52 protein-coding genes (2 of these 52 running past the window's edge) are annotated in these 56,132 nt (G+C 71.3%); 33 read left to right on the forward strand and 19 right to left on the reverse strand.

The window, feature by feature from the left end:
- Positions 1-778, forward strand: partial view of an MFS transporter gene (locus tag OHB04_RS23395; protein WP_326689613.1) — the 3' portion only. Its footprint begins 611 nt before the window's first position; the window shows 778 of its 1,389 coding nt (coding positions 612-1,389); its start codon lies beyond the left edge, outside the window; it ends in the stop codon at positions 776-778.
- Positions 779-838: 60 nt separating this feature from the next.
- Positions 839-1,417: an RNA 2',3'-cyclic phosphodiesterase gene (gene thpR / locus OHB04_RS23400; RefSeq protein WP_326689614.1), complete on the forward strand. Its 579-nt coding sequence runs from the start codon at positions 839-841 to the stop codon at positions 1,415-1,417.
- A gap of 262 nt (positions 1,418-1,679) precedes the next feature.
- On the opposite strand, the gene OHB04_RS23405 is transcribed toward thpR, so the two are convergent.
- Both OHB04_RS23405 and OHB04_RS23410 read right to left on the reverse strand, forming a co-directional pair.
- A complete protein-coding gene (locus OHB04_RS23405; RefSeq protein ID WP_326689615.1) occupies positions 1,680-2,675 on the reverse strand; it encodes an aldo/keto reductase in 996 nt (331 codons plus the stop codon).
- A gap of 54 nt (positions 2,676-2,729) precedes the next feature.
- Complete coding sequence (locus OHB04_RS23410) at positions 2,730-3,467, reverse strand: TetR-like C-terminal domain-containing protein (protein ID WP_326689616.1); 738 nt, start codon at positions 3,465-3,467, stop codon at positions 2,730-2,732.
- 283 nt (positions 3,468-3,750) lie between these two features.
- Between OHB04_RS23410 and OHB04_RS23415 the strand changes: the two genes are divergently transcribed.
- The gene (locus OHB04_RS23415) at positions 3,751-3,975 is read left to right on the forward strand and encodes a hypothetical protein (RefSeq protein WP_326692858.1); all 225 of its coding nucleotides are present in this window, start codon (positions 3,751-3,753) and stop codon (positions 3,973-3,975) included.
- Here the strand turns inward: OHB04_RS23415 and OHB04_RS23420 are convergent.
- A complete protein-coding gene (locus tag OHB04_RS23420) occupies positions 3,954-4,718 on the reverse strand; it encodes a GDSL-type esterase/lipase family protein (protein ID WP_326689617.1) in 765 nt (254 codons plus the stop codon). The two genes, OHB04_RS23415 and OHB04_RS23420, sit on opposite strands and share 22 nt — an antisense overlap.
- Before the next feature lie 58 nt (positions 4,719-4,776).
- Between OHB04_RS23420 and OHB04_RS23425 the strand changes: the two genes are divergently transcribed.
- Complete coding sequence (locus OHB04_RS23425) at positions 4,777-5,892, forward strand: hypothetical protein (protein ID WP_326808224.1); 1,116 nt, start codon at positions 4,777-4,779, stop codon at positions 5,890-5,892.
- Between the two features lie 301 nt (positions 5,893-6,193).
- On the opposite strand, the gene OHB04_RS23430 is transcribed toward OHB04_RS23425, so the two are convergent.
- Positions 6,194-6,961, reverse strand: coding sequence for a TetR/AcrR family transcriptional regulator (locus OHB04_RS23430; protein WP_326808225.1), 768 nt, complete (start codon positions 6,959-6,961; stop codon positions 6,194-6,196).
- A 142-nt stretch (positions 6,962-7,103) separates the two neighbouring features.
- Between OHB04_RS23430 and OHB04_RS23435 the strand changes: the two genes are divergently transcribed.
- Together OHB04_RS23435 and OHB04_RS23440 are read left to right on the forward strand one after the other, a co-directional pair.
- Positions 7,104-8,102: an ATP-binding cassette domain-containing protein gene (locus OHB04_RS23435; RefSeq protein ID WP_326808226.1), complete on the forward strand. Its 999-nt coding sequence runs from the start codon at positions 7,104-7,106 to the stop codon at positions 8,100-8,102.
- Positions 8,099-8,929 carry an ABC transporter permease gene (locus OHB04_RS23440; RefSeq protein WP_326689621.1) on the forward strand — a complete coding sequence of 277 codons (831 nt, stop codon included), beginning with the start codon at positions 8,099-8,101 and terminating at the stop codon, positions 8,927-8,929. Before OHB04_RS23435 ends, OHB04_RS23440 begins: the two co-directional genes overlap by 4 nt.
- A gap of 149 nt (positions 8,930-9,078) precedes the next feature.
- Here OHB04_RS23440 and serC read toward each other — a convergent pair whose 3' ends face one another.
- Positions 9,079-10,197 carry a phosphoserine transaminase gene (gene serC, locus OHB04_RS23445; RefSeq protein ID WP_326689622.1) on the reverse strand — a complete coding sequence of 373 codons (1,119 nt, stop codon included), beginning with the start codon at positions 10,195-10,197 and terminating at the stop codon, positions 9,079-9,081.
- 111 nt (positions 10,198-10,308) lie between these two features.
- On the opposite strand from serC, the gene OHB04_RS23450 reads away from it, so the two are divergent.
- The 9 genes from OHB04_RS23450 (at position 10,309) to OHB04_RS23490 (ending at position 23,562) form a co-directional block, all read left to right on the forward strand.
- Positions 10,309-10,689, forward strand: coding sequence for an MmcQ/YjbR family DNA-binding protein (locus tag OHB04_RS23450; protein ID WP_326689623.1), 381 nt, complete (start codon positions 10,309-10,311; stop codon positions 10,687-10,689).
- Positions 10,690-10,804: 115 nt separating this feature from the next.
- Positions 10,805-13,651 (forward strand): FAD-binding and (Fe-S)-binding domain-containing protein, encoded by a 2,847-nt coding sequence (locus tag OHB04_RS23455; protein WP_326689624.1) that lies wholly within the window; start codon positions 10,805-10,807, stop codon positions 13,649-13,651.
- A 608-nt stretch (positions 13,652-14,259) separates the two neighbouring features.
- Positions 14,260-15,102, forward strand: coding sequence for a TIGR03084 family metal-binding protein (locus OHB04_RS23460; protein WP_326689625.1), 843 nt, complete (start codon positions 14,260-14,262; stop codon positions 15,100-15,102).
- Between the two features lie 119 nt (positions 15,103-15,221).
- Positions 15,222-17,039: an acyclic terpene utilization AtuA family protein gene (locus OHB04_RS23465; RefSeq protein WP_326809503.1), complete on the forward strand. Its 1,818-nt coding sequence runs from the start codon at positions 15,222-15,224 to the stop codon at positions 17,037-17,039.
- Positions 17,040-17,047: 8 nt separating this feature from the next.
- Positions 17,048-18,652, forward strand: coding sequence for an acyl-CoA carboxylase subunit beta (locus OHB04_RS23470; protein WP_326809504.1), 1,605 nt, complete (start codon positions 17,048-17,050; stop codon positions 18,650-18,652).
- Between the two features lie 151 nt (positions 18,653-18,803).
- A complete protein-coding gene (locus OHB04_RS23475) occupies positions 18,804-20,753 on the forward strand; it encodes an ATP-binding protein (RefSeq protein WP_326808227.1) in 1,950 nt (649 codons plus the stop codon).
- A gap of 171 nt (positions 20,754-20,924) precedes the next feature.
- A complete protein-coding gene (locus tag OHB04_RS23480; protein ID WP_326689627.1) occupies positions 20,925-22,097 on the forward strand; it encodes an acyl-CoA dehydrogenase family protein in 1,173 nt (390 codons plus the stop codon).
- 65 nt (positions 22,098-22,162) lie between these two features.
- Positions 22,163-22,978 (forward strand): enoyl-CoA hydratase family protein, encoded by an 816-nt coding sequence (locus tag OHB04_RS23485; protein ID WP_326809505.1) that lies wholly within the window; start codon positions 22,163-22,165, stop codon positions 22,976-22,978.
- Entirely contained in the window at positions 22,948-23,562 is a 615-nt protein-coding gene (locus OHB04_RS23490) for a TetR/AcrR family transcriptional regulator (RefSeq protein ID WP_326689628.1), read from the forward strand. Before OHB04_RS23485 ends, OHB04_RS23490 begins: the two co-directional genes overlap by 31 nt.
- 37 nt (positions 23,563-23,599) lie before the next feature.
- Here the strand turns inward: OHB04_RS23490 and OHB04_RS23495 are convergent, their stop codons facing one another.
- Complete coding sequence (locus OHB04_RS23495) at positions 23,600-24,187, reverse strand: TetR family transcriptional regulator (RefSeq protein ID WP_326689629.1); 588 nt, start codon at positions 24,185-24,187, stop codon at positions 23,600-23,602.
- A gap of 135 nt (positions 24,188-24,322) precedes the next feature.
- On the opposite strand from OHB04_RS23495, the gene OHB04_RS23500 reads away from it, so the two are divergent.
- The gene (locus OHB04_RS23500; RefSeq protein ID WP_326692862.1) at positions 24,323-25,009 is read left to right on the forward strand and encodes an SDR family oxidoreductase; all 687 of its coding nucleotides are present in this window, start codon (positions 24,323-24,325) and stop codon (positions 25,007-25,009) included.
- 369 nt (positions 25,010-25,378) lie between these two features.
- On the forward strand, positions 25,379-26,383 hold the full coding sequence (locus tag OHB04_RS23505) for an NADP-dependent oxidoreductase (RefSeq protein ID WP_326689630.1): 1,005 nt from the start codon (positions 25,379-25,381) through the stop codon (positions 26,381-26,383).
- A 61-nt stretch (positions 26,384-26,444) separates the two neighbouring features.
- On the opposite strand, the gene OHB04_RS23510 is transcribed toward OHB04_RS23505, so the two are convergent.
- Entirely contained in the window at positions 26,445-27,458 is a 1,014-nt protein-coding gene (locus OHB04_RS23510; protein ID WP_326689631.1) for a BtrH N-terminal domain-containing protein, read from the reverse strand.
- 302 nt (positions 27,459-27,760) lie between these two features.
- Between OHB04_RS23510 and OHB04_RS23515 the strand changes: the two genes are divergently transcribed.
- Complete coding sequence (locus OHB04_RS23515; RefSeq protein WP_326689632.1) at positions 27,761-29,296, forward strand: sodium:solute symporter family protein; 1,536 nt, start codon at positions 27,761-27,763, stop codon at positions 29,294-29,296.
- Between the two features lie 262 nt (positions 29,297-29,558).
- Here the strand turns inward: OHB04_RS23515 and OHB04_RS23520 are convergent, their stop codons facing one another.
- The 5 genes from OHB04_RS23520 to OHB04_RS23540 form a co-directional block, all read right to left on the reverse strand.
- The gene (locus tag OHB04_RS23520) at positions 29,559-30,110 is read right to left on the reverse strand and encodes a hypothetical protein (protein WP_326689633.1); all 552 of its coding nucleotides are present in this window, start codon (positions 30,108-30,110) and stop codon (positions 29,559-29,561) included.
- A gap of 41 nt (positions 30,111-30,151) precedes the next feature.
- Positions 30,152-32,542, reverse strand: coding sequence for a DUF6571 family protein (locus OHB04_RS23525; protein WP_326689634.1), 2,391 nt, complete (start codon positions 32,540-32,542; stop codon positions 30,152-30,154).
- Between the two features lie 45 nt (positions 32,543-32,587).
- On the reverse strand, positions 32,588-33,037 hold the full coding sequence (locus OHB04_RS23530; protein ID WP_405804196.1) for a hypothetical protein: 450 nt from the start codon (positions 33,035-33,037) through the stop codon (positions 32,588-32,590).
- Between the two features lie 477 nt (positions 33,038-33,514).
- Positions 33,515-33,766: a hypothetical protein gene (locus OHB04_RS23535; protein ID WP_326689635.1), complete on the reverse strand. Its 252-nt coding sequence runs from the start codon at positions 33,764-33,766 to the stop codon at positions 33,515-33,517.
- Between the two features lie 206 nt (positions 33,767-33,972).
- Positions 33,973-34,380, reverse strand: coding sequence for an ATP-binding protein (locus OHB04_RS23540; RefSeq protein ID WP_326689636.1), 408 nt, complete (start codon positions 34,378-34,380; stop codon positions 33,973-33,975).
- A 261-nt stretch (positions 34,381-34,641) separates the two neighbouring features.
- Between OHB04_RS23540 and OHB04_RS23545 the strand changes: the two genes are divergently transcribed.
- From OHB04_RS23545 to OHB04_RS23560, 4 genes are read left to right on the forward strand one after another with little or no spacing between them, the layout of a single operon-like run.
- On the forward strand, positions 34,642-35,541 hold the full coding sequence (locus OHB04_RS23545; RefSeq protein WP_326808228.1) for a helix-turn-helix domain-containing protein: 900 nt from the start codon (positions 34,642-34,644) through the stop codon (positions 35,539-35,541).
- Entirely contained in the window at positions 35,538-35,741 is a 204-nt protein-coding gene (locus tag OHB04_RS23550) for a DUF397 domain-containing protein (protein ID WP_326808229.1), read from the forward strand. Before OHB04_RS23545 ends, OHB04_RS23550 begins: the two co-directional genes overlap by 4 nt.
- Entirely contained in the window at positions 35,738-35,932 is a 195-nt protein-coding gene (locus tag OHB04_RS23555; RefSeq protein ID WP_326808230.1) for a DUF397 domain-containing protein, read from the forward strand. The genes OHB04_RS23550 and OHB04_RS23555 overlap by 4 nt, the downstream gene beginning before the upstream one ends.
- Entirely contained in the window at positions 35,929-36,132 is a 204-nt protein-coding gene (locus OHB04_RS23560; RefSeq protein WP_326808231.1) for a DUF397 domain-containing protein, read from the forward strand. The genes OHB04_RS23555 and OHB04_RS23560 overlap by 4 nt, the downstream gene beginning before the upstream one ends.
- An 88-nt stretch (positions 36,133-36,220) precedes the next feature.
- Here the strand turns inward: OHB04_RS23560 and OHB04_RS23565 are convergent, their stop codons facing one another.
- Entirely contained in the window at positions 36,221-36,490 is a 270-nt protein-coding gene (locus OHB04_RS23565) for a hypothetical protein (RefSeq protein ID WP_326689641.1), read from the reverse strand.
- A 394-nt stretch (positions 36,491-36,884) separates the two neighbouring features.
- On the opposite strand from OHB04_RS23565, the gene OHB04_RS23570 reads away from it, so the two are divergent.
- On the forward strand, positions 36,885-37,796 hold the full coding sequence (locus tag OHB04_RS23570) for a S1 family peptidase (protein WP_326808232.1): 912 nt from the start codon (positions 36,885-36,887) through the stop codon (positions 37,794-37,796).
- Between the two features lie 189 nt (positions 37,797-37,985).
- Here OHB04_RS23570 and OHB04_RS23575 read toward each other — a convergent pair whose 3' ends face one another.
- Positions 37,986-39,077 carry a citrate synthase 2 gene (locus tag OHB04_RS23575; RefSeq protein WP_326689643.1) on the reverse strand — a complete coding sequence of 364 codons (1,092 nt, stop codon included), beginning with the start codon at positions 39,075-39,077 and terminating at the stop codon, positions 37,986-37,988.
- A 568-nt stretch (positions 39,078-39,645) separates the two neighbouring features.
- Here OHB04_RS23575 and pdxH point away from each other — a divergent pair.
- The gene (gene pdxH / locus OHB04_RS23580; protein ID WP_326692864.1) at positions 39,646-40,272 is read left to right on the forward strand and encodes a pyridoxamine 5'-phosphate oxidase; all 627 of its coding nucleotides are present in this window, start codon (positions 39,646-39,648) and stop codon (positions 40,270-40,272) included.
- Between the two features lie 452 nt (positions 40,273-40,724).
- On the forward strand, positions 40,725-42,236 hold the full coding sequence (locus tag OHB04_RS23585) for a PAS domain-containing protein (protein WP_326689644.1): 1,512 nt from the start codon (positions 40,725-40,727) through the stop codon (positions 42,234-42,236).
- Between the two features lie 73 nt (positions 42,237-42,309).
- Here the strand turns inward: OHB04_RS23585 and OHB04_RS23590 are convergent, their stop codons facing one another.
- Positions 42,310-43,062, reverse strand: a complete 753-nt coding sequence (locus OHB04_RS23590; RefSeq protein WP_326689645.1) for an SIS domain-containing protein — start codon at positions 43,060-43,062, stop codon at positions 42,310-42,312.
- Positions 43,063-43,279: 217 nt separating this feature from the next.
- Between OHB04_RS23590 and OHB04_RS23595 the strand changes: the two genes are divergently transcribed.
- Both OHB04_RS23595 and OHB04_RS23600 read left to right on the forward strand, forming a co-directional pair.
- Positions 43,280-43,975 carry a metal-dependent transcriptional regulator gene (locus OHB04_RS23595; RefSeq protein WP_326689646.1) on the forward strand — a complete coding sequence of 232 codons (696 nt, stop codon included), beginning with the start codon at positions 43,280-43,282 and terminating at the stop codon, positions 43,973-43,975.
- Between the two features lie 517 nt (positions 43,976-44,492).
- A complete protein-coding gene (locus OHB04_RS23600) occupies positions 44,493-45,407 on the forward strand; it encodes an alpha/beta fold hydrolase (RefSeq protein WP_326692865.1) in 915 nt (304 codons plus the stop codon).
- A gap of 71 nt (positions 45,408-45,478) precedes the next feature.
- On the opposite strand, the gene OHB04_RS23605 is transcribed toward OHB04_RS23600, so the two are convergent.
- Positions 45,479-46,168 carry a bifunctional DNA primase/polymerase gene (locus tag OHB04_RS23605; RefSeq protein ID WP_326808233.1) on the reverse strand — a complete coding sequence of 230 codons (690 nt, stop codon included), beginning with the start codon at positions 46,166-46,168 and terminating at the stop codon, positions 45,479-45,481.
- 263 nt (positions 46,169-46,431) lie between these two features.
- Between OHB04_RS23605 and OHB04_RS23610 the strand changes: the two genes are divergently transcribed.
- From OHB04_RS23610 to purU, 4 genes are all read left to right on the forward strand, one after another.
- Entirely contained in the window at positions 46,432-47,823 is a 1,392-nt protein-coding gene (locus OHB04_RS23610; RefSeq protein WP_326689648.1) for a transcriptional regulator, read from the forward strand.
- Positions 47,824-47,982: 159 nt separating this feature from the next.
- The gene (locus OHB04_RS23615) at positions 47,983-50,073 is read left to right on the forward strand and encodes a hypothetical protein (RefSeq protein ID WP_326808234.1); all 2,091 of its coding nucleotides are present in this window, start codon (positions 47,983-47,985) and stop codon (positions 50,071-50,073) included.
- Between the two features lie 70 nt (positions 50,074-50,143).
- Positions 50,144-50,641, forward strand: a complete 498-nt coding sequence (locus OHB04_RS23620; RefSeq protein WP_405804180.1) for an SCO4402 family protein — start codon at positions 50,144-50,146, stop codon at positions 50,639-50,641.
- A 58-nt stretch (positions 50,642-50,699) separates the two neighbouring features.
- A complete protein-coding gene (gene purU / locus OHB04_RS23625) occupies positions 50,700-51,596 on the forward strand; it encodes a formyltetrahydrofolate deformylase (RefSeq protein WP_326689651.1) in 897 nt (298 codons plus the stop codon).
- A 109-nt stretch (positions 51,597-51,705) separates the two neighbouring features.
- Here purU and OHB04_RS23630 read toward each other — a convergent pair whose 3' ends face one another.
- Both OHB04_RS23630 and OHB04_RS23635 read right to left on the reverse strand, forming a co-directional pair.
- Positions 51,706-52,986 carry a zf-HC2 domain-containing protein gene (locus OHB04_RS23630; RefSeq protein ID WP_326808235.1) on the reverse strand — a complete coding sequence of 427 codons (1,281 nt, stop codon included), beginning with the start codon at positions 52,984-52,986 and terminating at the stop codon, positions 51,706-51,708.
- A complete protein-coding gene (locus OHB04_RS23635) occupies positions 52,983-53,555 on the reverse strand; it encodes a sigma-70 family RNA polymerase sigma factor (RefSeq protein WP_326689653.1) in 573 nt (190 codons plus the stop codon). The genes OHB04_RS23630 and OHB04_RS23635 overlap by 4 nt, the downstream gene beginning before the upstream one ends.
- 378 nt (positions 53,556-53,933) lie before the next feature.
- On the opposite strand from OHB04_RS23635, the gene OHB04_RS23640 reads away from it, so the two are divergent.
- Positions 53,934-54,314: an STAS domain-containing protein gene (locus OHB04_RS23640; RefSeq protein WP_326689654.1), complete on the forward strand. Its 381-nt coding sequence runs from the start codon at positions 53,934-53,936 to the stop codon at positions 54,312-54,314.
- Positions 54,315-54,422: 108 nt separating this feature from the next.
- Here OHB04_RS23640 and OHB04_RS23645 read toward each other — a convergent pair whose 3' ends face one another.
- Positions 54,423-55,991: a class I adenylate-forming enzyme family protein gene (locus OHB04_RS23645; RefSeq protein WP_326808236.1), complete on the reverse strand. Its 1,569-nt coding sequence runs from the start codon at positions 55,989-55,991 to the stop codon at positions 54,423-54,425.
- 129 nt (positions 55,992-56,120) lie between these two features.
- Here OHB04_RS23645 and OHB04_RS23650 point away from each other — a divergent pair, with 129 nt between their 5' ends.
- On the forward strand, positions 56,121-56,132 hold the start of the coding sequence (locus OHB04_RS23650) for an amidohydrolase family protein (protein WP_326692866.1). It continues 1,179 nt past the right edge of the window; the window shows 12 of its 1,191 coding nt (coding positions 1-12); its start codon is at positions 56,121-56,123; its stop codon lies beyond the right edge, outside the window.

The following is a 56,132-nucleotide window of genomic DNA, read 5'->3' on the forward strand; positions in this document are numbered from 1 at the left end:
CTGGGCGTTCCTCCTCAACGGCCTCTCCTTCGCCGCGCCGCTCATCGGTCTGCTGATGATGCGCACCTCGGAGCTGTACCCCAGCGAGCGCGTCGAGCGCGGCAAGGGGCAGCTGCGCGAGGGTCTGGGCTATGTGCGCGGGCACCCCGAGCTGGTGTGGCCGATCGTGCTCGTCGGCTTCATCGGGACCTTCGGCTTCAACTTCCCCATCTGGCTGACCGCCTTCACCAGCGACGTCTTCGACGCGGGGCCCGGCACCTACGCCCTGCTCAACTTCCTGATGGCCGTCGGCTCCGTCGTCGGCGCGCTGCTGGCCGCCCGGCGCGGCCACTCGCGGCTGCGGCTGATGACGGGTGCCGCCGCGCTCTTCGGCGTCCTGGAGATGGTGGCGGCGCTCTCGCCGTCCTTCTGGCTGTTCGCCGCGCTGATGGCGCCGATCGGGCTGATGGGCCTGACGCTCAACGTCACGGCCAACTCCAGCCTCCAGCTCGCCTCCGACCCCGTGATGCGGGGGCGCGTGATGAGCCTGTTCATGATGGTCTTCGTGGGCGGGACGCCCATCGGCGGCCCGATCATGGGCTGGATCACCGACGCCTGGGGCGCGCGCGCCGGCTTCCTGGCCGGTGGCGTCATCTCGGCGGTGGCGGCCCTGGCCGTGGGCCTGGTGCTGGCCCACCTGGCGGGGCTGCGTCCCGCCTTCGGCCTGCGCAAGGGCCGGCCGCTGGTCCGCTTCGTCGCCCGGACCGGCGCCGAGGAGAGAGTGCCGGAGGCGGCGTAGGGCCCCGGCGGGGGCAGCCGCTGCGGACGGCCGCGCGAGGCTCTGGCAGTCTGCGCGGTCATGAGACTCTTCGCAGCGCTCTTGCCCCCTGCCGAGGCCGTCGGCGAACTGGCCCACGCCGTGGGTCCCCTCAGACGTCTGCCGGGCGCGGACGAGCTGAGGTGGTCCAAGACGGAGAACTGGCACCTCACACTGGCCTTCTACGGCGAGACGGACGACCACGAGGCCGCCGACCTGCGGACGAGGCTCGCCCGCGCCGCGCACCGCGCCCAGGAGTTCCCCCTGCGCCTCGGCGGCGGTGGCCGCTTCGGCGACCGCGCGCTGTGGGCGGCCCTGACGCCGGACAGCGCGCGCACCGCACTGACCGGGCTGGCCGGGGCGGCCTCCGCCGCCGGCCGCCGCGCCGGGCTGATCGCGCCCGGCGAGGAGCGCGGCTACCGCCCCCATCTGACCCTGGCCCGCGCCCGGGGAACCGTGGTGGACCTGCGCCCGTACGTCACCGAGCTGGACCGCTTCCAGGGCTCGTCCTGGACCGCGCGGGAGCTGGTGCTGGTGCGCAGTGTGCTGCCCGACAGCGGCGTCGAGGGGGAGCAGCCGCGCTACCTGCCGGTGGAGCGCTGGCCCCTGGGGCAGGCCTAGCCGGGCCCGGGGCTCGGGGGCCGGAGCCGGGCGCGAACCGGGGCCGGGGGCGGGTTCGCCTCCGGCCCCGGTTACCGTGGGCGGCGTGAATGCCAAGACCAGAATGCGGATCGTGACCGGAACGCTCGTGGTGCTCTTCGTCGTGGTCGTCCTGGCCTCGGCCCTGGGCGGCCACTGAGCCCTCACCGGTCCCGGATCCGACCTCGATTCCGATTCCGATTCCGATCCTGATTCCGGCCTCGATACCGGTCCCGGTCCCGCGTCACCAGGCGAAGGCCTCCGGGGTGGGGCCCGGGCCCGGGAAGATCTCGTCCAGTGAGGCCAGCAGCTCGTCCCCGAGCTTCAGCTCGACGGCGCGCAGGGCCGAGGCGAGCTGGTCGGCCGTGCGCGGCCCGACGATGGGGCCCGTCACCCCCGGACGTGTCAGCAGCCAGGCGAGGGCGACCTCGCCTGGCTCCAGGCCGTGCTTGGCGACCAGCGTCTCGTACGCCTCGATCTGGTCGCGCACCGCGGACTTCTTCAGCGCGTCGGCCGAACGGCCCGAGACGCTGCGCCCCTGACCGCCCTCGCGGGACTTGCGCACCGCGCCGCCCAGCAGCCCGCCGTGCAGCGGCGACCAGGGAATGATGCCGAGACCGTAGCTCTGTGCCGCCGGGATGACCTCCATCTCGGCGCGGCGCTCGGCGAGGTTGTAGAGGCACTGCTCGCTGATGAGTCCGAGGGAGGAGCGGCGCGCCGCGGCCTCGTTGGCCTGGGCGATGTCCCAGCCGGCGTGGTTGCTGGACCCCACGTAGAGGATCTTGCCCTGCTGGACCAGCACGTCGATGGCCTGCCAGATCTCGTCCCAGGGCGTGTCGCGGTCGACGTGGTGGAACTGGTACAGGTCGATGTGATCGGTGCGCAGCCTGCGGAGGCTGGCGTCGACGGCACGGCGGATGTTGAGCGCCGAGAGCTTGTCGTGGCTGGGCCAGGGCGTCTCACCGGCCGCCATGTTGGCGTAGACCTTGGTGGCCAGGACGGTCTTGTCGCGGCGGCCGTTGCCCTGCGCGAACCAGCTCCCGAGGATCTCCTCGGTGCGGCCCTTGTTCTCGCCCCAGCCGTAGACGTTGGCGGTGTCGAAGAAGTTGACGCCCGCACCCTGCGCGGCGTCCATGATCGTGTGGCTGTCGGACTCGTCGGTCAGCGGCCCGAAGTTCATCGTGCCGAGAACGAGCCTGCTGACCTTGAGTCCCGTGCGTCCGACCTGTGTGTACTCCATTCCGTCACGCTAGACGCTTCGAGTGGGCTCCAGGCAAGGCCGCACGCCGCGCGATCAGCCGGCGGCGGTGCCGTCGGCGCCGTCCCCGGCAGGCTCTTCGGCGGTCTTCCGGGTGGTCTCCGGGGTTTCCCCATCGGCCTTCCCGTCCGCTTCCCCGGCGTGCGCCGAGGTACGGAACGTCCCTGCCACGGCGGCCTGGTGGGCCACTTCGGCCGCCTTGCGCGCCAGGTCGGCGTCGATGGGGCGGCGAGTGATCAGCAGCCGGTAGTAGAAGGGCGCGCTGAGCGCGGAGATGATCTCCCCCGTGTCCGTGTCCGGCGGCACCTCGCCCCGCTCGACGGCCCGCTCCACCAGGACCGAGACCACCTGGATCCGGTCCCCGAAGGCATCGCGCAGCATCCGGTCGGCGCGCGGATCGTTGAAGGCGGCGGCGACCATGCACTCGATGAGGCGACGGTTGCGGGGAGTGGAGTGGAAGGCGGCGATGTTTTCGGCCATGGAGTGCAGATCGCCGAACAGGCTGCCGGTGTCGGGGACGGGGATGGTCGTGCTCGTCCTGCTCAGCAGGTCGACGATCACGCCCTCGACGGTGCGCCATCTGCGTCTGATCGTCGCGGCGTGCACCCCCGAGCGGCGGGCGAGGCCCTCGATGGTGAGCGCGGCGAAATCATCGGTGTCGAGCTCGTCCAGGACCGCCGCCAGCACGGCGGCACGCGTACGGGCGGTGCGCCCGCCGGGCCGGGTGGCTCCGTGGGGCTTGGGCGTCGACTCCCGCGTGGGTGGCTCAGTCATGGGCTCCGCGTTGCATAGAAGCGTGCGTTCCGGTTATTCTCTCACCAGTTAGTGCGCGAAAACGTGCATTAGTCGGGGGATGGTGAACGCCCTGTGTGTGGCCGGGAACGGTTGTGCACAGGGCGTTCGCGGTTTTCGTGTACGCCAGTGTGGCTGAATCTCGTGTTCCGCAGGTGGCCCGGGCACCGATCCGGCGCAAATGATGCGGCATGTGACGCGATCCTCCATGCTCGCGGAGGGTACTCCCGGTACCCGGGGCGGCACCCGAGCGCTGGAGGTCCGCATGGAGCACGAGATGCGTGCGGAATATGAAGAGGGCGTCTCTCCCGGCGATCCCGACGCCAGGGTCAAGGTCTGGCACATGGTGCGGAACGCGAGCGCGCAGGCGATGTGCGGGCGCCCGCTGGACCCCGGCGCCGCCACCCAGCCGGCGGAGGCCTGGGGCACCCCGCGCGGTGAGCCGTTCTGCCACAGCTGCGGCGCCCTCTACCTGCGCGAGGGCCCCTGAACGGGCGGCGCGGCGAGCTCCGGTTCGCGGGATCCGTCCCACGGCGTCGCGGCGAGCTCCGGTTCGCGGGGTGCGCCCTGCGGCTCGTACGGGCCGCCCACCGCCCACGCCTGGTGCAGCGCCCCGGCGAAGGCCGCGGCGATGCGGTGCTCGCCGCGGACCGAGGGATGGGTGCCGTCATAGGTGTCCCGCTCCACCGACCAGCCCTCCGGTGCCGAGGCCGGCAGCAGCGGTGACAGGGGCTCCGACAGCTCGGCGACGGCCTTGCCCAGCAGCGTGTTGAAGTGTGCGCACTCGGCCGCGAAGGCCGCGTCGTGCACCGCCCGCACATTGGGGATGACCGGCAGCAGGACGCCGCGCACCCGGGGGTTCGCGGCGCGGGCCGCTGCCCAGAAGCGCTCCACGTTCCGCGCGGTCTGCGCCGCGTCGGTGTAGAAGCCGAGGTCTATCAGGCCGAGCGAGACCAGCAGGGTGTCCGCCTCGCAGGCGGCGACCGCCTCGCCGATGACCGGGGCCATGTGCAGCCATCCCTCGCCCCAGCCCGCCAGATGACCCCGCGCGGAGGCGGGGAAGGCGGGATCGGCGTACGCCTGCGATCCCTCGTGCAGCGCGGTGCGCGGGCCGACGACGCGCGCGGTGCCGGGAGGCAGGGTGCGGCCCAGGTGCTGCCACATCCGGTAGCGCCAGGTGTGGTCGCCGGCGGCACCGATCGTCATCGAGTCGCCGACGAAGAGGATGCGCATCCGCACATCCTGGGGGATCGTGCGCTGAGCTGCACCGTGATGCTGGACACTTGGTGCCATGTCTGTGCGTACGCGTGCTGTGGGGATACGAGTGGGATGCGGTGTGGCGGCGGTGGCGGGGCTGGTGCTGACACCAAGTGCCGCGCCCGGGGCGGTCGCCGCCCCGGCTCCGGCGGCCGTCTCCGCCGCTTCTGCGGCGTCCGCCGTCCCCGCTTCGGACGGGGACGGGCCGCAGGGCTTCACCTTTCGCGACTCCCGGATCACCGAGTCCAGCGGCCTGGCCGCGAGCCGTACGCACAAGGGCGTCTACTGGACGCACAACGACTCCGACGACGGCCCGTACGTCTACGCCGTCGACGGGCGCACGGGCAAGACCGTCGCCACCGTCACCCTGCGCGGCATCAACCCGCGTGATGTGGAGGCGATTTCGGTGGGCCCGGACGGTGACGTGTACGTCGGTGACATCGGGGACAACCTCGGCGGCACCTGGCCCAACGTGTGGATCTACCGCTTCCACGAGCCGAAGCGGCTCGGCGACACCACGGTGACCCCCACCCGCTACACCGTCCGCTACGCGGGCGGGGCGCGCGACGCGGAGTCGCTGATGGTGCACCCGAAGACGGGGCGGGTCTACATCGCCAGCAAGAACGGCGAGGGCAAGGGCGGCCTCTACGCCGGGCCCGAGCGGCTGACGGCGCAGGGCGTCAACACCTTCTCGCGCGTCGCGAAGATCGACCTCCAGGCGACCGACGGGGCCTTCTCGCCGGACGGGAAGCGGCTGGTGCTGCGCGCCTACTTCGGTGCGACGGCCTACCGCTGGGAGGGGAAGGGCGTGAGCGGCGGCGTCTCCCGTATCGGGACCGTGCCCCTGCCGATCCAACGGCAGGGCGAGGCCGTCACCTTCGCCCCCGACGGGCGCACGCTGATGTACGGCTCCGAGGGCGCGCGCAGCGAGGTGGAGCCGGTCCGTCTGTCCGGCGACGCGGTTCCCCCGTCCGCCGAGGACGGCTCTGGCGGGAGCGGCGACGACGGGAAGGGCGGGGGCGCCGGAGACTCGGCGGGCGAGGACGGCCTCTTCGGCGCCGACCGGCCCATGGTGTGGGCCGGGGCCACCTTCGCCGGCGCGCTCGTGCTGTGGCTGGGGCTCAGGCGCGTCTTCCGCCGCCGCGATTGATTGTGCCGTCGCGGTTGGTTCGGTTGCCGGGGCTGGTTCGGCTACCCGGGGCTGATGCCCCGACCGGGGCTGGTTCGGCTGCTTGCGGCTGATGCCGCCGCGGTTGGGTCTGTCCGGCGGTTTCTGTTGTCCTCTTTCCTGGTGCTGCGCAGGGGCTGCCCTGCCGGTGCGTTGCAGAGTGCGGGCGCCTGGTGGCTGGTCGGGCCCGCGCGGCGGAGCCGCATATGACACAGCCCCGCGCCCCTTTGGGGCTCGCCCTGGTGCAGGGCACGCATGATCAGCCGGAGACGGTCCGGGGACTTCAGGCCGCGCGGCGAGCGATGAGCTGTTCGAAGCCGTCCAGGAGCGCCTTGACGCCGAAGCGCATGGAGTCGACCGCTTCGGCGGAGAACGCGTCGTCGTCCAGCGCGGACAGTGCGGGGAAGGCCCCCTCGGTGATCGCCTGGATCATGTACGGCTCCTGGGTGCGCCAGAACTCCTCGTCGCTCACTCCCGACTGCTGCGCGGCGAGCTGGTACAGCACATGGGAGCGGGCCGCTCCCATGACGAGGCTGTCGAGCGCGATGAGCACGCCCATCTTCTCCTGGCCGTTGAGCGGCAGCCCCTCCATGGCCTCCAGGGTGACGTCGAGGCCCGCCATGGTGTGCGGGCCGAGCACGGGGCGGGCCTGGTTGATCTGGAGCAGCCACGTGCTGGTCGTGTAGAGCTTCCAGGAGCCCTCGGCGACCATCTCCAGCGCGGGGCGCCACTCCTTGCCGCGCAGGTCCGCCAGCCCTTCGGAGGGCCCGTTCACGTGGTCCACCATCAAGGCGATCAGCTCGTCCTTGCCGGGCACGTAGCGGTACAGGGACATCGTCCCGACGCCGAGTTCGGCGGCGACGGTGCGCATGGAGAGCGCGGAGAGCCCGTCGCGGTCGGCGAGCCGGACGGCGGTGCGCACGATCTTCTCCAGAGTCAGCGCGGGCTTGGGGCCGCGCGCCGGGCGGCTCTTGCCGGTTCTGCCCCACAGCAGGTCGAGGCTGCGGAGGAGCCGGGGGAGGCCCTCGTCTTCGCTGTGCTCGGTGGTCATGGTGCCCGCCATCCTAAGTAATCCCGGTTGCCGGTTAATCCCTTGCGAGCATCTGCGTAGGCTGTACGCTTTTCTTGTTGGGTACAGCGTACTCAATTCATGGGCGGCGGAAAGACCGCCCGGACACAAGGGGAGGAAACGCGTGGCAGCACGCTCATCGACCTCGTCGGAGCACTCGGTCCTCGCCGAGGAGCTTCGCAAGACCTACGGGGACAAACGGGCCCTGGACGGCTTCGACCTCGCGGTGCCGCGCGGCACCGTCTACGGCCTGCTCGGTCCCAACGGCGCGGGCAAGACCACCGCCGTGCGCATCCTGGCCTCCCTCGTGCGGCTCGACAGCGGCCGGGCGACTGTCGGGGGACACGACGTGACCCGCGAACCCCGCGCGGTGCGCCGCAGGATCGGACTCACCGGACAGCACGTGGCCGTCGACGAGATCATCACAGCGCGGCAGAACCTGGAGATGTTCGGCCGCCTCTTCCACCTCGGTGCGGCGCGCGCCCGGCAGCGGGCGACCGAACTCCTCGACCAGTTCGGGCTGACGGAGGCGGCGGACCTCCAGCCGAAGGGCTTCAGCGGCGGTATGCGCCGGAGGCTCGATCTGGCCTCCAGCATGATCCTCGCCCCCGAGGTGCTGTTCCTGGACGAGCCGACCACCGGCCTGGACCCGCGCGGCAGGAGCGAGGTGTGGGAGGCCGTGCGCGGCCTCACGGCGGAGGGCACGACGGTGGTGCTCACCACCCACTACCTGGACGAGGCCGACAAGCTCTCCGACCGCATAGCCGTGATCGACCAGGGCCGCAACGTCACCGAGGACACCCCGGCCGGGCTCAAGCGGGCGATCGGCGGGGACCGCATCGAGGTGGTCGTCGCCGAGGCGCGAGACATACCCGCCGTCTCAGAAGCCGTCGCGCAGGTCGCCTCCGGCGGCGCGGCACCGGAGACCGACAGCGCGGAACTGCGGGTCCACGCGCCCGTCGCCGAGGGCGTCCCGGCACTGACCCGGGTGGCGCGCGACCTCCAGGACGAGGGCATCGCGGTGGAGGACATCGGATTGCGCCGCCCCACCCTGGACGAGGTCTTCTTGACCCTCACCGGCGGCCGGGCCCACGCGACGGAGAAGGAAGGAACCCTCGTATGAGCGTCATGGACCGTGCGAGCGTCACGCACGCCCCCGAGCGGCGGCTGTACTGGGCGGTGGCCGACTGCTGGACGATCGTCCGCCGCGACCTGACCCACCTGGTCAAACAGCCCTCGCTGATCGCCTGGCAGCTCGGCTTCCCGATCGTGTCCGTGCTGCTGTTCGTCTACGTCTTCGGCAGCGCCATGGACGTCGGAAAGGGCGTGGACTACAAGGACTACGCCATGCCCGGCATGTTCGCGATGACCATGGCCTTCGGCTTCATGAACACCGCGATGGCCGTCGTCGTGGACAAGGAGCGCGGGGTCACCGACCGCTTCCGCTCCATGCCGATGTCGCCCTCGGCGGTGGTCACCGGGCGCGGCGTCTCCGACGTGCTGCACGCCGCGCTCGACCTGGTGGTGCTGGCCGTCATCGCGCTCGTGGTGGGCTGGCGTTCGGACGGCAGCCTGCCGGCCACGCTGTACGCGTTCGCGCTGCTGCTCCTGCTGCGGTTCGCGCTGATATGGATCGGGGTGCTGCTGGGGCTGATGGCGCCGAACCAGGAAGCGGCGGGCAACCTGTTCGCCGTCGCCTTTCCCTTCGGGATGGTCTCCAGCGTCTTCACTCCGCCGTCCGCCATGCCGGACTGGCTCGGGGCCATCGCGATGTGGAACCCCGTCTCCTCGACGGCCAACGCGGTGCGCGACCTGTACGGCAATCCGCTCCCTTCGGGAGGCAGCTGGATCGAGGAGCATGCCGCGTTGATGGCGGTGGTGTGGCCTGTGGTGCTCACGGCTGTGTTCCTGCCGCTCGCGGTCCACCGCTTTCAGCGGCTGAGTCGCTGAGCCTGCGGGGGCTCCGCCCCCGCACCCCCGGTCCTCAATCGCCGGACGGGCTCAATTTGAGCCCGTCCGGCGGTTGAGGACGAGCGCTCCCCCAGCCTCCGGCCGGGAGGTGCCCCCAGCGCGATTCTTTGGCGAGGGCACAAGCGAAGCTAAAGCCGCTCGATCACCCAGTCGACGCAAGTCGTCAGCGCCTCGACGTCCGCCGGCTCGACCGCCGGGAACATCGCGACCCGCAGCTGGTTGCGGCCGAGCTTGCGGTAGGGCTCGGTGTCCACGACACCGTTGGCCCGCAGCACCTTGGCCACCGCAGCCGCGTCCACCTCGTCGGAGAAGTCGATCGTTCCGACGACCTGCGACCGCTGCGCCGGGTCGGAGACGAACGGCGAGGCGTGCCCCGATGCCTCGGCCCACCCGTAGAGCCGGGAGGAGGAGTCCGCCGTCCGCTTGACGGCCCAGTCGAGCCCGCCCCGCCCGTTGAGCCACTCCAGCTGGTCGTTCAGGAGGAAGAGCGTGGCCAGCGCGGGGGTGTTGTACGTCTGGTTCTTGCGGGAGTTGTCGATCGCCGTGTTGAGGTCGAAGAACGCCGGGATGTGGCGGTCGGAGGCGGCGATGCGCTCGGCGCGCTCGATGGCCGCGGGGGAGAAGACCGCGATCCACAGGCCGCCGTCGGCCGCGAAGGACTTCTGCGGCGCGAAGTAGTAGACGTCCGTCTCGGCGATGTCCACCGGCAGACCGCCGGCGCCCGAGGTGGCGTCGACCAGTACGAGTGCGCCGTCGTCCCCGCCGGGCACGCGCCGCAGGGGCATCGCGACACCGGTGGAGGTCTCGTTGTGGGTCAGCGCGTAGACGTCGATGCCCTGCTCGCCGCGCGCCTCGGGGTGGGTGCCCGGGTCGCTCTGGATGACGCTGGGCTCGCCCAGCCAGGGCGCCTGCTTGGCGGCCTTCGCGAACTTCGAGGAGAACTCGCCGAACGACAGGTGCTGGGACCTGTCGCTGATGAGGCCGTGCGTCGCCACGTCCCAGAAGGCGGTGGAGCCGCCGTTTCCGAGCACGACCTCGTAGCCCTCGGGCAGCGAGAAGAGGTCGCGCACCCCTTCGCGCACCTTTCCGACCAGGCCCTTGACGGGTGCCTGGCGGTGGGAGGTGCCCATCAGGGAGGTGCCGGTCGCGGCCAGGGCGCTGAGCGCCTCGGGACGCACCTTGCTGGGGCCCGAGCCGAAGCGACCGTCGGCGGGCTTGATGTCAGCGGGAATCTGGAGATCAGCCACATGCCCACACTAGTGCCCGGGAGCTTGTGCGGTACCGGAGAGTCCAGCGCATGAGATAGGACGACGAAAACGGAGCCGCCCGGACAGGCGGCCCCGGCATAGGCTGAGGCCATGAGCGGCCCGAGACCGGGAGCCAGGCCCGGACCCGACGACGTGCGGCGCATCGCCCTCTCCCTGCCGGAGACCACGGAGGTCGAGGCGTGGGCGATGCCGACGTTCCGCGTCGCGGGAAAGATGTTCATCACGATGCCCGACGACGAGTCCTCCTTCGCCGTGCGCTGCCCCCGTCTGGAGCGGGGCGAGCTGATCGCGGCCGAGCCGGAGAAGTTCTGGGTGCCGCCCCACGAGGCCGGCTCGAACTGGGTACGCGCCCGCCTCGCGGCCCTGGAGGACATGACCGAGCTGCGCGACATCCTCGTCGACTCCTGGCAACAGGCCGCCCCGTCACGGCTGTTGGAGACCTTCACGGCGCCGGGGCCGCACGCGGGCTGAGCGCGCCGCCCGAAGCGTCCCGCTGCGGCGTTGCCGGGGGAGTGACGGGCAACACAGTCACCGAGATCGTTCCAGGGGCAGCGGCGACCGGGCATCAACGGGCACGCTGATGCCCATGGCAGACGCACGGAATCTGGAACGGGCACTGCGAGCGGCGGTGCGTGGCGGCGAGGTGGAGTTCGGAGCCCAGGACAGAGCGCTGATGACGATGGACGCGTCGAATTACCGGCGCGTTCCGCTGGGAGTCGTGGCGCCCAGGGATGACGACGATGTGGCGGCGGCGCTGGCCGTCTGCCGTGAGCAGGGCGTTCCCGTGGTGGCGCGGGGGGCGGGGACGTCCATCGCGGGGCAGGCCACCGGGGTCGGGGTCGTCCTGGATTTCACCCGCCATATGCGCACCATCGAGCAGCTCGATCCGGATGCCCGCACCGCGGTGGTGCGCCCCGGCGTGATCCTGGACGACCTGCGCGGCGCCGCGGGCGCCTTCGGACTCACCTTCGGGCCCGACCCCTCCACCCACAGCAGGTGCACGCTCGGCGGGATGATCGGCAACAACTCCTGCGGCTCGCACTCGGTGGCCTGGGGCACCACCGCGGACAACGTCCACGAGCTGGAGGTCCTCACCTACGCGGGCGAGCGGGCCCGGCTCGGGCGGGGCGGAGAGGGCGTTCCGGAGCGGCTCAGGGCGGGTGTCTCCTCACTCGTTCAGGGCGAACTGGCCCGGCTGCGCACCGGATTCCCCGAGCTGCCGCGCCGTATCTCCGGATACGCGCTCGATGAGCTGCTGCCCGAGAAGGGCGAGGACTGGGCGCGCGCCTTCACCGGCAGCGAGGGCACCCTGGGCGTGCTGACGCGCGCCACGGTCAAGCTGGTCCCGACGCCTGGCGCCCGCGTCCTGGCCGTCCTGGGCTACGCGGACGAGAGCGCGGCGGCCGAGGCTGCCGCCGGGCTGCTCCAGCACCAGCCGCTGACCGTCGAGGGCATGGCGAACGACCTGGTCAGCGACGCGTCGCGGGCCTCACTGCCCAGGGGCGGCGCGTGGCTGTTCGTGGAGGTCGGCGGGGACGACGCGGCCCACGCGAAGGCCAACGCCGAGGCGCTGTGCGCCGCCGCACGCGAGGGCACGACGGCCCACGCGCTGGTCACCGACCCGGCCGGGCAGCGCTCCTTGTGGCGGGTGCGCGAGGACGCCTCGGGCACGGCGACCCGGATGCCGGACGGCAGCGAGGCGTGGCCCGGCTGGGAGGACTGCGCGGTGCCGCCGGCGCGGCTGGGCGCGTATCTGCGTGACTTCCGCAAGCTGCTGGGCGAGTACGGGCTGCGCGGGCTGCCCTACGGGCACTTCGGCGACGGCTGCATCCATGTGCGCATCGACTTCGACCTGCTGGGCCAGGCGGGTATCGCGAAGTTCCGCGACTTCTCCACGGCGCTGGCGGACACCGTCGTCGCGCACGGCGGCTCGCTCTCCGGTGAGCACGGCGACGGCCAGGCCAGGGCCGAGCTGCTGCCCCGGATGTACGGCGAGGAGATGGTCGGGCTCTTCGGCCGGTTCAAGGACCTGTGGGACCCGGCGGGCGGCCTCAACCCGGGCATGCTGGTGCGCCCGGACCCGCTGGACGCCAATCTGCGCTTCGCGCCGCTGCCGCGCAATCCGGTGGACGTGGAGTTCGGATACCCGCACGACGGGGGCGACTTCTCCGCAGCCGTCCGCCGCTGCGTGGGCGTCGCCAAGTGCCGCAACGAGACGGCGTCGGGCGCGAGCGTGATGTGCCCGTCCTTCCGCGCGACGGGCGAGGAGAAGCACTCCACGCGCGGCCGGGCCCGGCTGCTGCACGAGATGCTCGCGGGCGAGGTCGTCACCGACGGCTGGCAGTCCGAGGAGGTGCACGACGCGCTCGACCTGTGCCTGTCGTGCAAGGGGTGCAAGAGCGACTGCCCGGTCGGGGTGGACATGGCCACCTACAAGGCCGAGTTCTTGCACCACTATCACAAGGGCGACGACAAGACGGGCACTCCGGGCAAGCGACGCCCGATGGCGCACTACTCGATGGGGTGGCTCCCGCTGTGGCTGCGGCTGGCCGCGACCTCGCGCACGGTGCCGCTGCTCAACGCCGGAGCGCGCGTCCCGCCCCTCGCCGCGCTCGCCAAGCGCCTGGGCGGCCTCGCCCCCGAGCGGGACATCCCCGCGCTGCCCCGTACGCCCTTCACCCACTGGTGGCGCAAGCAGCCGGGCAGGGCGGAGGCGGGTGGCAAGCCGGTGGTGCTGTGGCCGGACACCTTCACCAACTACCTCTCCCCGGAGGCCGGTTCGGCGGCCGTGCGGGTCTTCCAGGACGCCGGGCTGCGGCCCGTCGTACCGCCGAAGCAGGTGTGCTGCGGGCTGACCTACGTCTCCACCGGCCAGCTGGACAAGGCGCGCGCGGTGATGCGCCGCACCCTCGACCGGATCGAGCCCGCGCTGGACGCGGGCCTGCCCGTCGCCGTGCTGGAGCCGCCGTGCGCCGCGGCACTCCAGACGGACGTCCCCGAGCTGCTGAGCGACGATCCGCGCGCCAAGCGGCTCGCGAAGGCGGTGCGGACCTTCGCCCAGACGCTGGAGGAGCACGCGCCCGACTGGGAGCCGCCACGGGTCGACCGGCCGGTGGCCGGCCAGACCCACTGCCATCAGCACGCCGTCATCGGCGAGGCGGCCGACAAGCGGCTGCGCGAGCGCGCCGGGCTGACCGGCGAGCTCAGTGGTGGCTGCTGCGGTCTGGCGGGCAACTTCGGCTTCGAGAAGGGCCATTACGAGGTCTCCGCCGCCTGCGCCGACGACCAGCTCCTGCCCGCACTGCGGGAGGCGGCCCCCGGCACGGAGATCCTCGCGGACGGCTACTCGTGCCGCACCCAGATGGACCAGCTCGGCGGCTATTCCAGCCGCCACCTCGCGGAGGTGCTGGCGGAACACCTCCCGCGGCGTTAGGCGGCGTCAGGCGGGATCCGCAGGGAGGACGAGGGGCCCTTCGAGTACGGCGTCGCCCAAGACCGCGGCGCCTTCGAAGGGTTCCTCGCCTTGCCCGGCGGGGCGGATCGCGGTCCATCACAGGGAATCGCAGGCCTGTGCGCTTGCCCTCGGCGCTGGTCGGTGCTGGTCGGTGCTCGTTGGTCTAGTTGGTCTCGTTGGTGCTCTTTGGCCGGAGTGCCGTTCCGAACGACCTTGACGGCCTTGATGACTACGAGGACGAGGACGCTCCTCAGGGCGATCCCCGACAAGGGGAAGGCCGGGCTTCCGCCGGAGCCGTCGTGTGTTCGTTACCTCCCGTCGTGACAGTGCTGCCTTCCGGCCCCGCCCGGCCTCATCCCGCCCGGCTCCGCGGCCGAGGGCCCGAGTGCGGCGCCGGCGTTCGCCGCCGAGGGGAGACGCGCACCGGAACGCGCATGGGAAAAGCAATGCAAGCACGCTTGCTTGTTTTTTGCGCGGCTGCCACTCTCTGTGCCACGTACGGCCGTTGAGGGCGCGCTCGCGTGCCTGTCCGAGGGTGGGCTCGCGTGCCTGCCGACGGCCGACACCACACGAGGAAGGCGCTGCCCGTGGCCGGAGCCGATGCCGTGCGCGCTGCCGCGCTCGACGAACTGCTGGAAGACCTGCGGGCCGAGGGTGAGGACCTGGACCGTCTGGTCGCGGATCTGCCGCCCGCGCGCTGGGCCACCGCCACCCCCGCACCCGGCTGGACCGTCGCGCACCAGATCGCCCACCTGGCGTGGACCGACCGGCGCGCGCTGCTCGCCGCCACGGACGCCACGGCCTTCGGCAGGGAGGCCGAGGAACTGCTGGCGCGCTCCGGAGCGGCCGGCTTCGTCGACGAAGGCGCCGAGGACGGCGCCCGGCGGCCCGTGCCGGAGCTGCTGAACCACTGGCGCACCGGCCGCGCCGACCTGCTCACCGTGCTCGCGGCCCAGCCCTCCGGCGCCCGGATGCCCTGGTACGGGCTGCCCATGAGCGCACCCGGCATGGCCACCGCGCGCGTCATGGAGCTGTGGGCGCACGGTACGGACGTCGCCGACGCGCTCGGGGTGCGCCGTGCGCCGACCGCACGGCTGCGGCACGTCGTACGGATCGGCGTGCGCGCCCGCGACTACGCCTACACCGTCCACGGCCTGGAGCCGCCCGCCGAGCCCTTCCGCGTCGAACTGACGGCTCCCGACGGCGAGATGTGGGTCCACGGTCCGCAGGACGCCGCCCAGCGTGTCACGGGGGACGCGCTCGACTTCTGTCTGCTGGCCACCCAGCGCCTGCACCGCGACGACGCGCGGGTGCGCGCCGAGGGACCGGATGCCGAGCGGTGGCTGTCCCTCGCGCAGGCGTTCGCGGGCCCGCCGGGTGCGGGGCGGGCCCCGGCCGGGGCGGGTGAGGGGGAGGGGGAGGGCGCGTGACGGGGCCGGGGGCGGAGGCGGGGTCAGGGGCTGAGCCGGAGTACGGACCGGGGGCTGGGGGCGGGCCGGGGGCGGAGGCCGGGGCGGCCAGGACGGGTTTCGCTGCGGCATCCGGTGGTGTGCTGCGGGTCGGCAACGCCTCGGGCTTCTACGGGGACCGGTTCTCGGCGCTGTCCGAGATGCTCACCGGAGGCCCCCTGGACGTGCTGACGGGGGACTATCTCGCCGAGCTGACCATGCTGATCCTCGGCAGGGACCGGATGAAGGACCCTTCGCGCGGTTACGCGAAGACCTTTCTGCGGCAGCTGGAGGAGGGGCTCGGCCTCGCCCAGGAGCGCGGCGTCGCCCTCGTCACCAACGCGGGAGGGCTCAACCCGGCCGGGCTCGCGGACGCGGTACGGGAGTTGAGCGCGCGCGTCGGGGTGCCCGCGCGGGTCGCCCATGTCGAGGGCGACGACCTGCTGCGGCAGGGACCGGACGGGCGCTGGGGCGAGGGCGTGCTCACCGCCAACGCCTACCTGGGCGGCGCCGGAATCGCCGCGTGCCTGCGGGCCGGGGCCGATGTCGTCGTCACCGGGCGCGTCGCCGACGCGGCACTCGTCAGCGGCGCGGCGGCGGCCCGCTTCGGCTGGGCCGACGACGACTGGGACCGGCTCGCGGGAGCCGTCGTCGCCGGGCACGTACTGGAGTGCGGGGCGCAGGCCACCGGCGGCAACTACGCCTTCTTCGTGGACGAGGGCCTCGATGTGCGGCGGCCCGGCTTCCCGCTGGCCGAGATCCACGACGACGGTTCGTCCGTCATCACCAAGCACCCGGGGACGGGCGGCGCCGTGACGGTCGGCACGGTGACGGCCCAGCTCCTCTACGAGACCGGCGGCCCCCGCTACCTGGGCCCCGATGTGACCGCCCGCCTGGATTCCGTGCGGCTCACCCAGGCGGGCCCCGACCGTGTCCGCGTCGACGGCGTCCGGGGCGAGCCCCGCCCCGACACCCTGAAGGTCGGTCTCACCCGGATCGGCGGCTTCCGCAACGAGGTCACCTTCGTCCTCACCGGCCTCGACATCGAGGCCAAGGCGGCGCTGGTGCGCGGCCAGATGGAGGTCGCGCTGACCGATCCTCGTCCCCGTGAAGTCCGTTGGACCCTCGCCCGGACGGATCACGTGGACGCGGGTGTCCAGGAGGAGGCGAGTGCGCTGCTGCGGCTTGTCGTCCGCGACGCGGAGGAGGCGGTGGTCGGCCGCGCTGTCTCGGGCCCCGCGATCGAGCTGGCGCTCGCCGGCGTTCCCGGCTTCCATGTGACGGCTCCGCCGTCGCGGGGGGCGCCGTACGGGGTGTTCGAGGCGGCGTACGTCGACGCGGCGACGGTCCCGCATGTTGCCGTGCTGCCGGATGGGGCGCGGGCGGATGTTTCTTTCCCCGGCCCCTCCCCCAGCCTTCGGACGGGGGGACCCCCACCGTCCCGAGACCCCTCAGCCCGTCCGGCCATTGAGGAGGAGCGGAGCGGCACAGGGGGTTCGCGGGGCGCTCTCCGCGAGAAACGGGAACGCGAGAAACGGGAACGCGAGAAACGGGAAGGGGCGGGGCAGGGGCGGGCCCACACCCGCCGCGCCCCCCTCGGCGGAGTCCTCGGCGCGCGCAGCGGCGACAAGGGCGGGGACGCCAACATCGGTGTATGGGCGCGCGGCGCGGACGACCAAATCTGGCGGTGGATGGCCGCGGAGCTGACGGCGGAGCGGCTCCGCGAACTGCTGCCGGAGGCGGCTGCGCTGCCGATCGCGCGGTATGAGCTGCCGAACCTCAAAGCCCTCAACTTCGTGATCGAGGGCCTGCTCGGCGACGGCGTCGCCGCCGCGCACCGCTTCGACCCGCAGGCCAAAGCGCTGGGCGAGTGGCTGCGCTCCCGGCACCTGGAGATACCGGAGGAACTGCTGACGTGACAGGTCCATTGGCACGGGTCAGATCCGCGCTCGACACCGCGAGCGCCGACTACGCGGCGAACCGCGACACCATGCTCGGCCGGCTCGCCGAGCTGGAAGCCGAGCAGGCGAAGGCGCTCGCGGGCGGCGGGGAGAAGTACGTCGGGCGGCACCGTGAGCGCGGCAAGCTGCTGGCGCGCGAGCGCGTCGAGCTGCTGCTCGATCCGGACACGCCCTTCCTCGAGCTGTCGGCGCTCGCCGCGTGGGGCAGCGACTACACGACGGGTGCCTCGCTGGTGGCGGGGATCGGCGTCGTGGCGGGCGTCGAGTGCCTGATCACCGCGAACGACCCGACCGTGCGGGGCGGCGCCAGCAACCCGTGGACGCTCAAGAAGGCGCTGCGTGCCAACGAGATCGCGTACGCCAACAGGCTGCCGTACATCAGTCTGGTGGAGTCGGGCGGCGCCGATCTGCCGAGTCAGAAGGAGATCTTCATCCCGGGCGGTGCCCTGTTCCGGGACATCACCCGGCTCTCGGAGGCGGGCATTCCGACCGTGGCGGTCGTCTTCGGCAACTCCACGGCGGGCGGCGCCTACATCCCCGGCATGTCGGACCACGTGATCATGGTCAAGGAGCGCGCGAAGGTCTTCCTCGGCGGGCCGCCGCTGGTCAAGATGGCGACCGGCGAGGAGGCCGACGACGAGGAGCTGGGCGGCGCCGACATGCACGCGCGTACCTCCGGGCTCGCCGACCACTTCGCGCTGGACGAGCCGGACGCGCTGCGCCGGGCCCGCCGTGTGGTCGCCCGCCTCAACTGGCGCAAGGCGCACCCGGATCCGGACCCGCGCACGGTGGAGGAGCCGCTGTACGACGCGGAGGAGCTGCTCGGCATCGTCCCGGGCGACCTGAAGGTGCCCTTCGACCCGCGCGAGGTGATCGCGCGGCTCGTGGACGGCTCGGCCTTCGACGAGTTCAAGCCGCTGTACGGAGCGAGCCTGGTGACCGGGTGGGCGCGGCTGCACGGGTATCCGGTCGGCATCCTCGCCAACGCGCAAGGGGTGCTCTTCAGCGAGGAGTCGCAGAAGGCCACGCAGTTCATCCAGCTTGCCAACCAGCGCGACATCCCGCTGCTCTTCCTGCACAACACGACCGGATACATGGTCGGCAAGGAGTACGAGCAAGGCGGCATCGTGAAGCACGGCTCGATGATGATCAACGCCGTCTCCAACTCGAAGGTCCCGCACCTGTCCGTGCTGTTGGGCGCGAGCTACGGGGCGGGCCACTACGGCATGTGCGGGCGCGCCTACGACCCGCGTTTCCTGTTCGCCTGGCCCAGCGCCAAGTCGGCCGTCATGGGCCCGCAGCAGCTCGCCGGAGTGCTCTCGATCGTGATGCGGGAGTCCGCGGCGGCCAAGGGCAAGCCGTTCGACGAGGAGGCGGACGCCGGGCTGCGCGCGATGGTCGAGCAGCAGATCGAGAGCGAGTCGCTGCCGATGTTCCTGTCCGGGCGGCTCTACGACGACGGCGTGATCGACCCGCGTGACACCCGCACGGTGCTGGGCGTGTGCCTGTCGGCCATCCACACCGCGCCGGTCGCCGGAGCCCGCGGCGGCTTCGGAATCTTCCGGATGTGAGCGGGGTGCGCGACGTGAGCGGGGCGCGCGACGTGACCGGATGCGCGACGTGACCGGATGGGCGACGTGACCGGATGCGCGACGTGACCGGATGGGCGACGTGACCGGGGTGGGCCGGATGAAGGAAGAAAAGGACACGGTGGAGCAGCGAATGATCACATCCGTACTGGTCGCCAACCGGGGAGAGATCGCGCGGCGCGTCTTCCGCACCTGCCGCGAGCTGGGCATCGCCACCGTCGCCGTCCACGCCGACCCGGATGCCGGGGCGCCGCACACCAGGGAGGCCGACGCCGCCGTACGGCTGCCGGGCAGCGCCCCGGCGGACACCTATCTGCGCGGCGACCTGATCGTGAAGGCGGCGCTGGCGGCCGGGGCCGACGCGGTGCACCCCGGCTACGGCTTCCTGTCCGAGAACGCCGGCTTCGCGCGCGCCGTGCGGGACGCGGGGCTGGTGTGGATCGGGCCGCCGCCCGCCGCGATCGAGGCCATGGCCTCCAAGACCGGCGCCAAGAAGCTGATGTCCGGTGCCGGGGTCCCCCTGCCGGCCCCCCTGGAGCCCGACGGCATCACGGCGGACGACCTGCCCGTACTGGTCAAGGCGGCGGCCGGGGGCGGCGGGCGCGGCATGCGCGTCGTCCGCGAACTCGCGGCCCTGGACGGCGAGATCGAGGCAGCCGGCGCGGAGGCCGCAGCCGCCTTCGGGGACGGCGAGGTCTTCGTCGAGCCGTACATCGAGCGGGGGCGGCACGTCGAGGTGCAGGTGCTGGCCGACGCCCACGGCCAGGTGTGGGCGCTGGGCACCCGCGACTGCTCGCTCCAGCGGCGCCACCAGAAGGTCATCGAGGAGGCGCCCGCACCCGGGCTGCCCGACGAGCTGCGCCGTACCCTCCAGGACGCGGCGGTCGCCGCCGCCCGCGCCGTCGCCTACGAGGGCGCCGGCACCGTCGAGTTCCTCCTCGCGGAGACGGGCCGCCCGTACTTCCTGGAGATGAACACCCGCCTTCAGGTGGAGCATCCGGTCACCGAGTTGGTGCACGACCTGGACCTGGTCGAATGGCAGCTCCGCATAGCGGAGGGCGAGCCCCTCCCGGCAAACGGCGCACCGGATGCCCGAGGACACGCCGTCGAGGCCCGGCTGTACGCCGAGGACCCCGCACACCAGTGGCGGCCCCGGACCGGCACACTGTGGCGGCTCGACGTCCCGGGCGAGGTCCGGGTCGACGCGGGCGTCGAGGACGGCAGCGAGATCGGCACGCACTACGACCCGATGCTCGCCAAGGTCATCGCCTGGGCGCCCACCCGCGCCACCGCTGTCCGCAAGCTCGCCCACGCGCTGGAACGGGCCCGCGTGCACGGCCCCGTCACCAACCGCGACCTGCTCGTCCGCTCCCTGCGCCACCCCGACTTCGTCGTCGGCCGCCTCGATACGGGCTTCTACGACCGCCACTTGAGCGCGCTGACCGCCCCGCCCGCAGGGGAGGGCGCCGCCCACGCGCTGCTGGCGGCGGCGCTGGCCGACGCGGTGCGGAGCGAGGGGGTGCGGGCCGGGTCGGCGCCCCGGCCCGCTGTCGCCAAGCGGGTCGGCGGGTGGCGCAATCTCGCCTCCCAGCCGCAGTGCCGGCGGTATGCCGACGAGGACGGTACCGAGCACGAGGTGCGCTACGTATGGGGCCGGGCCGGGCTCGCGCCCGCGCCGGGCACGTATCCCGGCGTCCGCGTCCTGGAGGCCGCGCCCTCGTCCGTCGTCCTCGAAGCCGACGGCGTACGACGGGAGTTGGCGGTGGCGCGGTACGGCGACCATGTTTTCGTCGGATCCGTGGGGCCGTACGCCTTCACCGCCCTTCCCCGCCTTCCCGAGCCGGAGGCGGCCACCGAGCCGGGGTCGTTGCTGGCCGCGATGCCGGGGACGGTCGTCCGGATCGCGGAAGGCCTGACGGAGGGCACCTCCGTCACCGCCGGGGAGCCGTTGCTGTGGCTGGAGGCGATGAAGATGGAGCACCGGGTGGTGGCTCCCGCGGACGGGGTGCTCAGCGCGTTGTCCGTTGGGGTCGGCCAGCAGGTTGATGTGGGCACGGTGCTCGCCGTTGTGACCGAGGAGTAGTTGTTCCCCAGCCCCACCCCCCGGCCGGGAGGCGCTTCCGGAGGGGCTGAATTCAGCCCCTCCGGCGATTGAGGAGCGGGGGGTTGGGGGCGGCGCCCCCAAAAAAACGGGAAGGGGCGGGGCCGGGGCCAAAGTCCGCGCGCACGCCAACACACGCAAACGGAGGGACACATGACCAGTACAGGTCTCATCGAGAGCGAGGAACAGCGCGCCTTGCGCAAAGCGGTGGCGGCCCTCGGCGCGCGCTACGGCCGCGACTACTTCGCGCAGGTCGTCAAAGAGGGCAAGCACACCGACGCGCTGTGGGCGGAAGCCGCCGCGCTCGGCTATCTCGGGGTGAGCCTCCCCGAGGAGTACGGAGGCGGCGGCAGCGGAATCCAGGAGCTGGCGATCGTCCTGGAGGAGCTGGGCGCGGCGGGTTGCCCGCTGCTGATGCTGGTGGTGTCACCAGCGATCTGCGGCACCGTCATAGCCCGCTTCGGCACCGACGAGCAGAAGCGCACCTGGCTGCCGGGTCTGGCGGACGGCACGCGCAAGATGGCGTTCGGTATCACCGAGCCCGACGCGGGCTCCAACTCGCACCGGATCACCACCACAGCGCGCCGTGACCCGCAGACGGGCGAGTGGCTGCTCACCGGCCGCAAGGTCTTCATCTCGGGCGTGGACATCGCCGACGCGACGCTGATCGTCGGGCGTACCGAGGACGCGCGGACGGGCAAGCTCAAGCCGTGTCTGTTCCTCGTACCCCGGGACGCTCCCGGCTTCTCGTACAGCCGGATCGACATGGAGCTCGGTGCTCCGGAGAAACAGTTCGAGCTGGTGCTCGATGAGGTGCGGCTGCCCGCCGAGGCGCTGGTGGGGGACGAGGACGCGGGGCTGCTCCAGCTGTTCGCCGGGCTCAATCCGGAGCGGATCATGACGGCCGCCTTCGCGCTGGGCATGGCCCGGTACGCGATCGGGCGGGCGCTGGAGTACGCGCGGACGCGGCAGGTGTGGAAGGAGCCGATCGGCGCGCACCAGGCGATCGCACACCCGCTGGCGCAGGCGCACATCGAGGTCGAGTGCGCCCGGCTGATGACGCAGAAGGCGGCCCGGCTCTACGACGAGGGCGACGACACCGGCGCGGGCGAGGCGGCCAACATGGCCAAGTACGCGGCGGGCGAGGCGTGTGTGAAGGCCGTCGACCAGTCCGTCCACACGCTCGGCGGCAACGGCCTGACCCGCGAGTACGGGCTAGCCGCGATGATCACGGCCTCGCGGGTGGCCCGGATCGCGCCGGTCAGCAGGGAGATGATTCTCAACTACGTCTCCCACCAGACCCTCGGCCTCCCCAAGTCGTACTGATGGGCGGGCCCACGGCGAACGGTGAGGCCATGGAGAACGACAGGGCCACGGAGAACGACGAGTCCATGGAGAACGACGAGGCCAGGGAGGACGGGAAGCCGCCGGTCACGGTCGGCCTCCAGGACGGCGTCCGCACACTCACCCTCGACGCGCCGCACCACCGCAACGCCCTGTCGGCCCGGCTGGTCGCCGCCCTGTACGCCGCGCTGGAGACGGCCGAGGCGGACCCGGAGACCCGGGCCGTGCTGCTCACCCATACGGGTAACACCTTCTGCGCGGGCGCCGACCTGAGCGAGGCGTCCGGAGAGGCGGCACCGGCCGACGCACCGCTCGACGCACCGCTCGCCCTGGCCCGGCTGCTGCGTACGCTCGTCGCCTTCCCCAAGCCGGTCGTGGCCCGGGTGACCGGGCATGTGCGGGCCGGTGGGACGGGGCTGCTGGCGGCCTGTGACATCTCCGTCGCGGGTCCCGGTGCGACCTTCGCGTTCACGGAGGCGCGGATCGGGGTGGCGCCCGCGGTGATCTCCATGCCGGTGCTGCCGCGTATGGACGCGCGCGCCGCGGCGCGCTACTGGCTCACGGGCGAGCGCTTCGGGCCGGAGGAGGCGGCGCGGGTCGGGCTGGTGACGCTGGCGGCCGAGGATCCGGACGAGGCCTTGGCGCCGGTGCTCGACGGGCTGCGGCGCGGCTCGCCGCAGGGACTCATGGAGTCGAAGCGGCTGGTCAGCCGGAAGGTGCTGGAGGCGTTCGACCGGGACACCGGTACGCTCGCTGAGCTGTCGGCGCGGCTGTTCGCGTCGCCGGAGGCCCACGAGGGCATGACGGCTTTCCTCGAACGACGGGATCCCGAATGGGCAGCGCGGCACACGCCCGTGCGGTGAACGCGCGCGGCGCGGCCCCCAAACAGGACCGCAGCCGTGCCACTCGGCAACGGCTGCTGGAGTCGGCGGTGACCTGCCTGGCCGAGCACGGCTGGTCGGGCAGCACCGTCACTGTCGTCGCCGAACACGCGGGCGTCTCGCGGGGCGCGGCGCAGCACCATTTCCCCACCCGTGAGGACCTGTTCACGGCGGCGGTCGAGTACGTCGCCGAGGAGCGCTCGCGCGCGCTGAGCGAGCTGCCGAAGCCGGAGTCGGCGTACGCCGCCGTGGACACGCTGGTCGGGCTCTACACCGGGCCCCTGTTCCGCGCCGCGCTGCACCTGTGGGTCGCGGCGTCCAACGAGCCGCAGCTCGGCCCCCGGGTGACCGCGCTGGAGGCCCGCATCGGGCGGGAGACGCACCGGATGGCCGTGAAACTACTGAGCGTGGACGAGCGCGAGCCCGGCGTGCGCGAGACCGTGCAGGGCCTGCTCGACATGGCGCGCGGCCTGGGCCTGGCCAACTTGCTGACGGACGACAGCCCGCGCCGCGAGCGGGTCGTGGCGCAGTGGGCACGGCTGGTGGAGCGCGGCCTGAACGGCTGAGGCCCCACCTTCAGTACCCCCATCCCCGTGCCCCTGATCAGCTCGTCCCCGCCAGGCCCGCGCGCGCCGCACCGAGGATCTCCTCCGACAGCGGGGAGCCGTTGGTGGCGCGGGCCAGGACGAGTGCGCCGACCATCGTGCACAGCCGGGTGACGCCGTCCTGGTCCTCGGTGGCCAGCCACTCGGCGAAGTCGGACACTCCCTCGGCGTAGACGCGGTGTGCGTCGCGCTCGCCCCCTCCGCGCCGCGCGTCGCGCTCGCCCGCCCCGCGCGCCATGTCGGCGGCCAGTGCGGCGGCGGGGCAGCCCTCTGCCACGTTGTCGCGGTGCTCTGCGGAGAGGTAGACGTCGATCACCGCCTGCTGGGCGGCCTCGCGCTGTCCGGCATGCTGCTCAAGCCCGGCATCGCGGAGCCGGGTCAGCTCCTCGAACGCGTGGGCGGTGGCTTCGTCGATGAGCGCCTCCTTGGAGGCGAACTGCTTGTAGAAGCCGCCGTGGGTCAGGCCGGCCGCCTTCATGAGGTCGGCGACGCTGGCATGCGTTCCCTGTTCCCGGAACAGCCGGGAGGCGGTCTCCACGACCCGCCGGCGGTTCTCCTCCGCCTGCGCCTGCGATACGCGGCCCATCAGCCACCTCCCGTTTGGATGTCGGTTGCCATCTATTCTAGACCCGTGTTTAGATTGTAGTCATAATCTAATTCGGGCAGGCCGCCCGGCGGCGCGCCCGCAACCCTGGGAGCAGGCATGGAACCGATGGAACCGCTGGAACTGAAGGACGCGGTCGCGGTGGTCACCGGCGCCAACCGGGGGCTCGGGCGGCAGCTGGCCACCCAGCTCGTGGAGCGCGGAGCGAAGGTCTACGGGGCGGCCCGCCGCCCCGAGACGGTGGACCTGCCGGGCGTCATCCCCCTGCGGCTGGATGTGACGGACGAGGAGTCGGTCCGGGCCGCGGCACGCACCGCGTCGGACGCGACGCTGCTGGTGAACAACGCGGGCATCTCCACCGCCACACCGCTGATCGCGGGCGGGCTGGACACGGTGCGCCTGGAGATGGAGACGAACTTCTTCGGTCCGCTCACCGTGACGCGGGCCTTCGCCCCCGTCATCGAGGGCAACGGCGGCGGCGCCGTACTCAACATCCTGTCCGTCCTGTCCTGGCTGCACCCCGCCGGCCTCGGGTCCTACGCCGCGACCAAGGCCGCGGCATGGGCGCTGACCGACGCGGCCCGGGAGGAGCTGGCTCCCCACGGCATCACCGTCTCGGCGCTGCACGTCGGATACATGGACACCGACATGGCCGCGGGCGTCCCCGCCGATCAGAAGACCGCACCCGCCGACGTCGCCGCTCAGGCCCTGTACGGCATCGAGACGGGCTCGCCCGAGATCCTCGCCGACGAGGTCACCCGGCACGTCAGGCAGAGCCTGGCCGCTTCGCCGAACGCGGCGTGAGGCCCCCGCCCGTGCCGCCCGGTACGCGACCTCGCTCGTCCCGGTCATCGGGCCGCGCAGCCTCACCCAGCTCGACAGCTACCTGGGCGCTCCCGACGTCCACCTGACGCCGCAGCAGTTCGCCCGCCTGTCCGAAGTCAGCGAGGTGCAGCTCGGCGTTCCCCACGAGGCGATCGCCAGGTCCCTGGACGGCGTCCAGGGAGGCGACGCCGGCCGCGTCGTCCCCCGGCCGCAGCCGGTGGCCTGATACCCGAAGGCCCGAAGCAACGGAGATCGCGTCCTCTCGCGGACGAGAGCCGACGAGAAGCGCCGACGAGAAACCCGGACGAGAAGCGCCGACGAGAAGCGCGACGAGAAACGGAGACGACGATGAAGGCCTTCATGATCGAGCGGTACGGCGACAAGGACGGCGGGCACCTCGCCGAGACGCCCGACCCGCAGGTGGGCGCCGACGACGTCCTGGTCCGGGTCCGCGCGGCGAGCGTCAACCCGCTGGACCTCAAGCTCCGCGAGGGGGAGTTCAAGGCGATCCTCCCGTACCGCCTCCCGCTCGTCCTGGGCAACGACGTCGCCGGGTCGGTGGCCCAGGTGGGGTCGGCGGTCACGCGGTTCGCGGTGGGCGACGAGGTCTACGCGCGGCCCGACAAGGACCGCATCGGGACGTTCGCCGAACTCATCGCCGTCCACCAGGACGACGTGGCGCTCAAACCGGCCACGCTCACCATGGAGGAGGCCGCGTCCCTTCCCCTGGTCGCCCTGACCTCCTGGCAGGCGCTGGTCGAGCGGGCACAGGTGCGGCCAGGCCAGAAGGTCCTCATCCACGCGGGCTCCGGCGGCGTCGGCACCATCGCCGTCCAGCTGGCCAAGCAGCTGGGCGCGCACGTGGCCACCACCGTGAGCACGGCCAAGGCCGACCTGGTCAAGGGGCTCGGCGCGGACGTCGTCGTCGACTACAGACAGCAGGCGTTCGAGACGGTCCTCGACGGCTACGACCTCGTCCTGGACACCCTCGGCGGCGAGACGCTGGAGAAGTCCCTGCGGGTGCTCAAGCCCGGCGGGCAGGTCATCGGCATCGCCGGACCTCCCGACCCGGCCTTCGCCCGCGAGCTGGGCGCGAACGCGATCCTCCGGCTGGCGATGAGCGCGCTGAGCTTCAAGACCCGGCGCCGCGCCAAGCGCCGTGGCGTGACGTACTCGTTCCTGTTCATGAAGGCCGACGGCGACCAGCTGCGCGAACTCACGCCGCTCATCGACGCCGGGAAGATCCGCCCCGTCGTCGACCGAGTCTTCCCGTTCGAGGAGACCCGGGAGGCCATGGAGTACGTCGAGAAGGGCCGCGCGAGGGCCGGCAAGGTCGTCGTCGCGATGGCGTGAGGGCAGGGCCCCCGCAGCCCGACGCCCGCGCGTATCCGGGCTTGAGGTCTTCGAAGGCTTGTCAGGGCCGGCGCCCGCTGGGGGTCTCACTCCCCAGACAGCTCAGCGCCTGCATGGCCTCGCGCTCCAGGCGCGAAAGATCGCAGAGGATGGTGCCTGCCTGTACGAGGCACTGTGCGTCGCCTGATTCACCGGCTTTTGCGATCAGTGCCGCGGCTTCCGTCCACAGGATGGCCGCCTCGGTGTACAGCCCGTGGCCGGTGCGCAGGTGGCTGCTGTCGATCAGTTGGGCGCATTCGGCCAGGAAGTCGCGGTAGAGGTTGCGGAACAGGGCGCCGCCGGTGCCGGCCTTCTCCATCAAGAGGGCAGCTTGCGGCAGGTCCCGCTGTGGGTTGTCGGTGCGCTGGAGCCAGGTGCGTACCAACTTCCCGGCCTTCCCGATGCCTCGGTGGCCGAGGTTGGCGATGGGCGGGTTGAGGAAGGCGTCGGCGCAGGCGGCGATGGCGGGAACGATCTGGTCCCGCGGGGAGGGCGGGTTCCCCGGAGCGGTGAGGGTGAAGGACCGGTGCCTGGCGGTCATCGGCCCACGCGCGGCCCTGGCCCGGGCGAGGCCGGCCAGGCTGGTGGATACCGCTCCGCCTTGCTGGTCGGTGTCCACCAGATAGGCGTCGTGATCGTCATAGCCGTACATGGCGACGACGTGACCGCCGAAGTGCACCTTCGACCCGAAGTAGTCCAGGTGGTAGCTGTCGAGCTGTAGTCCGACGGGTTGGCCGGCGTCGATGAGGGCCGCCACGTTCTCCCATGCCCTGCGGGGGGAGGTGGTCTCCTGGACCAGGAGTTCCATGTTGAGTCCGGTGGCCAGGTTTCTGGTGAGGTCGAAGGGTTTGACCCGTCCCCCGAGGAAGGGGAAATCCATGTTCTTGCTGTCCCAGTAGATGAAGGACAGGCCGGCGCCGAGGCCGAAGAGCATGGGCTCGGACAGGTCGAGTCCTTGGTGCCGAAGCAGCACCCCCAGAGCTGTCGTCTCGCAGTGCTGCGAAGCGCGGGCATCGATGTCGATCACTGTGGTCATGCCGTGCTCTCCTGGACGGGGATGATCAGCCGGGTCATCAGCTCTTCTCGCGGTGCCTCGGCCGGCCCGACGGGACAGGCCTCACATGCGGGCGCTTGGGCGCGCGGTCCGACCGCTGGGCCCGTACGGTACCGCCCGCCGAAGTCCCGTGCCGCCCCTGCCAGTTCATCTGCGTCCACATGGATGTGAACAAGCACGGCTTCTGCTTGTGCGCAGTCTTGACGGTCCTATAAGGCACTTCTAGTGTGACGTGCTGTTCAGCGATCTGGCACACGTTCATGTAGATGAACTAGGGAGCCGCCATGTCCGGGTTGGACTGGGTAGTCGTCGGGGCGTACTTCTTCGTCATGCTCGGCATCGGTCTGTGGGCGTCCAAACGGGTCGACAACGTTGCCGACTTCTTCACCGCACGCGGCCGAATACCCTGGTGGCTGTCCGGCATCTCGCACCACATGTCCGGCTACAGCGCCATCATGTTCGTCACGTTCGCCGCCGTCGCCTACGACTACGGCATCACCGTCTACTTCTGGTGGCCCCTCACGATCGGCATCGGCGTCGGCATCGGGGCCTTTCTCTTCGCTCCCCGCTGGAACAGGCTGCGCGCCAAGCACGGCGTCAACTCCCCGCTGGAATACCTGGCCGTGCGCTACAACCTGCCCACCCAGCAGGTCCTCGCCTACAGCGGCGCGGCGCTCAAGGTCGTCGACATCGCCGCCAAGTGGGTCGCCATCGCCGTCCTGTTGCAGGGCTTCGCCGACCTCCCGCTCGCCTGGGGCATCGGCCTCACCGGCGTGTGCACGATGTTCTACATGGCCTTCGGCGGGCTGTGGGCCGACGTCCTCACCGACCTGGGCCAGTTCATCATCCAGTTCATCGCCGGCATCGCCATGCTCGTGGCCGTCATGGCGCACCTGAGCGGCGTCTCCACGCTCTGGACGATGTGGGGCGACCTGCCCGCCAGCCACAGCGACCCGGTCAACGGGACGGTCACCACCACCTTGATCATGGCGTTCCTGTTGGTGAAGACGTTCGAGTACAACGGCGGCATGTGGAACCTCGCCCAGCGCTACATGGCGGCGCCCTCCGGCTCCCGGGCGAAGAGGTCGGCGCTGCTGTCCAGCGCGCTGTGGATCGTCTGGCCGCTGATCCTCTTCATCCCGATGATCGCGGCGCCGCTGATCGTGCCGGGCCTTGAGAACGGCGAGCAGTCCTACATCAAGCTCGCCCAGGAACTGCTCCCCACCGGCCTGATCGGGCTCCTGCTGGCCGGGTTCTTCTCCCACACGATGGCGATGGTCGCCTCCGACTCCAACGTCATCACCGCCGTCATCACCCGCGACCTCGCCCCGGTGATCGTCCCCAAGGTGCGGGCGCTGGGGGAGAAGCCTCAGCTGCTGTTCGCCCGGATCACCACGGTCGCCTTCGTCACGGTCAGCATGAGCTTCGCGCTCTTCGCCGACCCCAACGGCTTCATCATGACGGTCGTCGTCAGCATCGTCGCCGCCACCATGGGCCCCATCTCCATCCCCCTGATGCTCGGCCTGCTCCCCTGGTTCAAACGCCACGGAGCCTGGGCCGCGATCGGCTCCTGGGCGGGCGGCCTGGCGGTGTGGGCGTACCTGTACTGGGGCGTACCCGACGCGGACGTCACGGAGTCGATGACGGTGGGCTTCCCCCTGCTGACCTCGCTGACGCTGTACGTGGTGATCGGCCTCGTCAAACCCGAGGGCTCGGTCGAGGGCGACGCCCTCGTGGACTCCCTCAACGACGACCCCATCGCCCCGGCCCAGGGGACAGCCCCGGACGCGCCTACGCTGCCGCCGATGGAGGTGCGGTAGGGCTTCCACGGGGTGGCGCCCTCGGGGTGGTGGGTGCCTCGGGATGGGTGTTGCCACCGCCCCGGGGCGCTCACCGCCCCGGGGCGGGTGTGGTGGTGGGCTGGCGGTTCAAGTGCGGTAGTTCTCCTGCTTCTTGATTTCGGCGGTTGCGGGGATGGCGAGGTCCCGTAGGATGCTGCGGGTTTCCTTGACGGTGACGCCGTCGGGAACCGCACGGATTCGGCTTGGACCGCCAGATACCGCGTCCGGGAGGTCCGGCGCTCTACTTCTCACAGCCCAGCGTCCCCGTCGCATGCTTCGCTGCTCGCCTGGCGAGCTTGAGCAGGTCCTTCTCGTGGTCGGTGCCCCGTCGGGCAATGGCTTTGACGTCCAAAGCGTGTTGGCGTCCCGCTCCCGAGGCCGAGCACGGCACATACAGCGTCGCCGCGTGCGGGCCGGTGAAGCCACCTCCGTAGAGCTTCACGCGGTGCCGGTCGGACGGCTGGGCGAGATCGGTTTTCGTGATTTCCTCGGCCCACTCCTGCTGGTCGTCCGAAGTGGAGATGACCGTGAGCTTCACGGCCAACCGGTCGTCGGCCCGCACCTCGCAAGTGAGGAGGGGGATGGCGTTCCCGGTGGACTGCAGGACCGATACCGAGAAGGACTGCGCGCGAGGCACTATGCGGCGCAGCTCCTTCGTGCTGTCGGTGCCGGTAATGAGAGAACAGTCCTTCTGGCTTGTGGACCGGAACGAACTGGGAGGGTCTTCTTCGGTGGCGATCAGCGCGGTCGTCAGCCCTGCGACTACCAGAAGGAGTAGCGCGACGGTGATCATCAGCGCTTTCGTCAAGGAGGGGCGAGTGAGGAGAGATTTCATTATTCGGCCTGCCCAAGGTCGATTTTGGGCAGGGTCTTAACCTGGTCATGGCTCGTCAGCTCGGTACCCATCAGTTCGGCGTCTGAAGCCGCACCGTTGAACCCGTCTGCGCTGCCCGAGCGCACCCAGGTGTCCCATGTGTCTTCACCATATTCCCCCTTGATGAAGTTTCCGTGCCCCATGTCTTTGCCGATTTTTATGTCGTCCGCACTGGCCCGGCTCCAGAATTCACCTGCCATTTTTGCTTTCTCGGCTCCCTCGTTGGGCATATTGTGCATGCCCCATTCGCTAGGGCCGATGAAGAGTCCTCCCCCTGTGACTCCTGAGACGAGCGCGGACGTGACCGGGTTGAGCTTGCTGGCAGCCTTGGCCAAGGCTATCCCGGTGGCGGTCGCGCCTCCTGAGTAACCCCAGGTGCCGGTACGCGTAACCGCTTCTTTGTATTTTTCGTCGTGCTCAAGTCCTTCACTGATCAGTGCTTCTTGCCGGCCGATCGTGAGGGCTCCCGTCACGTATCCCGACTGCCGTGATGCTCGGCTCACCACGTCCTCGGCGCGAAGCCTGGCATCCTTTTCGTCGGACTCGAACCGATCCGACTCCGGAATTTTCGCTTGAAGCTCAGGATCAAGGTGATGCCGGAGAAGCCCTTGAGCGTAATCCTTCTGTCCGGCAAGGATTTCGCCGTACCCTTCGGGTGATTGTCCAAGGGATATCAAGAAACGAGACAAATTTCTCTTGGAATCCCCGTGCTCGCCGAATACGGCGGCATCTCCTGAGATGGGATACATTCGTTGGACAGTCGCCGACTGGTCCCCTTCCAGCCCCCGATAGATATCGGGCATGTATTCACGGGCCATTCGACCAAGATTGCCACCTATGTCCGGTTCTCCCGTGAGGCGGTATGGATGCTCCGATACGGCTTTGACGACGTCCTCCATGATGCGAGCCTGGGTGGGAGTGTGCACCAGCGAGTCAGGTTCCGCCCCGGGAACATGACCGGTCGCGCCGGACTCCAAGGCGTCTGCCAGCGCGTTGCGCCCGGTGTCCCCGCCCCCGGAGTCCGCAATCGTCTCCCACGGACGATCATTGAACAGGTAGTCGAAGTGGGAGTGTCCGCTCTGACCACTTTCGCCGCGTGGGCCTCCGAAGAAGTCGGCGGAAGCATCCGGATTGTGCGAGAGGGCCTCCATCAACCCGATCATCGGGTCCAGACCCGCGTCCTTGTCGCTGCCGGGTCCGAAGTGGATCTGACCGGTCTGGGCGTAGGAGGGCAGGCTGTCCCACGGCAGCACGTTCTTGCGTGACTTGCCGCCCGGACCGGGGTCCTTGACATCTCCGGTGTGCTTCTTCTCGTAGGCGACCAGGGCGTCGCCGTACTTGTTGAGGAAGGCACCGTCGTACGTGCCGTGCCGCATCAGGTTGCTCATGGCCTGGAAGCCGTAGATCGGCTTGTGCTGGGACGTACCCGTGAGGGGCTGGTCGCCGACCCCGATCGCACCCTTTTTCCAGGTGTCCATGTCGCCGCTCTCGGAGCGGGACGCCGTCGCCAGGGTGGTGCCCAGGCCCGTCTCCAACTCGCCCAGCAGCCCCTTCCGGGTGCTTATGGCCTTCGTGTCTGCCCCGTGGCCATCCGCTTTCCACCCGTCGAGATCCATCGCCTTGGCGAAGAACGCGAGTGATTTCTTCGGCCCCATTTCGGTGGCGACTCGTTCCGCGAAGACGGGATCTTTCCCACTGCGCTTCAGCCAGTCGTTGAGGTGGTCGAGCTGGGTGTTGCTCAGCTTGCCCGGGTCCTTGGCGGTGAGCTTGAGGACGACGTCCGCGTCCTTGACGGCCTGACGGGTCTTCTCGAAATCGGTGATGCGGGACGAGAGGAAGTTGTACTTGCCCTTCGCCTCGTGCCGTAGCGATTCCGCAGCGCCCCTATCCGTGGTGTGGGCGGCCTTGAGGACCTTCTCGATGTCCTCGACCACGGCATCGATCTGCTTCTGGGTGGGCTGGGGGTCGGCGCCGTCTCTCGGCTCCACGACGCCGCTCGCTGTGACGTGGACGCTCTTGTCGGCGTTCGCCACCACGTCCGCCAACGCTTCCTTGTGGGCTTTCATCTTGGTGTGCAGCCCGTGCAGGATCGTATGCACGCTCCGGGCCGTCGCCAGCACGTCTCGGAACTCCCCGGCGGTCTTCGTCACGAACTTCTTCGTCACGTCCGCGTTGTTCCCGGACCAATCCGCCCCGCCGGCCTTCTTCGCGAGCCCCGCCGCATTGGTGCCCTGCTTGTGCCCGTCCTCGCCGGCCAGCTTGACCAGGTCATCGACCATGTCCTTCCAGTCGCTGACCGCCTTCTTCAAAGTACCCAACCGCAGGTCGTGGAGCTGGCGGTAGGTGACCATAACATCCCCCTCTGTGCTGTTCCGCGCTATCGGCTCGGCCTCGCCCTACTTGATGTAGTCGTAGATGCGAGAAACGGTCATGGCTTTGCCCGCGGCGTTCTTCATGCCCGTCTGGATGTCGTCTTCGTCCTTTGTGTGCTGCGCCTTGGTGTAGTCGAGATGGTTGGAGATGTGCGCGCACGCTTCTTTGATCGTGCCCAGCTTGGTGTTCCAGGCGTCGTGCAGCGTGGTGAGTGCCGCGCCCGCGTCAAGCCCGTCGTTGAACAGCTGCGTCGCGGCGTCGAAAGTGTTCTGCCGAGCGAGATCCCCCGTCGTGGACAGCTTCTGATGCAGCGAGTAGGCCATGTTCCCGAGCGCCCCCAACTCATCGTCTTGGACGACGAGATCGGCCGCTTTCCCGTTGGGGCCCCCGGTCGGTTTGCCGTTCGCGCCGTCCGGTGGCAGCGCGTGATTCAGTCGCATTCCTACGCGGTCGTCTTCTGCGTGAGCCGACATTGCTCCCCCTCCTGTAACCAGTTGTGGCGAACCGATCACAGGCCCCTACCCAACAGAGCGTGGCTATATCATCACGATTCGCTTGCACCGCGGGTTCCGTCAGTGCGCTCCCAGAGCGGGGCTATGGCGACTCCTCCTTCTGGTGCGGCGGCCGGGGGAGTTGAGGCGGGCGGCTGGGGGAGCGCACATCGGGGCTGTTCAGGCGCGACCGGTGCGGTCGTTCTGGCGGTACGCGGCACAGGCGTAAGGCGGGGCGGGATGCGCTACGCGGCCTTGGCTCCCGTTCTCACGTCGATGGCCGGGCGGGCGGTCGCCCGAGCTGCGCCGTGCCGTACGTCAGGCGCCCCGTCCGCCGTGATCAGGACGGCCGCGGACCGGAAAAGTGCGCTGCCCCCCGGCCACATACCGGGGGGCAGCGCACTTTTCCGCTTCAGGGTGTGGCGTCAGCGGGACGCGTCCCCGCCTGGCCGCGACCAATCAGCGGTAGTAGATCGACATGGGGCTCTTGTCGTCGTCACACCAGACCTCGTTGAACCCGGACTGCTTGGCATACGGCAGCTCCGTGGCCTCGCACTCCGCCTTCGAGGAGTAGTTCTCGGCCCCGACGGGCTGCCAGGCGGCGCCGGGCGGCGGGTCGGCGGACGCGGGTGTGGCGGTGGTCAGCGGAATCGCGACCGCGGCGGCACCAATCGCCAGACCGACACCGATACGGGAACGCCATGACTTCATAAGTCCTCCATGCGGTAAGCCTCTTCGAGATTTCTCGCGCACCGCTCTTCCAAAAAGCCGCCTCGGCCGTGAAACCGCCGGCTCGGTGCGCGTCGTTCAGGACGTTCGATGCGGGCCCCGCGGCGAAAGTTCACGGCGTGGTGAGAATTCATCGCCGGTCCGGGTCGCCCGCCCGGAGGCCGGTTCGAGTGAGGCTTCCGGCCCGTTCACACCGGAAGCTTCAGCTCCGCCCACAGCGTCTTGGTGACCAGGTCGTTCACTCGCTCTCCCCACCGGTCCGCCACCGCGTCCACCAGCACCAGTCCGCGCCCGGACTCCTCCTCGGCGTCCGACGGCGACCGGGGCACCCTCGTCGGCAGCGGCTTGTCCGCGCGAGCGTCGGTGACCTCCACCCGCAGCACTCTCCCCGGCTCCGCCTCGCTCACCGTGAGGCGGAGCCGGAAGTCCCGGCCGACGTTGCCGCAGTGCCGCACCGCGTTCGCCGCCAGCTCGGCCACGATCAGCGCCGCCGAGTGGGCCGTCGTACACCGGAACGGAACCCCGCGCTCGTCCAGCCACTGCGCCGCGAGCAGGCGCGCGAGGCGCGCCCCGCGACGGGTGGAACTGAGCTGCACGGTGAACGTGGCCTGAGCCGCCCCCCGCCCCCGGTGGACCTGGGGTGGCTCAGGCTGGCGAATGCTGGGCGTTTGCGGATTCATGGCGTGACGGTCCCGCTACGCCGCTAGCGTCTGCCAGGTCAGGAGCGCGTGCCCGGCCCACACGTACGTCATCACATGCTTCCTGCGCGGAGTTGTACGGGCCGCACACCGTGACCTCACCACGGCGAACGGCGTTGACGCGAGGGCCATTGAGGCCGCACAAGGACGTGAGAGCGTATGACCGACGCGAACGAGCGCACGCCGACACGGAAGAAGGACGGCAGGGCCGTCCCCTCGTCCCGCACATCGGGCACCACCCACCAGCGCAAACGCGAGGACGACCGCCCCGGCATCTGGATCGCCTACGGCAAGCTGCTGCGTAAGTTCCGCCTGGCGGCGGGGTATTCACAGGAGGCGCTGGCCCCGCTCCTCGGCTACTCGCCGGAGCAGGTCGCCTCCGTCGAGCAGGGCCGCCGCCCGGCGAAGGCCCCCTTCACGGAGGCGGCGGAACGAGTACTGGACGCGGGCGGCGTCCTGGCCACGCTCCAGGAGGATGTGGACTTCGCGAAACTCCCCGCGTTCTTCCGGGACTTCGTCCTGCTGGAGATGGAGGCCGTAAGTCGGTTCGACTACGACCCGCTGCTGGTCCCGGGGCTGTTGCAGACGAACCGCTATGCGCGGGCCCTGTTCGAGGGCCACGTTCCCATGCTTGACGAGGATGCCGTCGAGGACAACGTGGATATTCGCCTGAACAGGCAGAAGATCCTCACCAAGAGCCCGCTCGTCGACTTCTCCTTCGTACTCGGAGAGGCCGCGCTGCGCCAGGAGCTGGGCGGGCCGGACACGATGCGGGAGCAGTACGGCCACCTGCTGGCTCTGAGTGAACTCCGTAACGTGGCCATCCAGGTCGTGCCGATCGGATCCGGCTTTCACACCGGACTCAACGGCGGATTCGTGGTTGTGGAGACCTCGGAGCACCAGCAGTACGGCTACTTCGAGGCGCAAGACATCGGCCATGTCGTGGGTGACGCCAAACAGGTAAGCACCTTCGCTCTGCGGTATGGCAAGCTGCGATCACAGGCGCTGAACGTCGAGAAGTCAGCCGCCTTCATCCAGCAGTTGGCAGGAGAGCGATGACGAACGAGCAGGAGACAGCCCGGCTCCACGAGCTGTCCTGGTTCAAGAGCAGTTACAGCGGCTCCGGCGGCGGCAACTGCGTGGAGGTCGCCCGCGCGGCCGACGCCGTCCATGTCCGTGACTCCAAGGAGCAGCGCGGCCCGGTCCTCTCGGTTCCGCCCCGCCAGTGGGCGGCCTTCATCGAGAGCGTGGCACGGTGACGGCGGGCCCCGGCTCGCACGAGCTGTCCTGGTTCAAGAGCAGTTACAGCGGCTCGGATGGCGGCAACTGCGTAGAGGTCGCCCGCGCAGCTCACGCCGTCCACGTCCGTGACTCCAAGGAACAGCGCGGACCGGTCCTCTCGGTTCCGCCCCGCCAGTGGGCGACCTTCATCGAGAGCGTGGCACGGTGACGGCGGGCCCCGCCTCGCACGAGCTGTCCTGGCACAAGAGCAGCTACAGCGGCCCGGACGGCGGTGACTGTGTGGAGGTCGCGCACACCACGGGTGCGGTGCATGTCCGTGACTCCAAGGAACAGCGCGGCCCGATCCTCTCCGTACCGTCCGGCCAGTGGGCGGCCTTCGTCGCCTTCGCGGGGCGGCGGCTGCGCTGAACCCGAAACAGTTCGGCCCCGCCACAACACGTGGCGGGGCCGAACTGTGCCTGGGCCGGGGAAGGGGCCGGTCAGGCCGCGCGGCGTCTCAGCGCATCCACTCCGAGTAGAAGTTGGGGAGGCCGGGCTGCGGGTTGCTGGTGCAAGTGGCCTCGTGGTACTTGGGGTTCAGCGGCAGGTCGCTCTGCATCTGGTCGTAACAGGCCTGCCAGGAGTCGAAGGACTCGCCACCGACCTCCTGCCAGCCGTCACCGGGCGGCGGGGTGGCCGCGGACGCGGTGGTGGCGGTCAGGGGGATCGCGATCGCTGCGGCAGCCGTGGCGAGACCGAGAACGAGACGAGAGCGCCTGGACTTCATGCTTTCCTCCATCGAACGTCTTGCGTTCTTGCGTACTTCTCACGCACAGCTCTCCTGGAGAGCCGCCACCGCCGAAAGCCGCGGCGCGGTGCGTCGTGCACGAGGTTCGATGCGGGCTCCGGGAACAAGGTTCACGCGAAGCGGGATTCGTGAACCCGGTGCGCCCCGGAGCCGGATGAGGCGGCGCCCCTCGGCCCGCGGACCCGTCCACCTCGCGCGGGCGCCACCAGGGGTCCGTGGCCGTCAGGCAACCATTGATCCCATTGGTTCGTCCTAGCCAGGGTCACGTTCGCCGGAACGGCAGCCCGTTGATGTCTCAACTAAGCGCCTGATGAGGCGAGTTGAGGGCTGCGGGTTCCTTGATGGACACGAAAGGAAGAGGTCCATTAACACGTTGAGACAGTCGGCGGGGGCTCCTCGCTCCCACCACAGCGGCCGACACGTCAAGAGCCTGCGCACCGCCATGGTGGCGGCACTCTCGCTGGGGCTCACAGCCGCCGCCTCGGCCGCCTACGCGGCCCAGCCCTCCCCGCCGCCGGCCGGGCCGGGCGCGGAGGGCGGGAATCACGCCAAGATAATCGGCGGAGGCGAATCGAAGGAGCAGTACTCCTTCATCGCCTCCCTCCAGTACCAGCGCGGTGACGACCCGGACAGCCACCGCTGTGGCGGCGCCCTCATCGCCCAGGACTGGGTCGTGACCGCCGCGCACTGTGTCTCGGAGCCCGGCGAGGCCGGAGAGCCGTACAAGCTGCTGGACCCCTCGAAGTTCCACATGCGGATCGGCTCCAACGACCGCACCACGGGTGGCTCCGCCGTGAAGGTGAAGCAGTTCCAGGTGCACCCGGACTTCATCTACTTCACCTCCGAGAAGGATTACGGCAAGGACATCGCCCTGATCCAGCTCGCCGAGAAGGTCCCCCAGAAGCCGGCCCCCTTCGCCACCGAACTGCCCGCCGAGGGCGACACGGTGAAGACGATGGGCTGGGGATACACCAAGGCGAGCGACGCCGACCCCGCGCTGCTTCCCAAGAAGCTGCGCGAGATCGACCTGAAGGTGCTCAAGCCCACCGCCGAACTGTGCAACAAGGGCGAGAGCGGCACCCTGGAGGGCGACTTCTGCGCCGATGAGGGCGGCAGCGGCGGCACCTGCGGCGGGGACTCCGGCACCCCGGCCGTGCAGAAGGTCAAGGGCCGCTGGCAGGTCACGGGCCTCAACAGCCGCGCGGTCGGGGAGTGCGGCACCTACTCCGACATCTTCACCAGCACCGGTGGATTCGACGACTGGATCAAGAGCGTCATCGGCTGAGGAGCGCCGCCGCGCGCGAGCCGGGGAACGCGCGCGCATCGGTTTCAGCGAGGGCGACGACGAAGCGCCGCCGCGCGCGAGCCGGGGAACGGCCGGCCCGGGCTAGGTGGCCCGGGTGCCAGGCCGGTTCGTCGCGCGGCTCCCCGCGCCCTCGGCCGAGCTCGGCCGGGAGGCGCGGCGGAGGGCCGGTCAGTCCGCGTACCCCTCCACCTCGCGGGGGTCACGAGGGGCAGGCCCCACATACCGGGCAGAGGGCCGCACCAGGCGTCCCGTCCGCTTCTGTTCCAGGATGTGCGCGGACCATCCCGCCGTCCGCGCGCAGGTGAACATCGAGGTGAACATGTGCGCCGGCACCTCGGCGAAGTCCAGCACGATGGCCGCCCAGAACTCGACGTTGGTCTCCAGCACCCGGTCGGGCCGCCGGGCGCGCAGCTCTTCGAGGGCGGCCCGCTCCAGGGCCTGTGCCACCTCGTACCGGGGTGCGTCCAGCTCCTTCGCCGTCCGCCGCAGCACGCGCGCCCGCGGGTCCTCCGCGCGGTAGACCCGGTGGCCGAAGCCCATCAGGCGCTCGCCGCGGTCCAGCTGCCGGCGTACGTACCCGGCGGCATCGCCGGTCCGCTCGATCTCCTCGATCATCCCGAGCACCCGCGAGGGCGCGCCCCCGTGCAGCGGGCCGGACATCGCGCCGACGGCGCCGGAGAGCGAGGCGGCCACATCGGCGCCGGTGGAGGCGATGACGCGCGCGGTGAACGTCGAGGCGTTCATGCCGTGTTCCGCCGCCGAGGTCCAGTACGCGTCGACGGCCGCGATGTGCTTGGGGTCGGGCTCGCCGCGCCAGCGCCGCATGAAGCGCTCGACGACGGTGTCCGCCTTGTCGATCTCCTTCTGCGGCACCATGGGCAGGCCCTGCCCGCGTGCGGATTGCGCGACGTAGGAGAGCGCCATGACGGCGGCGCGGGCCAGGTCGTCACGCGCTGTGGACTCGTCGATGTCGAGCAGCGGTTTGAGGCCCCAGACGGGCGCCAGCATGGCCAGCGCCGACTGGACGTCGACCCGGATGTCGCCGGAGTGCACCGGGATGGGGAACGGCTCGGCGGGCGGCAGCCCCGGGTTGAAGCCACCGTCCACCAGCAGGCCCCACACGTTCCCGAAGGACACGTGACCGACCAGGTCCTCGATGTCCACGCCGCGGTAGCGGAGCGAGCCGCCTTCCTTGTCGGGTTCGGCGATCTCCGTCTCGAACGCGACGACCCCTTCGAGTCCGGGTACGAAGTCGGACATCTGGCGGCTCCCTCATGAAAGCGCCGCCAGAGCTGTGCTGACGGCGAAACGGCCTGCTGCTGCGGACTGCGGAACGGCTGCGGACTGCGGAAAGGCTGTGGAACGGCTGCGGAAAAGGCTGTCGAACGGCTGCGGAACGGATCTGGTGCCGGGGGTGGGACGGAACGGTTCACCTGCCGCGCCCCGCGGCTAGAGGACCGGGCCGTCATCTCGGTCATGCCCGGCCCGGCGGATGGTCACGCTCCGTTGTGCCGTGGCGGACACCCGTGCCGGACGGAGCGGCAACGATAGCTTCCGATGTCCGGATGCCACAGCTCCCCGCCCGGAATTCTGGCCGTTCCGGCACCTGCGCGACAGCGTGAGATGAGGCACAGGGGGCGATTCCGGACCCCCAGGTGTGCGGAGGGTGTCCGGCGGGCAGACTGTCCGACCGCGGGCCCGGCCGATGCTGCAAGATAGCGGCGTGCCACACGCTGACGATGACGCCGCCGCCCGTACCTCCCGCCGTACGACCGCGAGTTCGACCGCCACACCCGCGCGCACGGCGACCACCCTCGACCCCGCCGCGATGCGCGCGCACTACCGCGCCGAGGGCCTCTCCGAGCAGCACCTGGAGCCCGGCCCGTTCGCGCAGTTCTCGCTCTGGTTCGCCCAGGCCGAGGCCAGCGGGCTGCACGAGCCCAACGCCATGATCGTCTCCACCGCCGACGAGCGGGGCCGCCCCAGCTCCCGCACCGTCCTGCTGAAGCGCTACGACGAGCAGGGCTTCGTGTTCTTCACCAACTACGGCTCCCGCAAGGGGCGCGAGCTGGAGGCGAACCCGTATATCTCCCTGCTCTTCCCCTGGCACGGCATCGCCCGCCAAGTGATCATCTCCGGCACGGCCGAGCGCACGGGCCGGGACGAGACGGCCGCCTACTTCCGCACCCGCCCGCACGGCTCCCAGCTGGGTGCCTGGGCGAGTGAGCAGTCCTCCCGCGTGGCCTCCAGGGAGGAGCTGGACCGGATGTACGCGCAGCTCGCGGCCCGCTATCCGGAGGGTGAGGACGTCCCGGCTCCCGCCCAGTGGGGCGGCTACCGCGTGCGCCCGGAGACGGTCGAGTTCTGGCAGGGCAGGGAGAACAGGCTGCACGACAGGCTGCGCTTTACCCGTACGGAGGACGACGGCTGGGAGGTGGAGCGGCTCTGCCCCTGAGCGGGACCCCTGGAGCCGTGGGCCCGTGGGCCCGTGGAGCCGTGGAGCCCCGGAGCCCGAGGGGCATCCGGGCAGCAGAACGGCCCGTGGGCTGCTCCCTCCGCCCCCAGCCTTCGGCTGGGAGGTACCCCAAAGGGCGGAGGGCGCCGGTCGGACGAGTCCGACGAGCCCACGGGCCGGGTGACTGCTTGGATTGGCCGGCGAGCCGGCGTCACGCTGTGGCGTCGGCCCTAGGCCGCAGCCACCTCACACGTCCGGTGATTGATCATCAGCCGGATCACCTCCTTTCCTGTGTGCCCCACACGCTAGGCACAGCTGTGGACCCGGGCAAACGAATTTCGGGGCGACAACGATTTTCCCGAATCCGGTGTGCGCTCGGTCACGTTCGAGTTGAATGATCCGTACATACGCGGTGGCGTTCCGCAACGGCAGCATGGGCAGGGGGTGCCGAGGTGGCGGCTCGATCGAAGACACACTCAGCGTCGTCCTCCGACGGTGACGACGGCGGGCCGGACGACGAACTCCTTCTCGCCGCCCTGCTGGACGGCATGGACGCCGCGCTGTGCGCCTTCGACGCCGACGGCGTGGTCACGCACTGGAACCGCGAGGCGGAGCGGATGCTCGGCTGGACGCAGGAGGAGGCCGTCGGCCGCCAGGGCCTGGCGGGCTGGGCGGTGCGCGCGGCGGACGCCGAGGAGGTCGAGGGCCGCCTCATGGGCGCGATGCGCGGCCCCGGGCGCCAGGTGCACGAGTTCGCGCTGCTGACCAAGGACGGCGGGCGCGTGCTGGTGCGCATCCAGTCCTCCGGAGTGACCGGCGCCGACGGCCGCGCCAAGGGCGTCTACTGCGCCTTCAGCGAGGTGCACGCCCAGATCGACCTGGAGCGCTCCATCGCCCTGAGCGAGGCCCTTCTGGAGGACGCCTCCTGGGGTGTGGTCCTGGTCGACGCCGACCTGCGCCCCACCGTCGCCAACGCCTACGCGGCGCGCGCCTTCCACGTCCCCGCCCGCGCCGCCATGCTGGGCCGCCCGCTCGGCGAGCTGCTGGAGCAGGGCATGGAGGAGCTGGAGGGCGCTCTCCAGCACGTGCTCGGCGAGGGCGCGCCCCCTGCCCCTGCCGAGATCTGGGTGACGCTGCGCGGGTATCCGGACGAGCAGGAGGACGCCGCGGCATCCGGTGGCGCGGGAGCGTCCGGCGGCGCCGGAGCGACCGGAACCGGCGGGACGAGCCCGGAGGAGCCGGACTCGGCGCGCCGCTGCTGCTGGCGCAGCGGCTTCCTGCGGCTGGCCTCGCCCCTGGCCGAGGAGCCCGTGCCCCTGGGCGTCGCGTGGCTCTTCCAGGACATCACCGCGAGCAAGCGGTCCGAGCGCGACGCGGCGCGGCTGCGCTTCCGCGACAGCCAGCTCCACCGCGCGACCCGGGCCGCGGGGGAGTGCGAGGACCCCATGGACGCGGCGCTGATCCACCTGGAGTTCGCCCTCGCGGGCTTCGCCGACCACGCGCTGCTCGACCTCGCGGTCGACCCGGGCCCCGAGCCCGTCCCCGAGCTGGACACCTCGCTGGATGCCCTGCCGTCCGTGGAGCCGCGCCTGGTGCGGGCCGCGCTGACGCCCGCCTCCCGGGGCCGCCCGCCCCTGATCGAGGCGAACGCGGAAAGCGGGATTCCGGTGGCCTACGCGGAGGGCCATCCGGCGCTCCAGGCGTACCAGCGGTGCACCTCCGTACGCGCCAGCGGCAGCGGTCCCGGGGCTCCGGAGGACTGGGCGCGGACCCGCAAGTGGCCCCAGGGCACGGTGCACGGGCTGTGCACCGTGCTGCGCAGCCGGGGGCGCTCGCTGGGGGTGGTCACCTTCCTGCGGGACGCGGGCGGGCATCCCTTCGACCGCACCGACGCGGTCTACGCGGAGGAGATCGCCGCGCACGTGGCCTCTGCGGTCGACCTGGCGAACGCACTGGCGAAGTGACCGATTCCGACCGGATTCCCCGCTGTTCCGACAGCTCGGCCGTAGAAGCGGGCTCATCAGCGGGCGGGTCGGCTCAGCGGTAGAAGATCCGGTCCGCGTACTCCTCCATCACGCGCGCGTTCCAGTCGTGCCCGCCGTCCACGTTGCCCGAGCGCAGCATCGGAGGCTCGATCCCCCGGCGCACCAGCTCGCCCGTGGCCGAGGCCACGACGGCCTGCATCAGCGCGCTGGTGACGACCGTGGAGGCGGGCGCGAAGGGGGCGTCCACGCCCTCCGCGCTCAGTTCGGCGTCCCCGACGGGGATCCTGCTGTCGATGACGACGTCGCAGTGGTCCTTGAGGAAGGTGCCTGTGGTGTGCCGGGAGCGGGTGTCCTTGGCGTAGCCGACGGAGGTGACACCGACCACCTTGATGCCGAGCGCCCGCGCGTGCGTCGCCAGCTCGACGGGCAGCGGGTTGCGCCCGGACAGGGAGATGACGATCAGCACGTCGCCCGCGCGCGCCGGGCTGGAGTCCAGCGCGGCGCCCGCCAGCCCGTCGACCCGCTCCAGGGCGCTGCCCAAGGTGGCGGGGCGGACGTCGACTCCGGTGAGGCCCGGAATGTTGAGGAGGTTCATCAGGGCGAGCCCGCCGGCGCGGTAGACGGTGTCCTGGGCGGGCAAGGAGGAGTGGCCCGCGCCGAAGACGAAGATCCGGCCGCCCTCGGCGACGGTCTGCGCGAGCAGCGCGCCGGCCGCCTCGACGTTCTCCGTCTCGCCGTCCCTCACCTGCCGAAGCAGTCCGATGGCAGCGTCGAAGAAGTCCTCCGCCAGCTTCCTGTCACTCATCGCCCGGCCCCTCGCGTCGTTGCGGAAAACGGTCCCGTCCCGTGTACGGCGATCACGTTGAGGTCTGGACCTTTCCTCTGTCAACACCGTGTGCCCACGGGCCGTGACAGGCTGGGAGCGCTGTCAATACCGCATTCCGCCGCGGGAGGCACGGTTGTCACCGCGATGCGTCAGAATTGAATCCAGGGCCACCGCACGAGCTGACTAGGGGCTACGCATGTCAGGACTCATCGACACCACGGAGATGTATCTCCGTACCATCCTGGAGCTTGAGGAGGAGGGTGTGGTCCCCATGCGTGCCCGCATCGCCGAGCGCCTGGACCAGAGCGGACCGACGGTCAGCCAGACCGTGGCCCGGATGGAGCGCGACGGGCTGGTCACGGTGGCCGGGGACCGGCACCTCGAGCTGACGGCGGACGGCCGCCAGCTGGCCACCCGCGTCATGCGCAAGCACAGGCTCGCGGAGTGTCTGCTGGTCGATGTGATCGGCCTGGAGTGGGAGCAGGTGCACGCCGAGGCGTGCCGCTGGGAGCACGTGATGAGCGAGGCGGTCGAGCGCCGCGTCCTGGATCTGCTGCGGCACCCCACCGAGTCGCCGTACGGCAATCCCATCCCCGGCCTGGAAGAGCTGGGCGAGAAGGCGGAGGCGGATCCCTTCCTGGACGCCGGCCTGGTCAGCCTGAGCGAGCTGGAGCCGGGCGGCGAGGGCAAGACGGTGGTCGTGCGCAGGATCGGGGAGCCGATCCAGATGGACGCCCAGCTGATGTACACGCTGCGGCGGGCCGGGGTGCAGCCGGGCGCCGTGGTGAGTGTGAACGCGGGCGCGGCCGGCGGGGTGCAGGTCGGCAGCAGCGGCGAGGCGGCGGAGCTGGGAGCGGAGGTCGCCGCGCACGTGTTCGTGGCCAAGCGCTGAGCGCGACGGCGCCGCGGTGAGGCCTTGAGAAGGCCTTGAGGGGAGCCCGCGGCGGTGCGGGGGCGCACGCGTTCCGCGTATCACGCGTCGCCACCTTCCCAATTGGCCCTTGCGGTATCAGAGTTGCCGGAATACGAGCGGCGGTGCGCGGAGCGTGCGACGCTGTCGCTGGTGGAGTGAGTGCGCCGAGGGGAACGGTTGCGCCGCCGCGCACTCGGGCGGAAGGGGAGCATCAATGCTGTGTTCCGCGTGGGGCAGTGCGGGCCGGAGAAACACTCGGGGCCCCGGCGCCGTCAGCCGCCGGGGCCCCGCCTCCCCATGTCCCCCCCCGCAGCGACCCGGAGCCCCGAGCTCCCAGGGTCTGCTCCCCTCCCGGTTCCTGTCTCCCCCCATGGGCGCCGGACAATCCCGGGCCCATGTCACTCGAAGGTGGGGTGTTCGCCACGAGGCCCGGTTGTTCGAATAGAAGTTCGATAGGGTGATGCAGCGGTCAGAGGGAGTGGGGGTGCCACGACGCATGGTGCGACGGATCAACGTGACGGGTGCGGACGAAATCCGGCTGGCTGCCTGGGAATTCGCAGATCCGCCCAAGGGTGCGCCGGAGGACGAGAAGAGCCGGCAGGCTGCCCGGACCGCCGCCGGGGAGCAGGACCGCAAGGTGCCGGGAGTCCTCCTGCTGCACGGGCTGATGGGCCGCGCCTCACATTGGGCGGGCACCGCGCGCTGGCTTTCGGGCCGCTACCGCGCCATCGCCATCGATCAGCGCGGCCACGGACGCAGCGACAAGCCCGGCGACGGACCCTTTGACCGGGATTCCTACGTCGCCGACGCCGAGGCCGCCATCGAAGAGCTCGATCTCGCGCCGGTCGCGCTCATCGGCCACGCCATGGGCGCGCTCACCGCCTGGCAGCTCGCCGCCAAGCGGCCCGACCTGGTGCAGGCCCTGGTCGTCAGCGACATGCGGGCCTCGGCCCTGGGCGAGCAGTCGCAGCGGGAGTGGGAGGAGTGGTTCAAGTCCTGGCCCGTTCCCTTCGCGACGCTCGGCGACGTACGCAAGTGGTTCGGCGAGGACGACCCGTTACTGGAGCGCTCCCGGCCCTCGCGCGGTGAGTTCTTCGCCGAGGTGATGGCCGAACGCGCCGACGGCTGGCGCCCCGTCTTCTCCCCGCGCCAGATGCTGCGCGCCCGCGAGACCTGGGTCTACGACGCGCACTGGGACGAGCTGGCCCAGGTGCGCTGCCCCACCCTCGTCGTACGGGGCATCGACGGCGAGCTGGGCCGCGCGGAGGCACAGGAGATGGTGCGCGTGCTGCCGCGCGGCATCTACGCGGAGGTGCCGGAGGCCGGCCACCTCGTCCACTACGACCAGCCGGAGGACTGGCGCAGAGTCGTCGAGCCGTTCCTCCAGGCGGCGCTCCCTACCGGGAGTTGACGCGTCCCCGCCGCAGGCGCCGTTGACGCGCTCCCCGCCGCGGACCGCCGTGGCGGGGCGTTCGGTTCGGCTCAGTGCCGGTGGTGTGACGCCGCCTCGCGCCCGCACGCGTAGGCGAGGGTGGGCATCAGCTCCTCCGCGTCCGGAAGCCAGCGGTTGGCGGCAGTGGGCTCGCGTGCCCACTGCACCGACCCCCGCGTCCCCAGCCGGCTGGGCGGCGCGGCCACCCAGTCGCCCTCGCCCTTGGCCCGCAGGTCCAGCGTGCGGGGCGACCAGCCCAGCCTCCGCAGCGCGTCGGGCGCCTTGGCCGCCGCTCCGGGCAGCACGAAGAAGAGCATCCGGCCGTCCGGGGTGCAGGTGACGGGGCCGAGTGCCTGCTCCATGCGCTCCATCCGGGCCAGCGCCAGACAGCCCGCCTCCTCCGAGACCTCCAGGGCGTCGAAGGCCCGGCCCGTCGGCAGCAGCACCGAGGCGCGCGGCTCCTTCCTCCACAGGCCGCGGGCGGTCGTCGCGCTGCCCGTGACATCCCGCGCCCACCCGGCGTGTGCGGGGTGTGCGCCCGGCGCGGGGCACTCGGGCTGCCCGCACACGCAGCGCGGCACGCCCTCGACGGCCTCCAGCCAGGTGCCGGGGAAGACGTCCCAGGCGCGCTCCTGGGCGTAGCGCACCGCGTGTTCGAGCGGGGGCTCGGACCGCTGACTAGGGATGCGCGCTGTTGTCGTGACTCCAGTTGTGACTCCGATGGTCTCTTCCACGACCATCACAACTTTCCCTGTCAGTAAGGGTTACGGGACGAAAAGCGGACCGGCGGCGCCCAGTGGTGGCGCCGCGGCGGGCAGCCGGGAGCATCCCGCGCTCGGAACGGCGCAAGGGTGCATCTGTGGGGGCGCGTGCACAGACGGGCGGCCTTGTGTGGGTAGTTCCTCTGAGGTGCATTGTGCTGTGAAGGTCGGGGTTTTTAACGAATCACGGGCATATGCGCTGGGCAGTGATCATGCATAGCCTTCATCCGGAGGGGGATCACATGGCCGCCAGGCCGCTCGTCGCGAGGCAGCCCAACGAAAGGCTGCAAGCACTCATTCAGGAGGCCGCGTGCTCGAACGCCGGGCTCGCGCGCCGCGTGAACATCTGCGGTGCCGAGCACGGGCTGGATCTGCGTTACGACAAGACCTCCGTCGCGCGCTGGCTGCGCGGTCAGCAGCCGCGCGGGCGGGCTCCGGGCATCATCGCCGAGGCGCTCGGCCGCAAGCTGGGGCGCACGGTCACCATCGACGAGATCGGGATGGCCAACGGCAAGAACCTCGCCTCGGGAGTGGGGCTCCAGTTCGCGCCCACTGTCCTCGGCGCGGTGGAACAGGTCTGCGAGCTGTGGCGCAGCGACGTGGGGCGCAGGGACTTCCTGACCGGTTCGACCGTCGCGGCATCCGCGCTCGTCGAGCCCAGCAGGGACTGGCTGATCACCGCGCCCGACAACCAGGTTGCCCGTTCATCCGGAGCGCGGGTGGGCACCTCGGACGTCGAGGCCGTACGCGCCATGACCGAGGCCCTTTCGGAACTGGACCACCGCTACGGCAGCGGCCACATCCGGCCCGTCGTGGTGCATTACCTCAACAGCGTCGTCTCCGGGCTGCTCGCGGGCTCCTACCGGGAGCCGGTGGGACGCGGGCTGTTCGCCGCCGTGGCCCGCCTCACCGAACTCGCCGGCTACATGGCGGTGGACACCGGTCAGCACGGGCTCGCGCAGCGCTACTACATCCAGTCCCTGCGTCTGGCGCAGGCCGCGGGAGACCGCGCGTACGGGGGCTATGTGCTCGCGGCGAGCATGAGCCACCTGGCCGCCTCCCTGGGAAACCCGCGCGAGATCGCGCAGTTGGCGCGCGCCGCGCAGGAGGGCGCACGGGGTCAGGTCACCCCGCGAGTCGAGGCGATGTTCAACGCGGCCGAGGCGCGCGGGCACGCTCTGATGGGCGACGCACGGTCCTTCCAGGCCGCGTCCGGCCGGGCGCAGACCGCGATGGACGGCGCGGATGCCGGCGAGGGCGCGGGGGAGGACCCGCCCTGGATCGCGCACTTCGACCGCGCGTACCTCGCGGACGAACTCGCGCACTGCCATCGCGATCTGGGCCAGGCCGAAAGCGCGGCGGCGCGCGCCGAAGAGGCCATCGCGGGCCACCCCGAGGGGCGTGCCAGGAGGCGGGCGATCGGGCTGTTCCTGCTGGCGAGCGCCCAGGTCCAGCAGCGCGAGATCGAACGCGCCTGCCACACGGGCGCGCAGGCCACCGAGGTGCTGACGGGGCTGCGTTCGGACCGGGGGGCGGAGTATCTGGACGACTTCCGTCAGCGGCTGGAGCCGTACGGCGAGGAGCCGGTGGTGCGGGAGTTCTCCGAGCGGCTGGAGCTGGGGGCAGTGGCGTGAGAGGCCACTGCCCGGGGAGGGAGGATATGAGCTCCTTATCCCCTTCCCTGCGACATGGGGTGAAGGAAGGGTGTCCGCACCCCTGGGGGCGTGGTCGCTCCTCCGTGTGAACCGGTAGCGTGACCCGACGATTCCGCCAGCTATGCAAGAGGAGTCTCGGTGACAACGCACAACGGACGCGGACAGGACGGGACTTCCGGCGTGCCCGGAGATCCGCTGCCCGCGGCCACGACCCCTCGCGAGGGGATCGTGCTGCCGGCGAACGGGGAACCGTGGACTCCTCAGCAACAGCGTCAGGTCCAGGCGGCACGGGACCGGGTCAACCCCCCGGCCGGCCAGCCGTGGGGCCAGCCCTGGGGGCCGGGCTCCGAGGCCGGGGCCGACGAACAGAGCGACGCCGGCGGCACCCCGTGGGGCGCGGACCCGGACGGCGGGCAGACCGGCGCTCACGGCCCCGCCACCGCGATGCCGCTCCCCCCGGAGGGCGCCCCCGCGCCCCCGCCCATGCCCCCTGCCCACCCCCCATCGCCTCCTGCGCCCCCCGGCGCGATGCCCCTGCCCGGCGTTCCCGGCCAGACCCGGCCGGGCGCTGACGGCTACCCCGGTACCTGGGCCGGTGACGGCGCCCACGCCCTGCCGCAGCCCGGCGCGGGCCAGGAACTGCCCCAGCCCCGCACGGGCCGCCACGGCCGGCCGCTGCCGGACGCGAGTGCGTACGCCCCGCCCCAGTCCGGCGCGGGAGCGCCTCCGCCGCAGCCCGGAGCGGGCTCGTACGGTCAGCAGGCCGGAGCGGGCTCGTACGGTCAGCCGCAGGACGGTGCGGGGCAGCAGATGCCTGCGGCCGGAGCCGATCCGTACGGTCAGCAGGCCGGCGCCGATCCTTATGGCTGGCCGCAGGCCGGTGCCGAGCCCCGCGCACGGCACGCGTTGCCCCCGACGGACGCTCCCGTCGCGCTGTCCCCGCACTCCTTCGCGCCGCCCCAGCCCGCGATGCCGCCGGAGCAGCCCGGAGGCGGGGATTCCGAGGCCACGCAGCTCATTCCGCCGATCCCTGGTGCCGGCCCTCATCAGGACATGGGGTATGGGCAGGCGCTGACCGGATCCGAGGACGGCACCCAGCTGCTGCCGCCCCAGTCCGCCGCGCCCGCGGGGCCGGACAGCGAGGCGACGCAGTACATAGCACCGGTCGTGGACCCCCAGCAGGGCCCGCACGGGGGCCAGGGGGGCGACTCGGAGGCGACGCAGATGATGCGTACCCCGTTGCCCGCCGAGGGCGTGGGCGGGCCGCAGAGCGGCCCTGGCGGCTCCGGCCGGCCCCAGCCCCAGCCTCAGCCTCAGCCGCCTCACACGCCGCAGCCGGAGCCAGGCACCCGGCAGCCGCTCCCCGAGTTCGAGAGTCTCTTCAGGGCCGAGCCCTCCGCCTCGGGCCCGCCCCCCGGTCATGACGAGCCGGGGGCGACCCAGCACCTGCCGCTCATCGACCCCGCCCCCCCGGCCCAGCAGCACGCGCAGCCCCCCGGCCCGCAGGGCGGACAGGGCGGCGGGCCGGGCCACCAGGACTTCGGCCGGCACCAGCCCCAGGGACGGGCCGCGCGGCGCACCGCCGGGCGCGGGCGGCGCGGCGGGGTGGCGCCGGGCGTGCTGATCGGCGGCGGTCTCGCCGCGGTGGCCGTCATCGGCGTGCTGGTAGGGCTCGCCCTCGCGAGCGGCGGCGACGAGGACGAGAGCTCCAAGAGCGGCGGCCAGAGCGCCTCCAGCAGCCCTGCGGGCCAGCAGAGCTCCAAGGCGCCCGACCCCGCCGAGGGGCAGGCCAAGAAGCTGGACGCGCTGCTGGCCGACAGCAACAACAGTCGCTCGGCGGTGGTCCGTTCCGTCGAGCGCATCAGGTCCTGCAAGGCGCTGGGCAAGGCGGCGTCCGACCTGCGCGCCGCGGCCAAGCAGCGCAACGGCCTGGTGACCCGGCTCAGCCGGCTGAAGACCGACAAGATCCCGGGCAGCACGCAACTGAACGCCTCGCTCAAGAGTGCCTGGAAGTCCTCAGCCGCCGCCGACAACCACTACGCCGCCTGGGCGGGCCAGGTGGCGGGCAAGAAGGGCTGCCACAAGGGCACGGCCCGGCAGACCTCGCGGTCCGCCGCGGGCAACCGCGCGAGCGGCACCGCGACAGCCGCCAAGAAGAAGGCGGCGGCGACGTGGAACCCTACGGCGACGAAGTACGGGCTCAGCGCCCGGCAGTTCGGCGAGCTGTGAGCGGCCGGCCCCTCCGCGTGGCTGAGGGGCCGCACAAACGCCCTGTATATGGAACGTATGGTCGATGACCATGCAGCAAGCTTCCGCGAACCCTTCCCGGCGTGGCCGTCGTTCCACCACCATGGGCGGCATGCCTGTCAATGAAGTGCCCTGGTGGCGCTGGCGCAGCAACGTGCGCTCGGCGCTGCACATGCTCTCCGACCCGGCCTTCCAGCAGGAGTGCTGGCTGGCGGGGCGCGCCGGATACGGCGATGTGACCGACGCGGTCTACCGCCTCGTCGAGGACACCTGGCTGGACAACTGGTCGGCGGAGAAATACGTCGGCACGATCTTCAGGGACGCGGAGGAAGCCGCGCTCGTGGACGCCGCCGTGCTGCGGGTGCTGCGGATCATGCACCAGGTGGGCGCGGACGCCCCGGTCGCCTCGTACATGGAGCACCAGGCGTGGCCGGATGCCGTGCAGGCGGCCCGGGAGGCGCACGTACGGCTGGCCGTGAGCGACGGTGAGGACCCGGAGGAGCCGCCGCGCTCCCTGGACGTGCTGGCCATCATGCTGCGGACGGTGTGAGGGGCGTGCTGCGGACGGTGTGACGGGGCACCGGCCGCGATGTGCCAGTCTTGAGGCCATGAGCCAGTCACACCCCGCACCCAGCGCTGCCCCGGTCACGGACACGGAGCAGTCGGGGCAGTTCGTCCTCACCCTCTCGTGCCCGGACAATCAGGGCATTGTGCACGCCGTTTCCAGCTACCTGTTCATGACCGGCTGCAACATCGAGGACAGCCAGCAGTTCGGGGACCGCGACACCGGGCTCTTCTTCATGCGGGTGCACTTCACGGGCGGCATCACGGTGGAGAAGCTGCGGGCCAGCTTCTCCGCCGTCGGGGAATCCTTCCGGATGGACTGGCAGATCCACCGGGCCGAGGAGAAGATGCGCGTCATCCTGATGGTGAGCAAGTTCGGGCACTGCCTGAACGACCTGCTCTTCCGCTCCAGGATCGGCGCGCTCCCGGTCGAGATCGCGGCTGTGGTCTCCAACCACACCGACTTCTCCGAACTGGTCGCCTCCTACGGCCTCCCCTTCCACCACATCCCTGTGACGAAGGACACCAAGTCGCAGGCCGAGGAGCGGCTGCTGCGCCTGGTCGAGGAGGAGCACGTCGAACTCGTCGTCCTGGCACGCTACATGCAGGTGCTCTCCGACCACCTGTGCAAGAGCCTGTCGGGGCGGATCATCAACATCCACCACTCCTTCCTGCCGAGCTTCAAGGGCGCCAAGCCGTATCACCAGGCGCACGCGCGCGGCGTCAAGCTCATCGGCGCCACCGCGCACTATGTGACGGCCGACCTCGACGAGGGCCCGATCATCGAGCAGGAGGTCGAGCGGGTGGGGCACGAGGTCACCCCCGAGCAGCTCGTGGCCGTGGGGCGCGACGTCGAGTGCCAGGCGCTCGCCCGCGCCGTGAAGTGGCACAGCGAGCACCGGGTACTGCTCAACGGCCGCCGTACGGTCGTCTTCGCCTGAGCGTCTCCGTCTGGCCTGAGCGCCTTCGCCCGGCCTGAGCGTCTCCGCCCGGCCTGAGCCCTTCGCACCTGAGCGCGGGCTTCCCTGGCCTCCCGGGCGCGCTGACGCCCTACAGCCGCGACAGCGAGGCCACGGCGAACAGCACGTCGCGGATCGCCTCCCGGTCGCCGTCCTGACCGGCCGCGGCCTCCAGGGGAGGGACGTGTCCGGCGGCGAGCTGGCAGAACTCCAGCCCGTCCAGAGCGACATGTGCCACCTTGCCCTCGGGCGAGGCTCCGGCGCCGGGCGAGTCCAGGGGGATGTACCAGTCGCCTCCGCCCTGGCCCTCGACCTCCAGGTGCAGCGTCCGGCCGGGGGCGCCCGCCGCGCCCAGTCTGCGGGGCGGCGCCGCCAGGCCCATGCGGCGGCGTACGGCGATCGTGCCGGGCAGCTGCCGGGCCGCCAGATCGACGAGCAGGTTCAGATGCGCGGGGCCCGGGGGTCCGTACGGATAGTCGACCGCCTCGGCGATGTCCTCGGCGTGCATCCAGCACTCGAAGGCGCGGTCCAAGAAGGCGTCGTGCAGCGGGAGCGTGAAGTCTCCGTAGGAGATCTGCCGCGTCGCGATCGGCCCGGCCCCCGTGGGGGCACCCGGGCTGCCGCCGCCCTCGGCGTCGGCCGCGAAGGAGACATGGCGGACCATGGCGTGGCTCTGCCTCCGCCACGGCTCCCGTGTCGCGGGCGTGCGGTGCTCGGTGCCGAGCGCCCAGAAGACTTCCGTGCGCCCCATCGGACCCGGCCCGGCTTCGGCGCCGAGGGCGCCGGGAGGCAGCGGGTCGGGCAGCCCCAGGGCGGTGGCGACCAGGCCGTCGACCGCGAGGAGGTGGCCGATGACCCCGGCGACGGTGGTCTCCCGCTCGGCCTCGCGCTCCCCGTCGAACCAGCGCAGCCGCACCGGCGCGCGCCACTCCTCGTCCGCCATGTCGCGCAGCAGGGCGTCCAGCCGGGCGGCCTCGGCGTCGTAGGGCGCGGCCCACTCGGGCACCGGGATCCGCGCCGGACGCCGCCCGAGGCAGCCCTCCAGCACCCGGGAGCGGAGCATCGGGTCGAGATCGAGGCTGTCCTCGGCGTGCAGCAGCCCGACCGCGTCGCGCAGCCGCAGGGCCTCGTCGGCGCAGGCCGCGCAGTCGGTGAGGTGGGCCTCGACGGCTGCGGTCTCCTCGGCCGAGCAGGCGGCCAGCGCCCACGCGCCGAGCAGGGACTTGAGCACCTTGTGGTCGAGCGCTCCGGCGCTGTCGCCGGGACCGCCGGGGCCGCCGGGACCGCCGGGATCGCCGGGGCCGCTGGGACTGCTAGGACCGCCGGGACTGCCTGGGTCGCCCGGCGGGCCGGGGGCTTGCGGGGCGCTCATCGCCACTGCTCCGCGCCGGGTGGGGACATGGCGGGCCGGATCATGGCCGAGGACAGCAGCTGGAGCCCCAGCCGCAGCCGGCGCCTGGCCTCGTCCTCGGTGACGCCCAGGTGCCGGGCCGTCTGGCGGTAGTCCCGCCGCTCGAAGTACGCCAGCTCCAGCGCGGCGCGCAAGGAGGCGGGCATGGACGTGACGATGTAGTCGGCGCGTGCCGCGGTGGCCGCCGCGCGGACCTGCTCCTCGATCCGCTCGGCCCGCTCGGGGGAGTAGGGCACGGTGCCGCGCTGCTGCTGGCGCAGCTTGCCGGTGGCTATCCGCTGGGTGAGGGCGGCGATCCACGAGCGCATGGGGCCCTCGCGGGGATCGAAGGTGTGCGGGTTCTCCCAGATATGGGTGAAGACCTCGCGGGTGGCGCGGTCGGCGGCCTCGTCGTCGTCCAGCACGCGGTGCGCGAGGCTGTGGACGAGCGAGGCGAAGCGGTCGTACAGCTCGCCCAGCGCCGCTGCCTCGCCGCGTGCGAGGCGCTGCTGCATCTTCCGGTCCCAGCGCGGTGGTGTGTCATTCGCCATGGTGGCTCCCAGCCGTCGGCGCCGTCGTCCGCTTCCGCTTACGGCGGCTTCCGTTCCGCCCTCGTTACGCCCGTCTCCGCTTCGTCGCCCCCGTCAACACCTCGAATGTAGTGCGGGCCACCGACCGCGCACGCCCCTTTACGGCAATGCGCGCCCCGGAGGAGTCGCTGATGGTGTTGTTTCCGTCACGTAGGGCGTGTGGCGTACGGGAGTTGAGGGGCGCCAGGTGCTGGTGCTGCCGAGAGTTATGGGGGCGTAACCACAAGTCTCCGGAGGTACCCCTTGGTAAAGACATAGGGTCGTGGGCGGGGACCAGTTTCGGCGGGGGTCGGCCGGGCAGCCGAGTGCTGTAAGCGATCGACGAAGGGGTTGCGGGGCGTGTCGTTGAAGGTGCTGGAGGAGGAGCGCGGCGAGTGGGCCGTGCTCCGGGTCTCCGGCGAACTTGACCTGGTCACCTCTCCCGCGGTGCGGCAGCACGTTCACGACGCCGTGGCCGAAGGGCGGCGGAGCCTGGTGCTCGACCTGTCCGACGTCCTCTTCTGCGACTCCAGCGGCGTAGGTGTCCTGATCGCGTCCCGTCGGCTGATGCGCTCTTGCGCGGGTTGCCTGCGGCTGATCCTGCCCGCACAGGGCGCGGTGGACGGCTCCCATGTCAACCGGGTGCTCGCGGCGCTGGGCGTGCGCCGGCTCTTCGACTGTTACCCGGACCTGGACGCGGCGACGGCCGCCAGGGCGGCGACAGGGCCGCTGACGGCCTGAGCCGGGGCGCCCCGCGCGCGCTCGGCCCCGTCACGATCGGCCGCCCCGCCAAGACAAGCTTCGCCGAACTCGGCCCCGCCAAGGGCAGCTTCGCCGAACTCGGCCCCGTCATGAGAAGCGCTCCCGCAGCTTGTACTTGAGGACCTTGCGCAGCGCCTCGTTGCGCGGCAGCGCGCTCACCACCTCCAGCTGTTCGGGCAGCTTGTGGGTGGCCAGGCCCTCGCCCTTCAGATAGGCGGTCAGCTCCGCCAGGGTGACCGCGGGCGCGCCCTCGGGCTGTTCGATCACCGCGCACACCCGCTCGCCGCGCTCCCGGTCGGGCAGTCCGACCACGGCGGCGTCGCCGACAGCCGGATGCTCGTAGAGAAGTTGCTCGACCTCCTTGGCCGAGATGTTCTCCCCCTTCCGGATGATGATGTCTTTGGTGCGGCCGGTGAGCACCAGATGTCCGCTCTCCAGGACGTGTCCCAGGTCTCCGGTGCGCAGGAAGCCGTCCTTGTCGAACGCCTCCGCTGTCTGCGCCGCGTCCAGGTACCCCCGGCACACGGTCTCGCCGCGCAGTCTGACCTCGCCCTCCGTGCCGGGCGGCAGGGGCTTGCCGTCGGGCGTGGTGATGCGGATCTCCATCGCCTCGGGCGGGCGGCCCTCTGTGGTGGCCAGGTGTTCGGGAGTGTCGTCCGGGGCGCCCATCGTGATCATGGGGGCCTCGGTCATGCCGTAGCCGTGGGTGAGCCGGCAGCCCATCTCCTTGACGACCTCGTGGTAGAGCTCGGCGGGCTTGGGGGCTCCGCCGCCGGCGAGCAGCCGGAGGGTCGGGATCAGCTTGCGGTCGGGCTGTTTGCGCTGTTCGGCCAGGAACATCGAGTAGAACGCCGTCGAGCCGCCCGCCGTCGTCACACCGTGCCGCCGGTAGGCGTCCAGCGCGCCGGGCAGCGCGAACTTCTCGAAGAGCACGGCCGGGAAGCCGTACAGCAGCAGCATCACCAGGTAGTCGGGGCCGCCGATGTGCGCGTAGGGGAAGGCGATGGAGCCGACGTCGTCGGGGCGCAGCCGCAGCGCGTGCGCCAGGCAGGAGCCTCCGGCGATGAGGCTGCGGTCGGTGTGGAGCACGCCGCGCGGGTCGGAGGTCGTCCCGGAGGTCCAGTAGATCCACCGCACTTCGGTCCCGTCCGTCGGCGCCGGCGGCAGCGGGACGGCGCCGGACGCGGTCTCCGGAAGGGTGTCGTGGACGGCCAGCAGGCGTGGCAGCAGGCCGTGTTCGACACCGAGGCGGTCGGCCATCGCGCCGTAGTCGAAGCCGCGCCAGTGCCCGGGGTGCGCATAGTGGGAGGCCCTGGTCGCGCGCAGGGCCGGCGCGACCTCCCGGTCCCGGTAGAAGGGGATGACGGGCGTCTGCCGAACGCCGAGCCGGGCCAGGGCGAGGGAGAGCACCACGGTCTCGATGCGGGTGGGCAGCTGCCAGGCGACGGTGTCCCCCGGGCGCACGCCCCGCTCGTACAGCCCGGCCGCCGTGCGCTCGGCGCGCTCTCGCAGCTGTCCGAAGGTGATCGACCTGTCCTCGTCCGGAGTGCCGCCCGCCTGGATCAGCACGGTCGCGTCCGGGCTGAGGTCCGCCCGGCGGACGACCAGTTCCCACAGGGTGTGCGAGGCGCCGAGTGCGTGTGCGGTACCGGACATGCCGTCCTCCCCAGCTGACGCTTCGTCAGATTGTGCCGGAAGCGTAGGCGGCGACGCCTTGTCGGTCCAGAGTCCGCGGGGCTAGCCTCTTTTCTGACGGGTCATCAGAAACGGGTGAGGGGACAGAAGGTGGCCGAACTA

This window comes from Streptomyces sp. NBC_01775 (genome assembly GCF_035917675.1).
In the GTDB taxonomy this organism is placed as follows: domain Bacteria; phylum Actinomycetota; class Actinomycetes; order Streptomycetales; family Streptomycetaceae; genus Streptomyces.

Bases quoted from the DNA above. Each gene is read 5' to 3' on its own strand.
- OHB04_RS23410 (WP_326689616.1), bottom strand. From the start codon at position 3,467: ATGACTGAGCCACCCACGCGGGAGTCGACGCCCAAGCCCCACGGAGCC.
- OHB04_RS23450 (WP_326689623.1), top strand. From the start codon at position 10,309: ATGAGCGGCCCGAGACCGGGAGCCAGGCCCGGACCCGACGACGTGCGG.
- OHB04_RS23420 (WP_326689617.1), bottom strand. From the start codon at position 4,718: ATGCGCATCCTCTTCGTCGGCGACTCGATGACGATCGGTGCCGCCGGC.
- OHB04_RS23455 (WP_326689624.1), top strand. From the start codon at position 10,805: ATGGCAGACGCACGGAATCTGGAACGGGCACTGCGAGCGGCGGTGCGT.
- OHB04_RS23405 (WP_326689615.1), bottom strand. From the start codon at position 2,675: ATGGAGTACACACAGGTCGGACGCACGGGACTCAAGGTCAGCAGGCTC.
- OHB04_RS23620 (WP_405804180.1), top strand. From the start codon at position 50,144: ATGCAGCAAGCTTCCGCGAACCCTTCCCGGCGTGGCCGTCGTTCCACC.
- OHB04_RS23505 (WP_326689630.1), top strand. From the start codon at position 25,379: ATGAAGGCCTTCATGATCGAGCGGTACGGCGACAAGGACGGCGGGCAC.
- purU (WP_326689651.1), top strand. From the start codon at position 50,700: ATGAGCCAGTCACACCCCGCACCCAGCGCTGCCCCGGTCACGGACACG.
- OHB04_RS23495 (WP_326689629.1), bottom strand. From the start codon at position 24,187: ATGGGCCGCGTATCGCAGGCGCAGGCGGAGGAGAACCGCCGGCGGGTC.
- OHB04_RS23480 (WP_326689627.1), top strand. From the start codon at position 20,925: ATGACCAGTACAGGTCTCATCGAGAGCGAGGAACAGCGCGCCTTGCGC.
- OHB04_RS23515 (WP_326689632.1), top strand. From the start codon at position 27,761: ATGTCCGGGTTGGACTGGGTAGTCGTCGGGGCGTACTTCTTCGTCATG.
- OHB04_RS23520 (WP_326689633.1), bottom strand. From the start codon at position 30,110: ATGATCACCGTCGCGCTACTCCTTCTGGTAGTCGCAGGGCTGACGACC.
- OHB04_RS23415 (WP_326692858.1), top strand. From the start codon at position 3,751: ATGGAGCACGAGATGCGTGCGGAATATGAAGAGGGCGTCTCTCCCGGC.
- OHB04_RS23565 (WP_326689641.1), bottom strand. From the start codon at position 36,490: ATGAAGTCCAGGCGCTCTCGTCTCGTTCTCGGTCTCGCCACGGCTGCC.
- OHB04_RS23525 (WP_326689634.1), bottom strand. From the start codon at position 32,542: ATGGTCACCTACCGCCAGCTCCACGACCTGCGGTTGGGTACTTTGAAG.
- OHB04_RS23605 (WP_326808233.1), bottom strand. From the start codon at position 46,168: ATGGTCGTGGAAGAGACCATCGGAGTCACAACTGGAGTCACGACAACA.
- OHB04_RS23575 (WP_326689643.1), bottom strand. From the start codon at position 39,077: ATGTCCGACTTCGTACCCGGACTCGAAGGGGTCGTCGCGTTCGAGACG.
- thpR (WP_326689614.1), top strand. From the start codon at position 839: ATGAGACTCTTCGCAGCGCTCTTGCCCCCTGCCGAGGCCGTCGGCGAA.
- OHB04_RS23530 (WP_405804196.1), bottom strand. From the start codon at position 33,037: ATGTCGGCTCACGCAGAAGACGACCGCGTAGGAATGCGACTGAATCAC.
- OHB04_RS23600 (WP_326692865.1), top strand. From the start codon at position 44,493: ATGGTGCGACGGATCAACGTGACGGGTGCGGACGAAATCCGGCTGGCT.
- OHB04_RS23430 (WP_326808225.1), bottom strand. From the start codon at position 6,961: ATGACCACCGAGCACAGCGAAGACGAGGGCCTCCCCCGGCTCCTCCGC.
- OHB04_RS23485 (WP_326809505.1), top strand. From the start codon at position 22,163: ATGGAGAACGACGAGGCCAGGGAGGACGGGAAGCCGCCGGTCACGGTC.
- OHB04_RS23590 (WP_326689645.1), bottom strand. From the start codon at position 43,062: ATGAGTGACAGGAAGCTGGCGGAGGACTTCTTCGACGCTGCCATCGGA.
- OHB04_RS23550 (WP_326808229.1), top strand. From the start codon at position 35,538: ATGACGAACGAGCAGGAGACAGCCCGGCTCCACGAGCTGTCCTGGTTC.
- OHB04_RS23635 (WP_326689653.1), bottom strand. From the start codon at position 53,555: ATGGCGAATGACACACCACCGCGCTGGGACCGGAAGATGCAGCAGCGC.
- OHB04_RS23440 (WP_326689621.1), top strand. From the start codon at position 8,099: ATGAGCGTCATGGACCGTGCGAGCGTCACGCACGCCCCCGAGCGGCGG.
- OHB04_RS23595 (WP_326689646.1), top strand. From the start codon at position 43,280: ATGTCAGGACTCATCGACACCACGGAGATGTATCTCCGTACCATCCTG.
- OHB04_RS23535 (WP_326689635.1), bottom strand. From the start codon at position 33,766: ATGAAGTCATGGCGTTCCCGTATCGGTGTCGGTCTGGCGATTGGTGCC.
- OHB04_RS23545 (WP_326808228.1), top strand. From the start codon at position 34,642: ATGACCGACGCGAACGAGCGCACGCCGACACGGAAGAAGGACGGCAGG.
- pdxH (WP_326692864.1), top strand. From the start codon at position 39,646: ATGCGCGCGCACTACCGCGCCGAGGGCCTCTCCGAGCAGCACCTGGAG.
- OHB04_RS23510 (WP_326689631.1), bottom strand. From the start codon at position 27,458: ATGACCACAGTGATCGACATCGATGCCCGCGCTTCGCAGCACTGCGAG.
- OHB04_RS23645 (WP_326808236.1), bottom strand. From the start codon at position 55,991: ATGTCCGGTACCGCACACGCACTCGGCGCCTCGCACACCCTGTGGGAA.
- OHB04_RS23490 (WP_326689628.1), top strand. From the start codon at position 22,948: ATGGGCAGCGCGGCACACGCCCGTGCGGTGAACGCGCGCGGCGCGGCC.
- OHB04_RS23425 (WP_326808224.1), top strand. From the start codon at position 4,777: ATGTCTGTGCGTACGCGTGCTGTGGGGATACGAGTGGGATGCGGTGTG.
- OHB04_RS23475 (WP_326808227.1), top strand. From the start codon at position 18,804: ATGATCACATCCGTACTGGTCGCCAACCGGGGAGAGATCGCGCGGCGC.
- OHB04_RS23610 (WP_326689648.1), top strand. From the start codon at position 46,432: ATGGCCGCCAGGCCGCTCGTCGCGAGGCAGCCCAACGAAAGGCTGCAA.
- OHB04_RS23630 (WP_326808235.1), bottom strand. From the start codon at position 52,986: ATGAGCGCCCCGCAAGCCCCCGGCCCGCCGGGCGACCCAGGCAGTCCC.